This is a genomic window from Paucibacter sp. B51 (genome assembly GCF_027863535.1).
GTDB classification, from domain to species: Bacteria; Pseudomonadota; Gammaproteobacteria; order Burkholderiales; family Burkholderiaceae_C; genus Paucibacter_A; species Paucibacter_A aquatilis.
Map to the genome: position 1 here is coordinate 3,286,371 of NZ_JAPIVN010000001.1, position 56,859 is coordinate 3,343,229.

Consider the following 56,859-nt stretch of genomic DNA (forward strand, 5'->3'; position numbering starts at 1 on the left):
CGGCAAGAACTGGAAGCTGCAGCGGCGTGAAGCGGGCAAGAGCTGGGTGCAGCTGCTGAGCACGGCCGATGGCCTGAAAGTCTGGGCCTTGAGCCGTCAAGGCGAGGTCTATGCTTCGGAGGATGGTGGCCAGAGCTGGGTCTCGCAGGCGGAGGAGCTCTCGCGGCGCATCCTTGGGTTGGCCTTGCAAGCCGGAGGCCAGCGACTGTGGGCCGTCGACGGCAACGGGCAGGCCTGGGAGCGTCCGAGCTTGGGCGAGCCCTGGCGCATGCGCAGCTCGAGCGAGCGCCAGGCCTTTCAAACGCAGGACCCCTTGGGCATTCCGAGCCGCGTCCAGCTTTCCGCCCTGGGTACCAGGGCTTGGGCCTTGAGCCGGTCAGGCTTGTTGCAGTTCACCGAGGATGGCGGCGCGAGCTGGGCCTCACCTGCCCAGCTTCCGGGTCTGGAGATCCTCGCGGTCCACGCTCAAGAGGATGGCCTGAGTGTCTGGGCGGTGGGCCGGCGTGGGCGCATCGCCCTCAGCCGCGATGGCGGACGCACTTGGGCGCTGCAGGCCAGTGCCAGCAGCGCCGATTTGTACGCTGTGAGTTTTGCACCCGATGGCCTGCGAGGCTGGGCCGTCGGCGAGCAAGGGACGGTGCTGCGTACCGTCGATGGTGGGCAGCACTGGCGCTTGCAGCAATCCAGCCAGCGGCCGATCTGGGGCCAGGTCGCCTTGATGCCCGATGGGCGGCAGGCATTTGTGGCCGGCCAGCCGGGCGCCATCCAGCGCACGGTGGACGGGGGGCGTGTCTGGCAGGTGCAGGCCACGGGCACGCGTGAAGATTTGTACCGCGGTGCATTCTTGAGCGATGGGCTGCGTGGTTGGGTGGTCGGCAGCCGCGGCGCCATTTTGGCGACCCGCGATGGCGGGCAAAGCTGGCAGCCCCAGGCCCGTGGTCAGATCGACAGGGAGCTCGTGGGCGTGTACTTCCTGCCTGACGGACTCAGGGGCTGGGTGGTGGGTCAGAAAGGGCTGATCCGGGCCACGGTCGATGGCGGCCTGACATGGTTGGAGCGCAGCCTGGACGCTGGGAAGCCCCAAGAGCAGACACTGTTCGGCATTCACGCCTCGGCGGACGGGCGGCGTCTGTGCGTGGTGGGCGAGCGCGGCGGCATCTGGCTCAGCGAGGATGGCGGTCAGCGCTGGCGTGTGGCCAACCCAGCGACGCTGCCCAGAGACTTGATGGCGGTGATGGGTTCGCCCGATGGCCAGCGGCTCTGGGCTGTGGGCGAAAAGGGCCAGATGCTGCGCAGCCAGGACGGCGGGCAAACCTGGCAGACCCAGCAGTTGGCTGCCGCCGATGTGGATCTTTACGCCGTCAGCTTTCTGGCCGATGGGCAGCGCGGCTGGGTGGCGGGAGACAAGGGCAGCTTGCTCTACACCCGCGACGGTGGCAGCAGCTGGCAGGCCGCCAAGACCTTGCCGGCCGGTGTCGAGCGCTCGACGCTGGCCAGCGTCAGCTTTCTCGAAGATGGCTTGACGGGTCTGGCAGCCGGCGAGGGCGGGCTCGTCCTCAGCAGCCGTGATGGCGGCCAGAGCTGGGCCCTGGCCAGCAGCGGCCATGCGCAGTGGCCGGTGCCCGGCTTCCTGGCCTTGTTGGCGGGCCTGTTGCTGCTCCTGCTGTCCTTGGTGGGGGTGATGGCCTGGCGCTTTCGGGGCGCGCCACAGAGCTTGCGCGGCCTGCTCAATGCCCGTGCCGAAGCCGACACGCCAATCAGCCGGGGCGACCAGGACAAGCTCAACTTCCGCCCGGTGGTGGATGCGCTGAGCTACTTTCTGCGCCACCAGGCCACGCAAGCGCCCCTGACCGTGGCGCTGACCGCCCCCTGGGGCCGGGGCAAGAGCTCGATGATGCGCATGCTGGAAGACAAGCTGCAGCGCGGCGGCCTGCACACGGTCTGGTTCAATGTCTGGCACCACCAGAAGGAGCCGGTGCTGCTGGCGGCCTTGCTCAATGCCTTGAGTGCGCAGGCGGTGCCGGGCTGGTTGACGGTGAGCGGCTGGGCGTTCCGCAGCAAGCTGGTCTGGTTGCGCTTTGCCCGCCAGCCTTTTCTGGGCTTGGGGCCGCTGCTGATCTGGTTCTTCATGACGCTTTTCGTGCCCCTGTACCTGTTGGTGGGCACGCTGATGTATGGCTTCTCGGGGGTGGCGCTTTCTCAGGGCAGCCCGGCTTTCGCCTCGCTCGCCGACGGCCTGCTGGCGCTGGCCGCCCTGGTGACCGGCAACCCGGCCAGCGAGGCCTTGATGGCCGGCGAGTGGAGCAAGTTCCTGCGCGAGACCGTGGGCGCCCTGGGTAGCCAGCCGGCCAAGATCGTGCCCCTGCTGCTGACGCTGTGGGGGCTGCTCTCGGTCTTTTTTCTGTTCAGTCATTTCGCGCGCGCCTTTCCGGCGCGGCCAGGGGCGCTGCTGAGCAGCCTGGGGCCTCGCTTTTCGATTGCCGCGGCGGAGGAACAGACTGGCTTTCGCCAGCGCTTTCGCGACCATTTTCTCGACGTGGCCCAGGCCCTGCGGCCGGGTACGCTGACCGTGTTCATCGACGACCTGGACCGCTGCGAGCCGGCCAAGGCGGCCGAGATGCTGGAAGCGGTGAACTACCTCAGCGATGCCGGCCCCTGTTTCATCGTCCTGGGCATGGCCATGGAGGTGGTGGAGGCCCAGCTGGGTGAAACCTACAAGGACCTGGCCCAGCGCAAGCATGATTTCGATCTCGCGCGCCAGGCGCAAGAGGGTGCGCGGACCCATGCCAGCGTTGGCCCCTTGGATGATCAAGCCCTGGCCTCTGAGGCCCCGGCGCCGCCCAAGGCTGCGCCCAGCAGCCAGCAGGTGCAGCTGAGCTATGCCCGCAAGTATCTGGAAAAGCTGGTGCAGATCTATGTGCCCGTGCCTTCGCCCAGCGAGGAGGGCCTGGCGCAACTGCTGGCCGAGGGCGGCCCCTCGCTGCCGCAGCGCGCCGCCGTGGCCCGGGCACTGGCGCTGGAGCAAAGCCTGGCCCAGTTCAATCGGCGTTTCTGGGGCGTGTTTCGCTTCGCCTTCGTCTTGCTGGCCTTGCTGTGGCTCGCATCGGAGGGCCAGCAGTGGAATGCTCAGCGCGATCAGGCCCGCCGCGATGACGAGATGGCGAAGATGCAAGCCTGGGATCAGACCCTGCTGCAGCGCCAGGCGGCCGTGGCCGAGGCGCGCCGCTATGCCCATTGGCTCTCGCTTCAGCGCATGCCGGTGTCGTCGTCGGTGGCAGCGCCGGCTCCCAGGCCGGCGGCCTCGACAGCTCTGGACTCCGGTGCGCTTCGGCGCGCGCCCAGCGTCCCTCCCGCCCCGCCGCCCGACGAGGCCTACCTTCGTGCCCAGCAGGCCCGCCAGGTGCTGCAGCAGGAACAGGCCTGGCAGCGCTCGCAGGAGGCTCAAGCCTGGCTGGACAAGCTCAGCCAGCAGCGCCGCGACGAGGCCTACCAGGACATGGAGCGCAGCGTGCAAGCCCTGGATGACAGCCTGGCCGGCTTGGCCGAGGGGCTGCAGGCTTTCCGGGCGGCGGAGCAGGGCCCTGTGCGCCGCCTGGATCCAGATGCCGCCGAGCGCCCGGGCGACAGACCGGCGGCGCCCCGGGCTTCCGAGGCGCAGATGGCCCGTCTGGCCGAGACTCGGCCCACGCCAGCCTCGCCCCAGCTGCCCACCGAGGTCTGGGCCATCTACCTGCCCATGATGGTGTTCACCGCCTTGATGCTGGCCGGGATCCTGTTGAGCCGGCAACGCCAGCAGATTCGCGCCAGCGAGGCTTATGAAGATGCGCTGGCTGATTGCCGGCCCCTGCTGCAAAAGCTGGAGTCGCTGCGGGCGCCGCGCGAGATCAAGCGCTTCATGAACCTGAGCCGCTATCTGGCCTTGCGCGTCAATGCCCGCAGCTATGCGCGCCTGCCCTCCGGGCTGGCCTGGTGGCCAGGTTTGCGGCAGCGGATGGAAGCGCTGCTGCCCGAGCCGCCTGAGTGGCAGGAGCAGGAGGTGGTGGCCCTGGCCGCCCTGCATCTGGCCCGGGCCGAGTTGGCGCCGCAGATCGATGCCGTGCAGTGGTTGCTTGACCCGGCTTGCCGCCGGGGCGCGCCGGGCTGCACCGCCGAACTCGAGCGCCTGGGCCGGCATCTGGCTGGCGGCGCTGAGACGCAGGCTCGCCAGGCGCAGGACCGGGTGCGGCGCTTCCTGGCGCTTCTGACCGAGATGCAGGCGCCTGCAGCACCGGCGGACGAGTCCACGACCCCCCCGGCTTGAAGCCCGCAGGGCGCAGCCGCGCATCGACGGCCGGCAACAATTGCTTGCAAGCCCGAAGCAGGTCTTCACAAGCCCGGGGCACGCAGCCGCTAGAGTGAGCGATCGTCCTCCTGCGCCGGGCCTGCCCGGGACGGCGCGCCGCTTGCCTCTTGCTGCCATGATTGCCGAAGACTGCACCGATCAGCGCCCGCCACTTGCACCGGCTCCGAGCCCGCCGCGTGAGGCCGGCGGGCTTCAGGCTCCGGCCACGGCCTCGCAGCCGCAGAAGGCCCTGTCTCTGGCCTCGCTGGCGGCCTTGAGCGCCTGTGGAGGAGGCGGCGGCGGTGACAGCGGCGCGGCCCCGGCCCCAGCGCCCACCCCGGCCCCGCCGCCGGCGCCGCCCACCGAGGCGGAAGCGGCGCGGTTTCTGGCCCAGGCCAGTTTCGCCGCCAGCACGGCCGAGATGGCCAAGGTCCAGGCCCAGGGCTACAGCGCCTGGCTCAACGAGCAGTTCGCGGCCACCGGCAGCCAGGGGCATTTCGACTGGATGGTGGCCAAGGGCTATGCGGTCGAGGCCAACAAGAACAACTTCAACGGCGTGGACAACACGCTCTGGCGCAAGCTGCTGAACTCGCCCGATCTGTTGCGGCAGAAGGTGGTGTTGGCGTTGTCGGAGATTTTTGTGGTCTCCATGGCCGGCCTGCCAGTGGCTTGGGCCGGCTTTGCGGTCGCGGCGTATGTGGACATGCTGGAGCAGCGTGCCTTTGGCACCTTCCGTGAGCTGATCGAGGGCGTCAGCCTGTCGAACGCCATGGGCGTCTACCTCAATATGCGAGGCAATCGCAAGGAGGACGCCAAGACCGGCCGGGTGCCGGACGAGAACTATGCGCGCGAACTGATGCAGCTCTTCACCATCGGCCTGGTGGAGCTCAATCTCGACGGCACACCGGTGCTCGATGCTGCGGGCAAGCCCAAGGACACCTACACCCAGACCCAGATCAGCGAACTGGCCCGGGTGTTGACCGGCTGGGAGTTCGATGGCGCCAGCGCCACCGATCCTGCCTTCATGAAAAAGCCCATGGTGCACCTGGCGGCGCGCTTCTCGGTCGGGCCCAAGAAGGTGCTGTCGGCCGATGTGCCGGCCTCGGCCACCGGGCCGGAGGCGCTCAAGATCGTGCTCGACACCCTCGCCAACCATGCCAATGTCGGCCCCTTCTTCAGCCGCCAGCTGATCCAGCGCCTGGTCGCGTCCAACCCCAGCCCGGCCTATGTGCAGCGCGTGGCGGCCGTGTTCAACAACAATGGCCAGGGCCAGCGCGGCGACCTCAAGGCGGTGATCCGTGCTGTGCTGCTGGACAGCGAAGCGCGCATGCCCGGCAGTTCGCCCTCCAGCGGCCGCCTGCGTGAGCCCATCCAGCGCTTCATTCAATGGGGCCGCAGCTTTGGTGTGAGCTCACCGACCGAACTCTGGAATATCGGCGATCTGAGCAACCCGGCCAGCCGCCTGGGTCAGAGCCCGCTGCGCAGCCCCTCGGTCTTCAACTTTTTCCGGCCGGGCTATGTTCCGCCCAACTCGCAGCTGGGCACGGCCCAGATCACTGCGCCCGAGTTCCAGCTCTGCAACGAGAGCACGGTGGCCGGCTACCTCAATTACATGCAGAACGTGATCGCCAATGGCACGGGCGAGGTCAAGCCCAGCTACACGGCCGAGCTGGCGCTGGCGGTCGATGCGCCGGCCCTGGTGCAGCGCCTTGCTTTGCTGCTGGCGGGTGGCGGTTTGAGCCCCACCACGGTCAACACCATCGCCACCGCGGTGGCCACCATCAATGCCAGCAGCGATGCCGGCAAGCTGAACCGGGTGCAGGCCGCCATCCTCCTGGTGATGGCCAGCCCCGAATACCTGATCCAGAAGTGAAGCGAGAGCGTGAAAGAGAAAGCACCTGCCATGACATCGGTTCACCGCCTCCCGACCCTGCAACGCCGCGAGTTTCTGCGCCGCGCCTCCGCCTTTGGCGTGGCCGGCGCGGCCGCGCCCTGGGCCCTCAATCTGGCCGCCCTGGGTGAAGCCGCTGCACAGACGGCGCCCAGCGATTACAAGGCCCTGGTCTGCGTGTTTCTCTACGGCGGCAATGACTACGGCAACACCGTCATTCCCTACGACGCGCCCAGCCACACGGCCTACCAGACCATTCGCCAGACCCTGGCCCTCCCGCGCGATCAACTGGCCGCCACGGCGCTGACGCCGCGTGTGGCCTTGCCCGATGCGCGGCAGATGGCGCTGTCGCCGCAGATGACGCGGCTGAAGACGATATTTGACGCGGGCAAGCTCGGCGTGCTGCTCAATGTCGGCCCCTTGGTCCAACCCACCACCCTGGCGCAGTACAAAGCGCAGAGTGTGCCCCTGCCGCCCAAGCTGTTCTCGCACAACGATCAGCAAAGCGTCTGGCAGGCCAGCAACCCCGAGGGGGCCATTTCCGGCTGGGGCGGTCGCCTGGGTGACCAGTTCCTCAGCGCCAACGGCAACGCCACCTTCACCTGCATCAATGTCTCGGGCAATGCGGTTTTCATGGCCGGCCAGCAGGCGGTGCAGTACCAGATGTCGACCAGCGGTGCGGTCGCCATCAACGGCGTCACCCGGCCGCTCTACGGCTCGCAGGCCTGCGCCGATGCACTGCGCAGCCTGATCACGGCCGAGCGCAGCCACTGGATGGAGCAGGAGCTGAACCGCGTGGTCAGCCGCTCGGTCAATGCCCAGGCCATCGTCGCCTCGGCCCTGAACACCTTGCCGGCCCTGAACACGGTCTTCGACACCACCAACAGCCTGGCCACCCAGCTGCAGATGGTGGCCAAGATGATCGCCGCGCGCAGCAGCATGGGCGCCAAGCGCCAGGTGTTTTTTGTCTCCATCGGCGGCTTCGATTTGCATGATTTCCTGCCCGATCAACACCCGGGCCTGCTGCGCAAGGTCTCCGAGGCCCTGGGCAGTTTTTACGATGCCACGGTGGAGCTGGGCGTGGCCAACCAAGTCACCGCTTTCACTGCCAGCGATTTCGGCCGCACCCTGAGCAGCAATGGCGATGGCTCCGACCACGGCTGGGGCAGCCACCATTTCGTGCTGGGCGGCGCGGTCAAGGGCGGGCGGCTCTGGGGCCAGGCGCCGGAGGTGGCGGTCAACGGGCCGGACGATGTCGGCCAGGGCCGCTTGCTGCCCACCAGCTCGGTCGATCAGCTGGGCGCCACCCTGGCCAGCTGGATGGGTGTGCCGGACAGCGACCTGAGCCGTGTCATGCCGCAGATCGCCAACTACACGCAAAAAGACCTGGGATTCTTCCTCTGAGGCCCGGGTCGCAGCTGGACTAGGATCGCCGGGTTTGCCCCCGTTTCCATCTTTTCGATCCTCGTCCGATCGTTTGCCTATGCCGCTACGTCTTGTTCGTCCCCTGAGGTCGGCGCTGTCCCTGCTGGCGTTGTTGGCGCTGGCCTCCTGCTCTACGCCCGACAGCCCAGCGCTGACCACCAAGGCCCCAGCGCCCGATCTGATCCAGCCCGAGTCCGCCAGCGGCTGGACGGCCAAGCAGGCCCAGGCCAGCGCCCATTTCGCCGTGGCCGCCGCTCATCCTTTGGCTTCGGATGCCGGGCGCGAGATCCTGCTGGCCGGCGGCAGCGCGCTCGATGCGGCGATCGCCGTGCAGATGGTCTTGACCCTGGTCGAGCCGCAGTCCAGCGGCATTGGCGGCGGGGCCTTCTTGCTGCACTGGGACGGCGCCAAGGTGCAGGCTTTTGATGGCCGCGAAACTGCGCCGGCCGCCGCCGACGAAAACCTCTTCCTCAAGCCCGACGGCAAGCCCATGCCCTATCTGCAGGCCGTGGTCGGCGGCCGCTCGGTGGGCACGCCGGGCCTCGTGCGCATGCTGGAGCAAGCCCATGCCCAGCATGGCAAGCTGCCCTGGGCGCGATTGTTCGAGCCGGCCATCCGCCTGTGCGAGCAGGGCTATGCCTTGAGCGGGCGCAGCCACAAGCAACTGGCCAACAATGCCGCGCTGCGCCAGGACCCGCAGGCCGGCGCCTACTTTTTCGATGCCCAAGGCCAGGCGCTGCCTGAGGGCAGCCGGCTGCGCAACCCAGCCCTGGCCGCCGTGCTGCGCCAGGTGGCGGCCGGTGGCGCCGATGCCTTTTTGAAGGGCGCAGTTGCTCAGGACATCGTGCGGCGCGTGCGCGGTCATGCCAGCAACCCCGGCCTGCTCAGCGAGGCCGATCTGGCCGGCTACCAGCCGCGCCAGCGCGAGGTGCTGTGCACGCCCTGGCGTGGCCAGCAGGTCTGCGGCTTTCCGCCGCCGTCTTCCGGCCATCTGACCGTGATGCAGATGCTGGGCATGATGCCGGCGCAAGCCCCGGCCCAGGCTTTCAGCGAGGGCGTGCCCAGTGCCGCCTGGCTGCACCGTTATGCCGAGGCCAGCAAGCTGGCCTTTGCCGACCGCGCGCAGTACATCGCCGACCCCGATTTCGTGGCCGCGCCGGGCGGCGACTGGCGCAGCCTGCTGGCGCCCGAGTACCTTCAGGCGCGCGCAGCCCTGATCGGCCCACGCAGCATGGCCAGCGCTGCCGCCGGTCAGCCTGCCGCAGCGCTGCGCGTGGGCTGGGCGCCCATGCCCGAGCAGCCCGAGCATGGCACCAGCCACATCAGCATCATCGATGCGGCCGGCCGGGCGGTGGCCATGACCACCTCGATCGAGGCTGGCTTTGGCGCTCGCATCATGAGTGACGGCGGCACCGGCCTGCCCGGCGGCTTCATGCTCAACAACCAGCTGACCGACTTCGCCCTGGCGCCGCGTGACGAGCAGGGCCGGCCGGTGGCCAACCGCCTGCAGCCGGGCAAGCGCCCGCGCTCCAGCATGGCCCCCACCCTGGTGTTCGACGCCAGCGGCCGCCGTCTGAGCATGAGCCTGGGCTCGCCCGGCGGGCCGGCCATCATCCATTTCGTGGCCAAGACCTTGCTGGCCACCGCCGATTGGCAGCTCGATGTGCAGCAGGCCCTGGACCTGCCGAATTTCGGCAACTTCGGAGGCCCTGTGTTCCTGGAGCAAGGGCGCTTCCCGGCGGCCACGCGCGAGGACCTGCAGGCGCGCGGCCACCGCCTGGTCGAGACGGAACTGACCAGCGGCATCCAGGCCATCCAGCGCAGCCCCACGGGCTGGCTGGGTGGTGCAGATCCGCGGCGGGACGGCGCGGTGCGCGGCGACTGAGCGGCCTGGCCCGGCCCGGCGCGCCGGCGCTTCGCATTTGCTTACAGCCTGAGGTGCGATCTCGTCATCGCTTGGGCGCGCTCGGGCGTTGGGCAGCTCATCGCCACCTTCTTCTCGGAGCTTGCACCATGCGGACCTCGCGCACCTCAGCTTTTGTGGCTGGCCTGGCCCTGGGCTTGGCCGGTTTGGGATCAACCGCCCAGGCCTCGGACATCGGCGTGTCGGTGTCGGTCGGCCAACCCGGCTTCTACGGCCGCATCGATCTCGGCTCGGCCGCCCCGGCGCCACGCCTGATCTACAACGAGCCGGTCTGGGTGCAGGGCCGCCCGCATCACCACCACCGCGCGCGCGAGCGCGTGGAGCCCTGGTATCTCTATGTGCCCCCGGGCCATGCCCGCCATTGGGCGCGCCATTGCGGCGACTACGGCGCCTGCGGCCGGCCGGTGTACTTTGTGCAGGAAGGCTGGTACCGGGAAGTCTATGGCCCGCGGCGCGGCGGTGAACAGGCGTGGCGCCCAGGTCACGGGCGCGGCCATGGCCAAGGCCATCATCATGGCCACCCCTACGGCCGCTGAATCGATCAGCCCGCGGGCCTGCGGCTCGCCCGCGGCAGGCGCGTGATCCCCAGTGATGGCCGGCGGCCGGTCAGCTGGGCGCTGATGGCCGCCTGCAGCGGCGGCAGATGGCGGGCGAGGGTCAGCACGCCTTTGCGCAAGAGCCGGGCCGGCGCACGCTCATCGGTGAACAGATTCACCACCGCATTGGTGCCCTGGTAGATGGTCCAGGTGCGGCGGCGGTGCTGGTCGGCATAACGCTGCAGCAGCTCGGCATCACCGAGGTCCTGGCCGCGCCGCTGGGCGCCTCCCATCAGATCAGCCAGCGCCTGCACCCCGTAGAGCCCGAAGTTGTAGCCATGCGCGGTGACCGGGTGCATGCCCACGGCGGCATCGCCGACCAGGGCCAGGCGCCGGGTGGCGAAACGCTGGGCGTAGCAGGCCACCAGGGGGTAGAGGTGGCGGGGGCTGGCCAGGCGGATCTCGCCGAGCCGGCCCTGCAGCTGGGTCTGCACCCAGGCGCGAAAGCGCTCCGCCTCCCAGGCCTGCATCTCGGCCGCGCGGTCGGCGCTGACAGTCAGCACCAGGGAGCTGCAGCTGCCCTTGAGTGGCAGCAGGGCCAGGGTATGGCCGTAGTGAAAACACTCCAGCGCGATGCCCTCGTTGGGCGCGCTGTGGGCCAGGCGGCAGACGATGACGCTGCGGCCGAAGTCGCGCATCTGTGCGCCGATGCCGGCCATGCGGCGCAGGGCGGAAAAGCGGCTGTCGGCGGCGATCACCAGGGGCGCGCGCAAGCGCTCGCCGGTGCTCAACTGAAGCTCGGCCAGCTCCGGTGTGGCTTTCAAATTCAGGCCGCTGACGCGGCAGTCGCTGCGCAGCTCAATGCGCTCCGCGCGTTGCTCGACGGCCCGGTAGGCAATCCGGCGCAGCCAGTGGTTGGCGACCAGATAGCCCAGCTCGCCCTGGCCGTCGGCGGTGCCGAAGCCCAGGTGCTCGGGCGCGGTGCCATCGAAGACATGGGCGCGGCGCAGCGGCGCGATTTCTTCCGGTGGCAGCAGGGCCCATTGGCCCAGGCGCTCCAGCACCGCCCGGCCCGGGTGGGTGAGGGCGATCTCTCGGCCGTCCTCGGCCGGATCTTGCAGGGCGCTCAGGGGCGCGGCTTCTAGCACGCAGCTGCGGATGCCGGCATCGGCCAGGGCGCAGGCCATGCTCAGGCCGGCGGGGCCACCGCCGACGATGAGCACACGCTGCGTGTCTTCAGGCCGCGAGGAGTGAGAGGTGGGCGTGGTGGAAGAGGGCTGGATCGACATGGTCGCCCAGCCTAAGGCCGGGCGAGTGCCGCGGCCTTGATCGGGATCAGCGTTGCGTCTTCTTGCTCAGGGCCAGCAGGCTCAGGCCGCCGACCAGCAGAAAGGACAGACCGCTCCAGATCTCGTAGGGCAGGCCCAGCAGGCGGTAGGCCGCCGCATCCTTGCAGGTGGCGGTGACCATGAAGACGAAAGGCCAGCGCATTTCCAGATCCAGCGCATTGAGCAAGGTTTCGGCGAATGTTTGCTTGCAGCTGTCCATCAGCGAGGCGACTTCATGCTGGTAATAGGCCGAGGCCAGGCCGGCCACCGCCAGGACCAGCAGGGCTAGCAGGCTGGCCGTGCGCAGCGGGCGCTGGCGCTTGAACAACCAGCCCAGCAGGGCCACGGCGGCGATCAGCAAAAAGATGCCACGCTGCATCACGCACCAGGGGCAGGGCTTGACCCCGAAGCCATGCTGGGCGACCAGGGCGAAGGCCACGGCGGCCAGGCTGCCCAGCCCGATGCCGGCCAAGGCCTGCTCGGGGAACTTCGAGACCTTGAGGAACATCAGTCGGCTTCCACTTCCACCACCAGATCGATCTCCACGCATGCACCCATGGGGTTCTGCGCCACGCCGAAGGCGCTGCGGGCATGGGCGCCCTTGTCGCCAAAGACCTGGGCCAGCAGCTCGGAGGCGCCGTTGGTGACCAGGTGCTGCTCGGTGAAGTCCGGTGCGCTGTTGACCAGGCTCATCAGCTTGACGATGCGCTTGATCTTGTTCAGATCGCCCACGGCGGCGTGCAGGGTGCCCATCAGATCGATGGCGATGGCGCGCGCGGCAGCCTGGCCGGTGGCGGTGTCGGTGTCACGGCCGAGCTGACCGACCCAGACCTTGCCGTCCTTCTTGGCGATGTGGCCGGAAAGGAAGACGAGGTTGCCGGTGCGCACAAAGGGCACGTAAGCGGCCACGGGCACGGCCACGGGCGGCAGGGTGATGCCCAGGGTTTCTAGCGTGGTGTAGATGTTGGTGTTGCTCATTTGCGGGCTCACTCGAGTTGATGCTGAATTTGGGGGATCGCGGCGCGGGCAGCCGGCTGTGAAAGCGGCTCCGCCCTGGCTACGATCGGGTGGCGCGCATCCTACACCGAGCGGCCCGACGGGCCGCCTCGACACGGCCACCGCCCTGCTGGGGAGCGCTGCTGCCGGAGCACATGAGACGCATGCACTCTCCCGCAACTGCTGAGCCGCTGCAGGCTGTGGCGCGCCGTGGGCCGGCGTCGCTCTGGCCGTTTCGCCTGGCGCTGCCGGCCCTGGCCTGGCTGAGCGGTCTGGCCTGTGTGCAGCTGCAGCGTGAGCTGCCGGGCGAGGGCGCGTTTGCAGCGGTCTTGCTGTTCGGCCTGGCCTGCCTGATTGCGGCCATGCGCAGCCGCGCTGCGGCTGCCTTGCGCCTGCTCGGCTTCAGTCTTGCGGCTGGCTTGCTGGCCTTCAGCTACGGCAGCTGGCGCGCCGAACTGCGCCTGGCCGAGCGTTTGCCCGAGGCCTGGGAAGGGCGCGATCTGCTGCTGATCGGCCGTGTCGACTCGCTGCCGGCCGCCACCCTGGGCCAGGCCGGGGCGCCGGGCTGGCGTTTCGAGTTCGCGCTGGAGGCCGCCCAAGCCGGGCCGCTGGCCAGCGATCCTCCGCTGCAGCTGCCGCCGCGCCTGCTGCTGAGCGCTTTTGCCGAGCATGCCGATGCCGCGCCGCCGCCGCTGCGTGCGGGCGAACGCTGGCAGTTGCTGGTGCGACTTAAGCAGCCGCAGGGCCTGATGAACCCGCACGGTTTTGACTATGAACTCTGGCTGTTCGAGCAAGGCCTGCGCGCCAGCGGCGTGCTGCGGCCGGGTGGGGCGCAGCGGCGCCTGGCCGAGGCGCCCTTCGCCAGCATCGATGCGGCGCGCCAGCGCCTGCGCGAGGCCTTGCAGCGCCGCGTCAGCGAGCCCAGCGCGGCCGGCGTGCTGGCGGCCTTGAGCCTGGGTGACCAGGCCGCCATCGGCCGCGCCGACTGGGCCTTGTTCCGCGACACCGGCCTGAGTCATCTGCTCAGCGTCAGCGGCCTGCATGTGACCATGTTCGCCTGGGCGGCCCAGGGCTTGCTGGGCTGGGCCTGGCGCGGCAGTGCGCGCCTGTGCCTGCGCTGCCCGGCGCCCGCAGTCGCCCGTTGGGGCGGCGTGGCGGCGGCCCTGGCCTATGCCTTGTTCTCGGGTTGGGGTGTGCCGGCGCAGCGCACGGTCTGGATGCTGGCCAGCCTGGCCCTGCTGCGCAGTGCGGGCCTGCATTGGCCCTGGCCGCTGGCTTTGCTGCTGTCCGCCCTGGTGGTCACGGCGGTTGACCCGTGGGCGGTCTGCCAGGCGGGCTTCTGGTTGTCGTTCTGTGCCGTGGGTCTCTTGATGGCGGCGGGTGACGGTGAAGCCGCGCGCGGCTGGCGCGCCCAGCTGATGGCCGGCCTGCGCAACCAGGCGGTGGCCACCCTGGGCCTGGCGCCGCTGAGCCTGCTGTTCTTTCAGCAGCTGTCTGTGGTGGGCGTGCTGGCCAATCTGCTGGCCATCCCCTGGGTCAGCTTGGTGATCACGCCCTTGGCCCTGGGTGGGGCGGTCCTGCCGGGCTTGTGGATCTGGGGTGCGTGGTGCGTGGACTTGATGATGGCCCTGCTGCACTGGCTGGTGAGCTGGCCGCTGGCGGTCTGGACGGTGCCGGTGGCGCCCTTGTGGGCGCAGGCTGCCGGCTTGGCAGGCGGCGTCTTGTTGGTGTTGCCTCTGCCGTGGCGCTTGCGTGCTTTGGGCTTGGCGCTGGTGGCGCCTTTGCTCTGGCCGGCGCCCGAGCGCCCGCGCGAGGGTGAGTTCGAGTTTCTGGCCGCCGATGTGGGTCAGGGCACGGCCGTGCTGCTGCGCACGGCAAACCAGGCCTCGCTCTACGATGCCGGCCCGCAGTACGCACCTGGGGTGGACGCGGGCCAGCGCGTGCTGCTGCCGCTGTTGCGCGCGCTCGGTGTGCGCCAGCTCGACCAGTTGCTGCTCAGCCACCGTGACAGCGACCATGTGGGCGGTGCGGCGTCCGTGGCCGCCGGCCTGCCGGTGCGGGTGTTGCGCAGCTCGCTGGAGCCCGGCCATCCGCTGCACCGCCTGTTCCCGAGCTCGCTGCCTTGCGAGGCCGGCCAGGGCTGGGTCTGGGACGGCGTGCAGTTCGAGCTGCTGCATCCGAGCGCTGAGCAGATCCGCCAGCAGCAGCTCAAGAGCAATGAGTTGTCGTGCGTGCTGCGTGTGCGCAATGCCTCGGGCCAGCACAGCGCGCTCCTGATGGGGGATCTGGAGGCCGGGCAGGAGGCCGAGTTGCTGCGCCGCCATCGTCCCCAAGACCTGCGCGCCGAGCTGCTGCTGGTGCCGCACCACGGCAGCAAGACCTCGTCCACGCCCGCGCTGCTGGCGGCCGTGGCGCCGCGCTGGGCGGTGGTGCAGTCGGGCTACCGCAATCGCTTTGGCCACCCGGCGCTGCCGGTGCTGGCGCGCTACCAGGCGGCCGGCATCGAGGTCTTCAACAGCCCGGACTGCGGCGCCTGGCGCTGGCGCAGCGAGACGGGGGAGCCCAGCTGCCAGCGGCAGCTGGACCGGCGCTACTGGCATCGAACGCCAGCGCGAGAGCCCGCCTGGGCCGGGCCGCCGGCACCCGCAGAGGTTGCGGCCTCTGCGCCTGCCTCCGACGAGGTCGCGCCGCCCTGGTGAGGCGCAGGGCTTGCTTCAGCTCCGACGCTTCAGCTTGATCTCGAACAGCGTGGGCCAGAGCTTGCCGGTGACGAAGAGACGCTTGCCGGCGGCGTCCCAGGCGATGCCGTTGAGCACCTCGGGCGCGTCTTCGGCCTGCGGCTTGCGCGGCCCGCTGCGGGTTTGCGGCGGCAGTTGGCTGCGCAGGCCGCGCAAGTCGATCCAACCGCGCACCTGGCCGCTGGCCGGGTCGATGCGGGCGATGATGTCGGCCTGCCAGATGTTGGCATAAATCTCGCCGTCCACCCATTCCAGCTCGTTGAGTTGGTCCACCGGTTGGCCCAGGGCGCGCACCGGGATGCGGCGCAGCTCCCGAAAGGTCTTGGGCTCCAGCACCCGCAGCTCGGCGCTGCCGTCGCTGAGGTAGAGGTGCTGCTCGTCGTGGGTCAGGCCCCAGCCTTCGCCGGGCAGCTTGTACTCGCGCTTGGGCTCGAAGCTCTTGAGATCGAAGACAAAGACCTTGTGCGTGGTCCAGGTCAGCAGGTAGAGCTCGTCCTTCCAGGCCGTCAGGCCTTCGGCGAAATGCTCTTGGGCGATGTCCCGTTTTTGCAGCACCTGACCATCGTCCAGGCGCACACGGCGGATGCTGGAGCGACCGTTCAGCCCCGTGCTCTCAAACAGCTGGCCGTCGCGGAACAGCAAGCCCTGGGTGAAGGCCGTGGGGTCATGCGGGTAGCGCTTGATCACCTCGGGCTCGTCCACCGGCAAGGCCATGCGCTGCGCGTGCGCCGCCGGGCTCCAGCCCCCCAGGGCCAGCACAGCTGCGAGCAAGGCCAGGCTCAGGCCATGGCGAAACCAGGTGCGGCGGGTGGGCGGCAGGGCAGCAGGGGTCATGAGAACGGTGCGGTGGTTGAGGGGGATGCCGTTGCACTGCGGCGCGGCGCAGGCCGCAGTGTGCCTCAGGCGACCTGGCGGCCGCAGCGGCTGCACTGTTGGGCGGGTTCGGTCAGTCAGTCTGGAATCAGGCTCATGCCATCCGTGCCGCCGCGGCGAGGCAGGCCATCGCCCGGCAGCGCCACCCAGGGTGCGCCATCGCTGCAGAAGTAGTGCCCGTTGGCGCTAGGCCACTGGTCGACCGCCGGACCGCCGACTTCGGGCCCGAGCACAGCCCCGGCAGGCACGCCGACGATCTCGGGCATGCGGGCATCCAGGGTGTAGAGGTGGCTGCCGCAGTGGCCGCAGAAAAAGCGCCGGCCGTTTACCGTGGGCGCGAACTCGCGCAAGGCGGCCTGACCCTGGATCTGCACGGCTTCCCCAGGCAGGCTGAGCCAGGAGCTGAAGGCGCCGCCGCTCAGCCGCCGGCATTGGCCGCAATGGCAGTGCATGAAACCACGCGGCGCGGCGCTGCAGCTCAAGGACGCGGCGCCGCAATAGCAGGCGGTGCGCCAGATGGTGGGCTCCTTCATGGGATTCATGTCGACCGAGGCGATTCCAGAACCGGTTCTCGCAGCTGCATCACATTGCCCTCCGGGTCATGCCCGTCGCAGGCGCGACAGCCGCGCATCTGCCACTCGCGCTCGGGGCCCAGCACATCGCCACCCAGCGCGCGGGCTCGCGCCCGTGCCGCGGCCAGGCTGGGCACGGGGAAGAAGAGCTTGAGGGCGCAGTCCTCGCGGCGCTCGGGCGGGCTGCTGATGCTGAAGCTGTCGGCAATTCCGCGGGGGATGCCATGCACCACCAGCTCCATGCCCGAGTTGGCACGCAGCACGCAGTGGTCGTCGGCGTTGTGGATGCGCTTCAGGCCGAGCACGGCTTCGTAGAAGCGGGCCAGTGCGGGCACATCCTTGGCGAACACGACGGCGCCGAAAGCAAGGGCATCAGACGACATGGAGGCACTCCTGGCGGGACGATGAACCGGTGGGATGGCTTCAGACGGGCGCCGAGCGCGGGCCCACGAGGATCGCCATGCCCACCGAGCGCGGTGCGGTCAGCTTGAAACCAAATTGGGCATAGAGCTCATGGGCCTGCCCGTCGGCGATCAGGCTCACGTAGGCCGATTCGGGCAGCTCGGTTTCGATGTGTTTCATGATCTCGGTCATCACCCGCTTGCCCAGGCCGCGGCCTTGGTGGGCGGGCAGGACGGCAATGTCGGTCACCTGGTAGAAGCAGCCGCCGTCACCGATCAGGCGGCCCATGGCCACGGTCTCGCCCTGGTGCTGTATCTGGACGGCAAACAAGCTGCCGGCCAGACCGCGGCGGGCGGCCTCCTCGGTCTTGGCGCTCAGGCCGCTGGCGCTGCGCAGACGGCGATAGGTCTCGATGCTGGGCGTGGCCAGTAGGACGGAGTAGGTCTCCAAGGGCGTGGGGCTCATGGGCTGGTCGTGAGGGGGGCCATGACCGCAGCCGCTGCCGCTGCTGAAGCCAGGGGTGGTGTGAAGGTCTCGGGGCCGGCAAGCGTGCTCAAGGCACAGGGCCAGCGCCGCTCCACACGGCGCCGGCGGTGTTCCTTGCACTCTCGCAGCAAAAGGTCTTGCATGCCGATCAGCAGCGTGACCCGAGACCGGTCCCAATGCCCGGTGATGCGGTAGCAGGCGACTCCGTCCACCTGTTTCAGGCCGCGAAAGCGCAGGCGCTGGAGCGACAGCAGGCTGAGGCCGCCGGTCTCTGGGAACAGCAGGCCCGCGATGGTGTGGGCCGCACCGCGCGAGATGCCGGTGGCCGCCGCCACTGCATAGCCGCGGTCGTCAAAGCGCCGGCTCAAGGGCTGCTCTGCGGTCGGGTAGCCCAGGGTCAGGTAGGCCTCATCGGCCACCCAGCCCAGGCTGTGGTGGCTGATGTGGTGTCGCAGCGGCGGGTAGGGGTGAGGGCAGTCGAAGTCGAAACGGAAATCGCCCGCCGCGTTGCGCGCCGTGCGGAACTCGATGGCATAGGGCTCGCGGCCCCGCCAACTCTGGACCTGGCCGCGATCGGCGTATTCGCTCAGGCCGGCATAGCGCTGCAAAACGGTCTGTAAAAATTGTCGCGCGCTGGCGTGGCCCGCGCTGCGGCGCGTGTGGCTCTGGTTCATGGCTTGGATCCCCGTGGCGCCTTGAGGCGCGGTTCCACCTGGGACGGTGCCGCGTGCATCAGCAGCGGCGAATGCGCCCAGGACTTCGTTTGCTCGATGTCGCGCTCCACATGCGCCCGCTCGGCCGCCAGGGGCTTGCTCTGTCGCCAGGCCTGGGCACGAGCCTCGGCGCTGTTGTCCTCGCGGCTCAGCTGTTCGTCCAGGCGCTTTTGGTCTTGCGCCATCATGCTCAAACGTTCTTTCAAAGGGAGCAGGCCCGCTTCCACCGCTTGGTAGGCCTGCACCGGAAACAGGCATGAGGCGGCGATGCCGCAGGCCACTTGCTTCAAATTCATGGTCAACCTCGCCGGATGTTTCGCTTGCTTTTCAGCGCCCCGCCGCCCGCATGCCGGCCAGGGTGCGACCCAGCTCGATCACCGCGAAGGCGTAGTAGCTGGACCAGTTGTAGCGGGTCAGCACATAAAAATTTTCGGTGCCGATCCAGTAGCTCGGTGCGGCGTCGCCGTTTTGCAGCTCCACCACGGCGAGCAGCTGCTTGGGCGGGTGCTCCAGCGCTGCTTCGCTGAGCTGGGCACCGGCGGCTTGCAGGTCTTGCACGGTGAAGCTCGGTTTGATGTCGGGGGCCAGCAGGCGGGCGCGGGCGCTGGTGTCCACCGGCATGGCCAGGCTGTAGTGGGTGGGCAGGCCGCGCTGCCAGCCGTGGCGGGCCAGGTAGTGGGCGACGCTGCCGATGGCATCGGCCGGGCTCTGGATCAGGTCGATGTGGCCGTCACCGTCAAAGTCCACGGCGTAGCGGTTCCAGCTGCCGGGCATGAACTGCGGCCAGCCCATGGCACCCGCGTAGGAGCCTTTGACCTCGGCAGGGTTGAAACCCTCGCGGCGGCAGAGCTTGAGGAACTCAGCCAGCTCGCTGCGGAAAAACGAGCTGCGGTCGCTGCGGCCGCTGGGGAACTCGAAGGCCAGGGTGGCCAGCGCGTCCAGCACCGAGAAGCCGCCGGTGATCTGACCGTAAAAGGTCTCGACGCCGATCAGGCCGGCAATCAGCTCGGCCGGCACGCCGTACTCGTTCTCGGCGCGGGCCAGGTTGGCGGCGTTCTGCTCCCAGAACTGCAGGCCGGCCTGCAGGCGGCGCGGCTCGACAAAGCGGGCGCGGTAGGCCGCCCAATCCTTGGCCGTGCCGGCCGGCGGCGGCATGATCAGGCGCTGCACCGTGGGGTGGATGTGGGCCTGTGCCAATTGCTGCTGCAGGCGCTGCAGGCTGGCTTCGTCCCAGCCTTGCTCGCTGGCCAGGCCGGCGGCAAAGGCCAGCACATCGGGCCGGGTGCCGAAGGGCTTGAGCGCCACCGGCTTGGCCTTGGCTTTGGCTGGAGGTTTGGCGGCCGGCTTGGCGCTCCGCTTGGCCGTCGTTTTCGCCGAGGCCTTTTTAGGGCTGCTTGTTGGGTTGCCGGCCTCCGTGATGGCGGATGCCGCGGCGAGGCTGGTGCTGGGTGCACTCAGACCCAGCAGCAGGCCTGCGCAAAAGATCAGCCCCGCGCAGCGTCCACGCAGCCAGGGCGATGGTGGCGCTGACATTTGGGAAGCGGGGGCGTGCGGCCGCACGGGGGAGTGGAAGAACAAGGAAGGCAGACGCATCGAAAAAGCAAGCAAGCAGGCGGGCAGGCGGACAGACAGAAAGACATCAAATCGATCAGAAAACAGGGGCCAGCATACCCGGCTTGCTGCCGCCTCCATCGCCGCCCATGGCGCTGAAGCGGGGCGTCAGGGCTTCAGCCGCGGCATTGCTGGCAGGCGCTGCGGAAGGCCTGCAGCCAGCGCCGCCGTTCGCGCCACCCTGCTGTCTGGGCTTCGGCGCCCCGGCCGTAGCGTGCGAGCTCCTGTGCCTGCAGCAGGCGCGCGGCCGGCTCGGCCTTTGCGCCAAAGCGAGCGCGCAGCATCTGCGCCCAGGCGCCCGGCCCTTGATGCGGGCCGGCTTCCACCAGGCCCAGGGCCTGCAGCTCGCGCAAGACCTGGCCCCGCTGGCGGCTCCAGGCGTCTTGCGGGCGGTGGCGCTGCCAGAGGCTCCAGGCGGCGCCCAGCAGCCCGAGGGCGGCGATCACGCCGGCGCTGAGCTGGCCCAGCGCGGCCCAGTCGGGCTGGCTGACGCCCAGTTGCTCGAGCAGGTCAAACTGGTTCTGGCGCGAGTAGTTGAGCACCTGCTGCTGCCAGCGGTTGTTGAGCAGCTCCCAGCCGCGGCGCAGATTCAGCCACAACGTGGGGTTGATCTGACCCAGGGCATTGGCCAGCAGGCCCGGCGGCGGGCGCAAGGCCTGACCCTGCAGCACCCGCTCGGGCGCCACCGCGGCCGTGGGGTCGGCGCGCAGCCAGCCGCGGCCGGGCAGCCAGTACTCGGCCCAGGCGTGGGCATTGCTGTTGCGCACGATCCAGTAGCCGTCCTGCGGCATCGGGTCCATGCCCTGGAAGCCGGTCACCACCCGCGCCGGCACGCCCATGGCCCGCAGCACCACGACAAAGGCCGAGGCAAAGTGCTCGCAAAAGCCCAGGCGCCGGTCCAACCAGAACTCGTCGATCAGATGCGGCGACTCGGCGCCGTAGCGGCCCGGCGCGAGCGTGTAGATGAAGTCGGCGCTTCGGATGTGGGCCAGCACCGCCTCGACCAGGCGGGGCGTCAGCTGCACCTCCTCCAGGCCCGCATAGCGCGGCTGGCGGCGCAGATCGGCCGCCCATTGCAGGGTGCGGGGGTTCAGGCCCGGCGGCAGGTCCAGGTAGTTCTGCAGCACCAGCTCGTTCTGCTGCGGGCCATGGCGGTAGTCGTGGTAGGCGCTGGTGCTCAGGCGCAGGCGCTCGGTGATGGGGCGCGGGGCCTGCCACTGCAGCTCCGGCGCGCGGCGCAGGCTCAGCCCGTCCAGCTCCAGGGCCTCGCCGGCCTGGCCGGGGCTCATCTCCAGCAGGGGCAGCACGCTGATGCGCAGCGGCTCCAGGGTCAGCTCGTAGCGCAGGGGTGCGCCGCTCAGCGTCAGCCTGTCGCTGCGTCCGGGCCAGGTCTGCGGGGCGGGCCTCCAGCTGCGGCCGTCAAACTGGGCCAGCACCGGGCCGCGGAAGTAGCGCGCCTCGGGCGGTGGCGGCGCTTGATCGCCCTCGAAGCGCAGGCGCATGGCGACCGCCTCGTCGTTGGCGATCTCGGCCATGGCGCCGAAGTCCATGGTGTTGGACAGGCCGGTGCGGCCGACGGCATCCGTCGGCACACCCCAGAGCGGCGCGATGCGCGGGAACAGCAGAAAGAGCAGCACCATCACCGGCAGGCCCCAGGCCGTGGTGCGCGCCGCCTGGGCTGCGGCCATGCGCAGGCTGGGCTGGCCCACCGGCATCTGCGCCAGCACCAGGGCGCTGAGCAGGGCCCAGACGCTGGCCAGCATCCAGATCGCCGTCAACAGCGACTGGGAGTAGAAGAAATTGGTCAGCACCAGGAAGAAGCCGAGGAAGAACACGACGAAGGCGTCGCGCCGCGCGCGCAGCTCCAGGGTCTTGAGCGCCATCAGCATCACCAGCATGGTGATGCCGGCCTCGCGGCCCAGCAGGGTGCGGTGGGTCAGCCAGGTCAGCGCGGCGGTGAGCAGCAGCACGGCCACCAGGGCCCAGCGCCCGGGCAAGGCCTGACCCCGCCAGGCCAGCCAGCCGCGCCAGCCCAGCACCAGGGCCGTGATGCCGCTGGCCCAGGCCGGCAGGTGATCCAGATGCGGCAGCAGCACGGCGGCGATGGTGGCCAGCAGGAACAGGGTGTCGCGCGCCTCGCGCGGCAGGCTGCCCGAGCGTTGGAAGATGGCGAGGCCGGCGCGGCTCATGCTGGGCCCTCGCTCTCATCCTCGTGCGACGCGTCCAAGGTCTCGGTCTGACCATGCCGGGCCAGGGCGCGCAGACAGGCTTGCTGCTGCGCCGGGCCCAGGGCGGGCGGCCATTCCTGGCCGTCCAGGCGCAGGCCGTAGGGCCGTTGCAGGCTTTCGGCCGCCAGGAGCCAAGCGCACAGGCGCGAGAGGCGTTGCTCTTCATCGGCCAGGCCGGCGGTGTCGCGCCAGTCCAGCCACAGCTCTTGCGAGGCCAGGGCCTGGCTGTCGCGCACCCAGAGCGGCGCGCCGAGCACGCCGCTGTCCAGGCTCAGCGCAGCTTTCTTCCACAGCACCTGGCGCATGGAGTCCCCGCGCTGGTAGCCCCGCACGCCGTCCAGTTCCAGCCCGGCCTGGCGCAGCGCGCGGGTCTGAGCTTGCGCCTGCCCCTCGCCGCCGCCGGCGCTTTCGGGGAAGGGCGGTGGCGAGCGCTCGGGCTGGGGATAGACCCAGAGCCGGGCCGCGGGCCGCCAGACGCTCCAGGCGCGGAACAGGCCAAGCGGAAAGCGGCTCATGATCTGCAAGGCCGGCAGCGGGTGGAGGCCGCGCGCCGGGCTGGCAAAGCGCAGCTGCAGCGGTGCCTGGTCGCGCGCCGGCACATCGGTCCAGGCGAACTCGCGGGCGGTCTTGAAGCTGGACAGGCGTTGCGGCTGCACGGCCAGGCCCACGCCCCAGCGCGGCCGCGCGTCGTCGTTGTGCAGGCGCAGCTCCAGCTGCACGTCGTCGCCCGCGAACACAGGCTCGGGCGGTTTGAGCTCCAGCTTCAGCCCTTGCAGATTGCCGTGCGTGCTGTGCATGGAGGCCAGGCCCGCACCGCCGAGCAAAAAAGTCAGCAGGTAGCCCAGGCTCAGCTGCTCGTTGATCGAGGCCAGCAGCAGCACCAGCAAGGTGGCGCAGAAGAACAGCCCCGGCCGGCTGGGCAGGATGTAGAGGTTGCGCTGGCTGAGCTGCCATTGGTCGCTGCGCTGGTGGCGTGCCAGCCACCAGGCCTGTACGCGGCGGCGCAGCGGGCTTGCGATCGTGAAGGCCATGGCGCGGGCTCAGGGCAGGGCGATGGCCTCGATCATGGCCCGCACCTGCTCGCGAGGCCCGCGCCCGGCGCCGGCCTTGGGTCGCAGGCGGTGGGCGATGGTCTGCGGCAGGATGGCTTGGATATCGTCCGGCGAGACGAAATCGCGCCCCACCAGCAGGGCCCGCGCGCGCGCCGCACGCAGCACGCTCAGGCCGGCCCGCGGGCTCAGGCCCTCACGGAACCACTCGCCCGATCGGGTGGCCTTGATCAGCGCTTGCAGGTAATCCAGCAGGGCCGGTGCGGCATGGATGTTTCGCACCGCGGCCTGGGTGGCCAGCAGCTGCGCGGGCGTCATCACCGGGCGCAGGGCGCGCAAGGCCTCGCGGCTGTCCTGGCCAGCCAGCAGCTCGCGCTCGGCGGCTTCGTCCGGGTAACCGAGCGAGATGCACATCAGGAAGCGATCCAGCTGCGATTCGGGCAAGGGGTAGGTGCCGAGCTGCTCGCTGGGGTTTTGCGTGGCGATCACGAAAAAGGGCTGGGGCAGGGCGTGGCTGGCACCGTCGATGCTGACCTGGTTCTCCTCCATGGCCTCGAGCAGGGCGCTCTGGGTCTTGGGGCCGGCGCGGTTGATCTCGTCGGCCAGCAGCACCTGGGCGAACACCGGGCCGGGGTGGAAGACAAAGCCGGCTTTCTCGCGCTCGTAGATGCTGACGCCGAGCAGGTCCGAGGGCATGAGGTCGGCGGTGAACTGCAGGCGCGAGAACTGCAGGCCCAGGCTGATGGCGAGGGCATGGGCCAGGGTGGTCTTGCCGACGCCGGGCAGGTCTTCGATCAGCAGGTGGCCGCCGGCAATCAGGCAGGCCAGGCCGTCGCGGATCTGCGCCGATTTGCCCTTGATGATCGTGCTAACCTGCTGCTGCAAAGCCGTCAGTTGCGCTGCGCTGTCTTGTAGGGTCTGTGTTTCACGCGTCATGCAGGACACCATAGCGGAAAACCGTGCGGCTGGTTCCGTCCCCTCAACTTTGCGCCCCCATGTCGACAGCCTATTTCAGCCACCCCGACTGCCGCCGGCATGACATGGGCCCTGGCCACCCGGAATGCCCGCAGCGCCTGACGGCCATCGACGACTGGCTGCTGGCCACCGGCATCGACCAGGCGCTGGAGCGCCACGAGGCGCCGCTGGTGGATCTGGCCGCTGTTGAGCGCGCGCACAGCCACAGCTATGTGGCCGAGCTGGCCGATCTGCTGCAAGGCCTGGCCGAGCGTGGCGAGTCGCATGCGGTGGACCCGGACACCGTGGCCACGCCCCACACCTGGGCCGCCACCTTGCGCGCCGCGGGTGCGGCCGTGCGGGCCACCGATCTGGTGCTCGATGGTGGCGCCGAGAACGCGTTTTGCGCCGTGCGCCCGCCGGGCCACCATGCCACGCGCGACCAGACCATGGGCTTTTGTTTTTTCAACAATGTGGCGGTGGCGGCGCGTCATGCGCTGGACGACCGCGGCCTCAAGCGCGTGGCCATCGTCGACTTCGACGTGCACCACGGCAATGGCACGGAGGACATCATCGCCGGCGATGACCGCGTGCTGATGGTCAGCATCTTTCAGCACCCGCTCTACCCCTACAACGGCGCCGTGCCCAAGGGCGAGAACATGGTCAATGTGCCGGTGCCGGCCTACACCCGGGGCATGGAGGTGCGCTCCATGATCGAGGCCATGTGGCTGCCGGCGCTGGAGCGTTTCAAGCCGCAGATGATCTTCATCTCGGCCGGTTTTGATGCCCACCGCGAGGACGATCTGGGCCAGCTCGGCCTGGTGGAATCCGACTACGAGTGGATCACCCAGCGCATCAAGGATGTGGCCTTGCGCCATGCCCAGGGCCGCATCGTGTCCTGCCTGGAAGGCGGCTACAACCTCGACGCGCTGGCGCGCAGCGTGGGTGTGCATCTGCGCGTGTTGGCCGGCATCTGAGGCCGTGCCGCTGCGGCCATCTTGCTTCCCCTTTTTGAACCTTTTTCTGGATTCACGCCGGCTTCACAGAGCCGCGTTTCACTGAGCGCATGAGCAGCAACAGCAAACCGATCGATTTCCAAGAACTTCATGCCTTGACCGCGGCCTTGTTCAGCCCGACCGCCTTGGTCGGTCTGGCGGTGCTGGTGGCCTGCCTGGGTCTGTCCTGGCTGGTGGTCAGCGTGCTGAACCGGCGCGTGGCCCACCGGCCGGCGTCCGTGCTGTTTGGCCGTCATGTGGTGGACGGCGCGCTGTTCCCCGTGCTGGCCCTGCTGCTGGCCTTGCTGGCCAAGCAGGTGCTGCCGCACTTCGGCCTGTCGCCGGCGGTGTTCAAGCTGGCGGTGCCGGTGTTGGTGTCCCTGCTCGCGATCCGCATGACGGTGCGCGTGCTCAGCGCGGCCATGCCCACCTCGGGCCTGGTCAAGCTGATCGAGCGCACGGTCTCCTGGATGGCCTGGGGCGGCTCCATCCTCTGGGTGACGGGCGTGCTGCCCTGGTTCCTGGAGGAGCTGGATGCGATCGATTTCAAGGTCGGGGTGACCAAGATCTCGCTGCGCAATCTGATCGAAGGCTCGTTCACCGCGGTGGTGGTGCTGGTGCTGGCCTTGTGGGTGTCGTCCGTGATCGAGGCGCGCTTGCTGCGCGGCGGCGGCATGGACCTGTCCCTGCGCAAGATCGCCGCCAACATCACCCGCGCCTTGCTCTTGCTGGTGGGCCTCTTGTTTGCCTTGTCGGCGGCCGGCATCGACCTGACGGCGCTGGGCGTGCTCGGTGGTGCGCTGGGCGTGGGTATCGGTCTGGGCCTGCAGCGCCTGGCGGCCAATTACGTCTCGGGCTTTGTCATCCTGGCCGAGCGCTCGCTGCGCATCGGTGACATGGTCCGTGTCGACAATTTCGAAGGTCGCATCAGCGACATCAAGACGCGCTACACCGTGATCCGCGCGCTCAATGGCCGCGAGGCCGTGGTGCCCAACGAGATGATGATCACCCAGCGGGTGGAGAACTCCTCGCTGGCCGATCCCAAGGTGCTGCTCAGCACCGTGGTGCAGGTGGCGTACGGGACCGATGTCGAGGACCTGATCCCCAAGCTGGTGGCGCGGGTGGGCGAGGTGCCCCGCGTGCTCAGCGAGCCCGGTCCTTCGGTGCAGCTGAGCAGCTTTGCCGCCGACGGCCTGGAATTGACGGTGTTCTTCTGGATCGCCGATCCCGAAAACGGCCAGGGCGGCGTGCGTTCCGATGTCAATCTGGCCATCCTGCGCCTGCTCAATGGCCTGAACATCGAGATCCCCTTTCCGCAGCGGGTGGTGCGGCAGGCCTAGCGTTGTCTGGTCGCGGCACAGAGCAGCCGCTGGTTTTTCTCGTGAGGCCCTGCCGCCCGTGCCGCCACTGGGCTCATGGTTCCGGGGTCGGCCCTGACGGGCCGACTTCCCTGCGCTGCTCGCGCCTCGGGGCTGGCGCATAACTCACTTCGCTCCCTGCGTTCGCTTCGTTCAGACAGAAGCGCCAAGTCAGTACTTGAAGCGCACGGGTACGTGCGCGCCCCGAGTCGCTGTGCTGCTCGGCCCGGCACAAATCGCCCGGCAGCGGCACGGGCTGCAGGGCGCTTGCATCGCGGGCGATGTGCCCCTTCCACGGTGGAACACGCCACTTCCGGAGGTGGCTCGGCCCGCCGACGGGCGATTTGTGCGCGGCCGAGGGCGCAGCGGAGCGGCTCAGGCGCGTGTACCCACGCGCTTCAAGCGCTGACTCGGCGCCACTGTTTGACCACAGTGAGCGCAGCGAACGGAGGGAGTTTGGCGCCGCTGAGCCGCGGAGTGAGCAGCGAGGGGAGTCGGCTCGCAGAGCCGACCCGCGAACCATGAGCCCGGCGGCGGGCCGAGACACCGCAGCGAGAGTGACGAGCACAACGATGGTCCGCGATGTGCCGAGAACGAGAACGAAAAAAGCCGGCATCGCTGCCGGCTCTTCTGATGGGCTGGTGGGCGCTGCGATCAGCCCGCGTTCACCGGAATGCTCACCGTCTTGCCGCTGGCGATGCGTTCTTTCCAGTCGGCCGGGCCGGTGATGTGGGCGCTGGTGCCGCCGGCGTCCACCGCCACGGTCACCGGCATGTCGACCACGTCGAACTCGTAGATCGCTTCCATGCCCAGGTCGGCGAAGCCGACCACCGGCGCGGCCTTGATGGCCTTGCTGACCAGGTAGGCGGCGCCGCCCACAGCCATCAGGTAGGCGCTCTGGTTGTCCTTGATGGCTTCAATCGCAACCGGGCCGCGCTCGGCCTTGCCGACCATGGCGATCAGGCCGGTCTTCTCCAGCATCATGCGGGTGAAGCCGTCCATGCGGGTGGCAGTGGTCGGGCCGGCGGGGCCCACCACTTCTTCGCGCACCGGATCGACCGGGCCGACGTAGTAAATGACGCGGTTGGTGAAGTCCACCGGCAGCTTTTCGCCCTTGGCCAACATGTCGGCAATGCGCTTGTGCGCGGCGTCGCGGCCGGTCAGCATCTTGCCGTTCAGCAAGAGGGTGTCGCCCGGTTTCCAGCTGGCCACTTCTTCCTTGGTCAGCGCATTCAGGTCGACGCGCTTGCTCTTGTTGTAGTCCGGCGCCCACTTCACATCGGGCCAGAGGTCCAGGCTGGGCGGCTCGATGAAGGCCGGGCCCGAGCCGTCGAGCACGAAGTGGCCGTGGCGGGTGGCGGCGCAGTTGGGGATCATGGCCACGGGCTTGCTGGCCGCGTGGGTGGGGTAGGTCTTGATCTTGATGTCCAGCACCGTGGTCAGGCCGCCCAGGCCTTGGGCGCCGATGCCCAGGGCATTGACCTTCTCGTAGAGCTCGATGCGCAGCTCTTCGAGCTTGTTCTGCGGGCCGCGGGCCAGCAGCTCGTACATGTCGATGTCATCCATCAAGGACTCTTTGGCCATCAGCATGGCCTTCTCGGCCGTGCCGCCGACGCCGATGCCCAGCATGCCCGGCGGGCACCAGCCCGCGCCCATCAGGGGCACGGTCTTGAGCACCCAGTCGACCAGGTTGTCGCTGGGATTCATCATCACGAACTTGCTCTTGTTCTCGGAGCCACCGCCCTTGGCGGCCACCATGACATCGACCGTGTCACCGGGCACCAGGGTCATGTTGATGACGGCGGGCGTGTTGTCCTTGGTGTTCTTGCGCTCGAAGATCGGGTCGTTCAGCACCGAGGCGCGCAGCTTGTTGTCCGGGTGGTTGTAGGCCTGGCGCACGCCTTCGTTGATCGCATCCTCGATCGAGCCGGGGAAGTCCACGAAGCGCACATTCATGCCGATCTTCAGGAAGACGTTGACGATGCCGGTGTCCTGGCAGATCGGGCGGCGGCCCTCGGCGCACATCTTCGAGTTGGTCAGGATCTGCGCGATCGCGTCCTTGGCAGCCGGGCTTTGCTCGCGCTCGTAGGCGCGGGCCAGGTGGGCGATGTAGTCAGCCGGGTGGTAGTAGCTGATGTATTGCAGGGCGCCGGCGACGCTGTCAACCAGATCTTGGTAGCGAATCTGTGTGCTCATGGTGTGAGTCCGTACAGGGGAGGGGAGAAGTGGGAGGAACTGAGAAATTCTTGCGGCATCATGCCGGGCTGAGCTTGCGGGGCGCTGAATGGGCCAGGACATCCAGGACGAGATGGCCGGCCGGGCGCGCCAAGTCAAGCATGCCCACCAGTGTAATGTCGAGGAGGATCCCGTCGTGACCCCAGCCCTGCGCCGTTTCTTTGCCAGCGAGTCCGCCAGCGGCATCATCCTCGCCTGTGCGGCCGTGCTCGCCCTGATCATCAGCAACTCGCCCTGGGGTGAGGCCTACCAGGCCTTCACCCGCATCCCGGGCGAGGTGCGCATCGGCGATGGCGCCGGCGGTACGGCCTTGCTGCTGGCCAAGCCCCTGCTGGTGTGGGTCAACGACCTCTGGATGGCGGTGTTCTTCTTCCTTGTCGGCCTGGAGATCAAGCGCGAGTTTGTGGCGGGCGAGTTGGCCTCGCGCCGCCAGGCGGTGCTGCCGGCGGTGGCCGCCCTGGGCGGCATGGTGGTGCCGGCTTTGATCTACAGCGCCATCAACTGGGGCGACGCCCAGGCCCTGCGCGGCTGGGCGATTCCTGCGGCGACCGACATTGCCTTTGCCATCGGCATCGTCATGTTGCTGGGCTCGCGCGTGCCGGCCTCGCTCAAGGTCTTCCTGACGGCCGTGGCCATCATCGATGACCTGGGCGCCATCGTCGTGATCGCCTTGTTTTACACGCAGCAGCTGTCCCTGCTGATGCTGGGCCTGGCGGCCTTGTGCCTGCTCGGCCTGGCCTTGCTGAACCGCGCCGGTGTGATGCGCAGCGATGTCTACATCGTGCTGGGCCTGCTGCTGTGGCTGTGCGTGCTCAAGTCGGGCGTGCATGCCACTCTGGCCGGCGTGGCCACGGCCCTCTTCATCCCCATGCACGACCCCAAAGGCGGTCACTCGCCGCTGGAGACCCTGGAGCATGGCCTCCATCCCTGGGTGTCGTTCCTGATCCTGCCCATGTTTGCCTTTGCCAATGCCGGGGTCTCGCTGGCGGGCCTGAGCCCAGCGGCCTTGCTGGAGCCTCTGCCTCTCGGCATTGCCGCAGGACTGGTGCTGGGCAAGGCCCTGGGCGTCTTCGGCAGCGCCTGGCTGTTGATCAAGGCCGGCGCGGCCAGCCGGCCGCAGGGCGCCAGCTGGACTCAGTTCTTCGGCGTCTGCGTGCTCTGCGGCATTGGTTTCACCATGAGCCTCTTCATCGGTGGCCTGGCCTTTGCCGGCCTGGATCCGAGCTTTGAGACGCGGGTCAAGCTGGGCGTGCTGAGCGGCTCACTCCTGGCCGGAGTCTTGGGCACCTTGATCCTGAACAAGGCGGCGCCGGCGGCGAGCAGGTAAAAATTCCCCAAGCGCTGGGCTGCTGCGGGGCAGCCCAGGAAAAACGCTCAAGCTCGACGGCATCGGGTCGAAGAAGCAGACTGGCGCGGGATGGCGTTCGGCCGGTGCTGACGCGTCATTTGCGTGCCAGATTTGTCAGTTTGGGGCTGCGTCGCTTCGCAAGTCGGATCTTTGTCATGAGACCGAGCTTCAATGGCTTCGCAGCGACTTCTTCGTCGTCATTCATCCGCTCGCTCTCAGAAAAGGAACCCGCTATGAAATCCTTGCCTGTCCACGCTGCCCCGTGCTCCTTCGCGGTCTCTGCCGCACCGGCTCTCTTGATGAGCTTGGTCGCGCCGGCCTTGCTGGCGTTCTCCGCGCTTTTGCCGCGCCCGGCCCTGGCGGCCGACGGCGGCGCCACGCCTGAACAGGCGGTGGCCATGGTCAAGAAGGGCGTGGCCTTCATCAAGAAGGAAGGCAAGGAAAAGGGCTACGCCGAGATCTCGGTCAAGGGTGGTCAGTTCAGCTTTGAGGATCTCTATTTGGTGGTCTATGGACTGGACGGCGTCGTCCATGCACATGGGGCCAACATCAAGATGGTGGGCAAGAACCTGATCGATCTGAAGGATGTGGACGGCAAGGCCTTCGTCAAGGAGCGCGTGGAGATGGGCAAGGCCAAGCCCAGCTTCTGGCAGGACTACAAGTTCACCAATCCCGAGACCAAGAAGATCGAGCCCAAGAGCATGTACTGCGAGCGGCTCGAAGAGACGGTGGTTTGCGGCGGCATCTACAAGTAAAACAAAGCGCCCGCCTGCACCATGTGCACCATCCCCAGGGAGTCCTATGAAACTCGCAAGCAAATTGCTCGCCGCCCCGCTGTTGACCGCGGTCCTCGTGTTCGGCGCCGGGCAGATCAATGCCATTTTTCTGAGTCGAGCGGCGAGCGAAAACCGCGCCAGCTTTGAGGCGCAAAAAGATGTCTTTCGCACTCTGACCAGCTCGCGCGAGCAATTGGCCTTGGTTCATGCTAGCGTCTACCGCACGCTGACCATCATTGCGTCGCTGGACGAAGCCAAGGTCAAGAGCGTGCGTGATGACTTGGCATTGCAGCTGGCGGGCGTCAAACGGGTCACCCTGGCTCTGGGGGATTCACCGGCGGCCGATGAAGATGTCAAGTCCGCCGCCGAGAAACTCGGTGTGCTGATCGACAAGTACCTGAAGCAGGCCGATTCCGCCCTGGACCTGGCCACCATGGACCCCAATATCGGCGTGGCGTCCATGCAGGAGGCGGACGCTACCTTCAAGGCCCTGGCCGCGCAGATGAATGCGGTGGTCGAGCATGCGGACGAGTTTGCTACTGCGAGCATGGATGCATCGGACCGGACCTCCAAGCACCTGGCCTGGGGCTTGGGAGCCTTGGGTCTGCTGTGCGGTGTGCTGGCCGTGACCGCGTCCTGGCTGATGCAGCGGGCCCTGACCGCCGAGCTGCGCCGTGCAGCCGATCTGGCCAACGAGGTGGCGGCAGGCAACCTGACCATCGATGCCAGCAGTCAGCGCCAGGACGAGGTCGGTGATCTGATGCGGGCCCTGGCGGCCATGGCCGCACAGCTGGGGCGTTCGTTGCGCACGGTGATGGCCTCGTCGGAATCCATCCGCACCGCCAGTGCCGAGATCGCCCATGGCAATCAGGACCTGAGCACCCGCACCGAGCAGACGGCCTCCAATCTGCAGCAGGCTGCCTCGTCGATGGATCACCTGACCGGCACGGTCAAGCACTCCGCCAGTTCTGCCGGCGAGGCCAACCGCCTGGCCGCCACGGCGGCCGAGGTGGCAGCGCGCGGCGGCGAGGTGGTGGCCCAGGTGGTCAGCACCATGGAGGACATCAACACCAGCTCGCGCAAGATCGGCGACATCATCGGCGTGATCGACAGCATTGCCTTTCAGACCAATATCCTTGCTTTGAATGCCGCGGTGGAAGCGGCCCGGGCGGGCGATCAAGGCCGGGGTTTTGCGGTGGTGGCCAGCGAGGTGCGCTCCCTGGCCCAGCGCAGCGCCCAGGCGGCGCGTGAGATCAAGACCTTGATCGGCGCCTCGGTGGACAAGGTCGAGGGCGGCACCCGCCTGGTGGCCGATGCCGGCCGCACCATGGATGAGATCGTGGCCAGTGTGCAGAAGGTATCCGACATCATTGGCGACATCTCCTCGGCCGCCGCCGCGCAGTCCAGCGGCATCGGTGAGGTGAATTCATCGGTATTGCAGCTGGATCAGATGACGCAGCAGAACGCGGCCTTGGTCGAGCAATCGGCGGCAGCGGCCGAGAGTCTCAAGGAGCAGGCGGTGCGGCTGGCCGAGGTGGTTCACACCTTTCGCCTGGGTGACGAGCAGCCGGGTTGAGCCGCAGAAGCCCCCCGCGGGCATGGGGTCCAGCGGGTCTCCATGGGGCCTGCAAAAGCGAAGCGGCCGCCCTTGGGCGGCCGTTGTTCTTGGCCAGGCCCCAGCGTGGGGCGGCGTGCTTCAGTGAGCTGACTCTTTGCCGTGGCTGCTGTTGAGCAGCTTGTCGGTGTAGGCAATGGCGATGGCCGAGAACAGGAAGGCGATGTGGATCAAGGTCTGCCACATCAGCGTTTTCTCGCTGTAGTTGTCGGCGTTGATGAAGGTCTTGAGCAGGTGGATGGACGAGATGCCGATGATGGCGGTGGCCAGCTTGACCTTGAGCACCGAGGCGTTCACATGGCTCAGCCATTCGGGCTGGTCGGGGTGGCCGTCCAGGCCCATGCGCGACACAAAGGTCTCGTAGCCGCCCACGATCACCATGATCAGCAGGTTGGAGATCATCACCACATCGATCAGGCCCAGCACCACCAGCATCAGGATGGTCTCGTTGAGCTTGGCAATCGGCTCGTAGCCAATCACAAGTCCGGAGGCGTCCTTGATGGCGGTGGCCTTGTAGCCGATGCTCTTGACCAGCATGCCCAGGGCCTCCTGGTTGCCAAAGGCAGCTTCAATCAGATGGACCAACTCGGTCCAGAACTGGAACACATAGACCGCCTGCGCCAGGATCAGGCCCAGGTACAGGGGCAGCTGCAGCCAGCGGCTGGAGAAGATCACGTTAGGTAAGGGGCGCAAGGGGCGCGACGGTGTGCTCATAGGGTTTTCACTCGGTGGTCGATTTGAACTGGCGCGATTCTAGGGGCCGCGCTTTGCATGCCCATGAAGGCAGGCCCCCGAACTTGTTGATTCCCCAGGAGAAAACAGCAGGCCGAGGCAGGGCAGCCCAGGGTGTGCGAACAGAGGAAGGCGTGGCTGGCACGCGCTTCGGTACGCTGAGTTACCGCGCTAGAGTAAGCGCTTCGTCAGAGACAAGACGCACAGTTGCAAACATTCGCACAGTTTGCAATCAAGCCCTGCCCGAGGAGACACCTTCATGAGCGAGACACAAGCGTACCTGCCCAGCGCCGCCTGGCAAGAACAGGCCCACGTCAAGGGCATGGCCGCCTATCAGGCCCTGGTGGCCGAGAGCGAAGCCGATTACCAGGGCTATTGGGCCCGCCTGGCCCGCGAGTTCGTCACCTGGCAGACACCCTTCACCCAGGTGCTCAACGAGAGCAACGCCCCGTTTTTCAAGTGGTTCGAAGACGGCCGCCTGAACGTCTCCTACAACTGCCTGGACCGCAATGTCGAGCGCGGCCTGGGCGACAAGGTCGCCATCATTTTTGAAGCCGACGATGGCGCGGTCACCAAGGTCACTTACAGCGAGCTGCTGGCCAAGACGGCCCAGCTGGCCAATGTGCTGAAGTCGCGCGGCGTGAAGAAGGGCGACCGCGTCGTCATCTACATGTCCATGTCGGTCGAGGGTGTCGCGGCCATGCAGGCCTGCGCCCGCATCGGCGCCACCCACTCGGTGGTGTTCGGCGGCTTCTCGGCGCAGAGCCTGCGCGACCGGGTGCAGGATGCCGGCGCGGTCATGGTCATCACGGCCGATGAGCAGCTGCGAGGCGGCAAGGCCTTGCCGCTCAAATCCATCGTCGATGAAGCCCTGGCCGATGGCAGCTGCCCCACGCTCAAGGACGTGATCGTCTACCAGCGCACCGGCGGCAAGATCGGCTGGGTCGAGGGCCGCGACCACTGGTTGCATGAGCTGCTGGCCACCCAGCCCACGGTCTGCGAGCCCGAGTGGGTCGAGGCCGAGCACCCTCTGTTCCTGCTCTACACCTCCGGGTCCACCGGCAAGCCCAAGGGCGTCCAGCATTCCAGCGGTGGCTATCTGCTGCATGCCGCGCTGACCACCAAGTGGACCTTCGACCTCAAGGACAACGATGTGTTCTGGTGCACGGCCGATATCGGCTGGGTCACCGGCCACAGCTACATCGCCTACGGCCCCTTGGCTTTGGGCGGCACCGAGATCGTGTTCGAGGGCGTGCCCACCTACCCGGATGCCGGCCGCTTCTGGAAGATGATCGAGAAGCACAAGGTCAGCATCTTCTACACCGCGCCCACGGCCATCCGTTCGCTGATCAAGGCGGCCGAGACCAGCGAGGCCGTGCATCCGGCTCGTTATGACCTGAGCAGCCTGCGCCTGTTGGGTTCGGTTGGTGAGCCCATCAACCCCGCCGCCTGGGAGTGGTACCACAAGCATGTCGGTGGCGGCCGCTGCCCCATCGTCGACACCTTCTGGCAGACCGAAACCGGCGGCCACATGATCACGCCGCTGCCGGGTGCCACGCCCCTGATTCCGGGCTCCTGCACCTTGCCCTTCCCGGGCATCACCACTGCCATCGTCGATGAGACCGGCAACGATGTGCCCAACGGTCAAGGTGGCATCCTGGTCGTCAAGAAGCCCTGGCCTTCGATGATCCGCACCATCTGGAACGATCCTGATCGTTTCAAGAAGAGCTACTACCCGAGCGAGCTCAAGGGCTACTACCTGGCAGGCGACGGAGCGATCCGTGACGCCGACACCGGCTACTTCACCATCACTGGCCGCATCGACGATGTGCTGAACGTGTCCGGCCACCGCATGGGCACGATGGAGATTGAGTCGGCCCTGGTCAGTTGCACCGAGTTGGTGGCCGAAGCCGCCGTGGTCGGTCGCCCGGACGACACCACGGGCGAGGCCATCTGTGCCTTCGTGGTGCTCAAGCGTCCTCGCCCCACCGGCGACGAAGCCAAGGTCATCGCCAAGCAGCTGCGCGACCATGTGGCCAAGGAAATCGGCCCGATTGCCAAGCCCAAGGACATCCGCTTCGGCGACAACCTGCCCAAGACCCGTTCCGGCAAGATCATGCGCCGCCTGCTGCGCTCGGTCGCCAAGGGCGAAGCCGTCACCCAGGACACCAGCACCCTGGAGAACCCGGCCATCCTCGAGCAACTGGGTCAGGCTTACTGACCCTGGTGCTTGAGTCGCGCTTGAGCGCGAGGGCAGCGCAGCTGCTGGCGAGGTTTCGGGGATCACTCATATCGCGCAGCGATGTGGGGGATCACCAGAACCCGGCCATCCTCGAGCAACTGGGTCAGGCTTATTGACTACACATCGGCCCCAGAAAAACAAACAGGCCCCGCGGGGCCTGTTTTTACGTGCTGGGCTGAAAGAGCTGTTGGCCCTTCAGCGGGGTGGCTTCACTTGGCGCTCAGCACCCAGGTGGCCAGTTGCTTGGCTTCAGCCGCGCTCACCTGCGTGTTGGCCGGCATGGGCACGGGGCCCCAGACGCCGGCGCCACCCTTGATGATCTTGTCGGCCAGCTTGGTGGCGGCGTCCTTGTCCTTGGCGTACTTGGCGGCGACATCCTTGTAGGCCGGGCCCACCAGTTTCTTGTCGACGGCGTGGCAGGCCATGCAGTTTTTCTTTTGTGCCAGTTCAGCGTTGGCGAAAGCGGCCGGTGCAGCGGCGGCGGTGGCCAGAGCGGCCAGAATGAATGCGAACTTCATGACTTCCTTTCGGGGGCAGACCAAGGGGCAATTCCGCAGATGCCGGTCGGCTTTGTGCTCTACAGTTCAGGCCAACCAGCGCTGGGAGAATTGTAGTGTTCAGCAATGGGCTTGAACTGCTTGCGCAAGGGGTTTCTCTCTATGTTGTTTTTGGCCATAGGTGTCTTGGCGGTGTTGCTGAAATGGCTGGGCGTCGAGCCCGTGGCCAGCAGCAGTTGGTTCCTGGTGTTGCTGCCCTTTGGCCTGGCCGTGGCCTGGTGGGCCTGGGCCGATGGCACCGGCTACACCCAGCGCAAGGCCATGCAGCGCATGGACGAGAAGAAGGCCGCGCGGCGCGAGAAGGCCATGGAAGCGCTGGGTCAACTCGACCCAAACAAGAAAAAAGGCAAGCGCTGAGCCCTGATGGCCTGAAGCACAGGCTTTTCTTGCCCTTCTGCGGGCGTCGGTCAGGCCCTTGAGCCGGCCGCGTCAATGGCGCCGCACTCCGTGATGCAAGCCGCGAGCTGTGCCCCTCTCGCGACGGTTTCGAGCCCGCCTCCGCCTCCGCCTCAGCACAAGCGACTTGCGCCGCTCCAATCCACCTGTCTTGTTCAGCACTTGCACCGCAGCGACCATGCCCCCAGTTACAGATTTCTCGCCAGCCAATACACGGGCTTCGTTTCGCGGTCTGTGGCTGATGATCGCCGGCGTGGCCGCGCTGATCATCGTCGTGCTGGCTCTGCTCAAGCTGCAGCGTGAGCGTCCCGTCGCGCCCGTTGAGGCGCCGTCGGCGCCGGCTGCTGCTGTGGAGCTCGCAGCCCCGCCAGCCCCGGCCCTGCCTCCGCCCAGCGAGTTTGCCGCGGGCACTCGCCTGGATTTGCTGGCCGGCGATGGCCATGCCGGCTTGCGCGATGGCCCGCGCGCACAAGCGCGGTTTGCCGATCCTTACGGCATCGCCGTCGATGGGGCCGGCGTGATCTACATCAGCGATGGCGGCGACAGCAACCGCATCCGGCGCTTGCGTCCCGACGGGCAGGTGGACAGCCTCAGCGGCGGCGTCGAGGGCTTTCGTGACGGCCCGCTGGCCGAGGCTGCGTTCCACACCCCTTCGGGCCTGGCGGTCGATGCGCAGGGCAATCTCTTTGTCGCCGACACCGGCAACCATGCCATCCGCAAGATCAGCCCCCAGGGTCAGGTCAGCACCGTGGCCGGCAATGGCCAGCCGGGCTTTCGCGATGGCCCGGCCGAGCAGGCCCGCTTCAACGGCCCACTGGGCGTGGCGGTCGGGCGCGATGGCTCGGTCTATGTGGCGGACAGCTACAACGACCGCATTCGTGTCATCAGCCCTGCAGGGCAGGTGCGCACCTTGGCCGGCAGCGCCTGGCCGGGCGATCAGGATGGCCCGGGCGCCAAGGCGCGCTTTGACACGCCGACTGCCCTGGTCGTGGACGACCAGGATCGCGTCTGGGTGCTGGACAGCCGCAACGACGCAGTGCGCCTGGTGCTGCCGGACGGCACGGTCAGCACCTTTGTTCGCGGCGATGACGAGGACGAAGACGAGCTGCTGCGTCGTCCCTTGAGTCTGACGCGCAGCCACGACGGCTACCTCTATGTCGGTGTGCTGCGCCGGGGTGCCTTGCTGCAGATCGCGCCGGATGGCCGCGTGCACCGCCTCAGCGGCGGCCCGCAGGCTCATCTGTCTCGACCGGCTGCCCTGGCGCTGACGCCTCGCGGTGAGCTCTTGATCACCGACGCGGCCTCGTTTCGCATCCATCGCCTGAGCTGGGGGCAGGGCGAGCCGGAAGACGCCAGCACCGCGCCGCGTGCCGATGTCGGGCCTGCGCCCGATCTGGCCTTGCCGCGCACCGAAGGGCGTTGGCCCTTGTTGCCGCAGCACAGCTGGCACGAGGTGGTGGGCACACCCGGCGAGGTCCGAGGGCGCCGTGGCGGTGATGCGCGCGACCATCTGCACGAGGGTTTGGATGTGAAGGGCGATGTCGGCGAGCTGGTGGTGGCCATGGCCGATGCCAAGGTCAGCAGCCCGCTGGCCAACTGGGCCTACGGCAGCAATGCCGAGGGCCTGTCTCTGGATCGTCTGGCCTACATCCACATCCGGGTGGGGCGTGACATGCGGGGACACCTGCTCAACGGCCGTCAGTTCCAACTGGTGCTCGATGCGGCGGGCCGGCCCGAGCGCATCCGGGTGCGTCGCGGCACGCGCTTCGCCGCGGGCGATGCGCTGGGCTCGATCAATCCCATGGCCCATGTGCACATCAATTTGGGCACGGGCGGCTACCACCGCAACCCCTTGCAACTGGGCTTTGCCGGTTTCAGCGACCAGCAGCCGCCCTTGATCGAGGGCATCGAAGTCTTTGATGCTGCGGGGCGGCGCTTGCGGCAACTGGAGCAGGGGCGTCTGCGCCTGCCTGCCGATTGGCGTGAGCTGCAGTTTGTGGTCGATGCCTGGGACCAGGTCGATGGCAATGAGGAGCGCCGCCGCCTGGGCCTGCACAGCCTGGGCTATCAGCTGCTGCACGCGGATGGCCGACCGCTGGCGGGTTTCGAGCAGCCGCGCATGACGCTGGATTTCAGCCGCCTGCCGGTGGATGACAGGGCGGTCAAGCAGGCTTATGCAGCGCGCAGCGGAGTGACCGTGCATGGCAGCGCCGTCACGCGCTTTCGCTACCAGCTGGGAGTGCAGGTGCGCGATGGGCTCAGTTCGCCCTCAGCGCTGCTGGATACGCCCTTGCCGCCGGGGGATTACCTGCTGCGTGTGATCGCGCGCGACCAGCAGGGCAATGAGGCGTTGCTGCGCCGCGATCTGGCCTTGAGGGTCCGTTGACTGAGTGCAGTCAGGATTTCAGACCAGGCCCTGCTTGCTCGCCAGCACAGCGGCTTCGGCGCGGCTGGACACATTGAGCTTCTTGTAGATGCTCTTGATGTGGTCGTTGACCGTGAACCACTTGATGCCCATCAGGTTGGCGATTTCCTTGATGGTGAAGCCCTTGCTGAGGTAGGTGAGGACTTCGCTTTCGCGCGGAGTCAGCCGTTCCCATTCGGGTGGTGGGTCCAGCACCACGCCGCGACCGTTGCCGAAGGTGCTGTGCACCCCGGAGGACGACAAGGTGCCGAAGCCCGAATTCAGGGCCATGGGGCCGCTGTCGCCGCTGGAGTTGGGGCGGAAGTGTGAGAGCAGGCGGCGCGCAATCGCCGGTGACAGCGGCGGCTGGCCCTTGACGATGCGTTGCAGCTCTTCGACCAGCACCTCGAAGCGGTCTTCCTTCAGCAAATAGCCGTCGGCACCGCATTGCAGGGCGGGGAAGAGATGGTCATCGTCCGAGTAGAGGGTGGTGACGATCTTCAGCGCCGGCGAGCCGGCCATCTCGGCCAGCAGCTCCATGCCGTTGCCGTCGGGTAACTCCAGATCCACCAGCACCAGGCGGAAGCTGGCCTCCGGATCGCTCTGGCTCAGCTGGCTGATGTGGCGGCGCGCGCCTTCCAGGTCGCCGGCTTCGGAGATGTCCATGGGATCGCTGAAGCTCTCGCGCACCACGCGGCAGAGAAAGCTCCGGGCAACCGGGTTGTCTTCAATGATCAGTACTTTGACGGCCATAGTGAGAAGGTCAGCACAAATTCCATCCTAGCGCACAACCGCCACCCGAAGCCGTCGCGGAGACAGCTGTTTACACATCCCGGCTCGGCTGTTGTCCGAGCGCTGCGTCACAAGCTAGGGAATCCACGGAGGGCGGAGGCACGGCGCCCGCTGGCCTGCGCGTCGGGATGCTGCCGTGGCCTCCGACTGGGACATGGTGTGCCACTGGGGCAGGGTTGCGGAAGGGGTGGGCGAGTCTCTGCTTGCCTACAATGCCGCCCATGCGCATATTGATCGCCAATGATGATGGTTACCTGGCGCCGGGGCTGCATGCGCTGGTCAAGGCTTGTGATGGTCTGGGGCAGATCGAAGTCATCGCCCCCGAGCAGAACGCCAGCGGCACCTCGAACTCGCTGACTCTGGGTCGCCCGCTGTCCGTTTACACCGCCAGCAACGGTTTTCGCTATGTCAACGGCACGCCCTCGGACTGCGTCCACGTGGCCCTGACCGGCTTGCTGGACTACAAGCCCGATCTGGTGCTTTCGGGCATCAACAACGGCGCCAATATGGGCGACGACACCCTGTATTCCGGCACCGTGGCCGCGGCCACCGAGGGCTTCCTGTTCGGCATCCCCTCGATCGCCTTTTCCCAGGTCGACAAAGGTTGGGGTGATCTCGATGCCGCGGCAGCGCTGGCGCGCCAGGTGGTCGAGCAGGTGCTGGCCGGCGGCCTGGGCTCGGCCTTCTTGCTCAATGTGAACATTCCGAACCGGGCGGATGCCTGCGATCTGCCGCGGCGTGTCACCCGCCTGGGCCGGCGTCATGCCAGCGAGCCGGTGATCAAGCAGATGAGTCCGCGTGGCGAGCCGATCTACTGGATCGGCCCGGCAGGCGACGCGCGTGAAGCGGGCGAGGGCACCGATTTCCACGCCACCGCGAACGGCATGGTCTCCCTGACACCGCTGCAGGTGGATCTGACCCACCATGCGGCCTTGGGTGCATGGGCGCAGCGCATGGACCGGCCGGCATGAGCAACAGCGGCAGCGACGGTAAACCCGTGGTTCGTGCGTCACGATTCCCTCTGCCCTTGGGTAAGGTGGGCGGGGCCAATGCCAGCGTGGGCGGCGGTGTGGCGCGTGAAGTGCTGATGCCGCAGCGCCATTTGCGCGAAGCGGCGCTGGATGCGGCGCGCCAGCTGGCGCCCAGCGGGCTCGGCCTGGATTCGGCCAAGGTGCGCCAGCGCATGGTGCTGCGTTTGCGCCGCGACGGCTTGCACGATGAGCGCGTGCTGGAAGCCCTGTCGCGCGTGCCGCGCCATGAGTTCGTGGACAGCGCCCTGGCCATTCAGGCCTACGAAGACACCAGCCTGCCCATCGGTCACGAGCAAACCATTTCCAAGCCCTCGGTCGTGGGTCGCATGATCGCCATGCTCTTTGGCGGTCAGTCGGCCAGCCAGCGCGGCCATCTCGGCCGCACGCTGGAGATTGGCACGGGCTGTGGCTACCAGGCAGCGGTGCTGGCCTTGCTCTCGCAAAGCCTGGTGTCGATCGAGCGTCTCAAGCCCTTGCACGACAAGGCGCGCAGCAATCTGGCGCCGCTGCATCTGCCCCAGGTACGCCTGATTTACGGCGACGGCCGGCTCGGTGCGCCGGGCGCGGCGCCCTTCGACAGCATCGTCGCCGCGGCTGGTGGTGATGACATCCCGAGCGCCTGGCTGGAGCAATTGGCGCCGGGTGGCCGCCTGATCGCGCCCATGGCCGCGCCGGGGGGGCGGGGTCAGGTCTTGGTGCGAGTGGATCATCTGCTGGAAAACGGCCGCAGTCGCTTTGTGCGCACAGAGCACGAGGCAGTGCTCTTCGTGCCCCTAAAATCCGGCGTCATGTGAGGCGGCCTTCGGTCGGCCTCGCCCCTTTTGGACTCCGGCTTTGAGTGAATGTGTGAACGACTGAAGGCCGGAGCCTTCCAACGCACCAGCCCCGACAGCAACGCATGCAACCGACATTTCATCCTTCCATCAAGCTCTTGCTGGCCTGCGGCCTGCTTTCCTTGACGGCTTGCGGCACCAGCCTGAATCGCGCGCCGGTGGAAGAGCGACCGGTGGGCGGCAGCGTCAAGCCGGCGCCAGCCGCGCCCGTGGCTCCATCGCCGAGCAGCGCTCCTGCGGCCGAAGCCAAGCCCCTACCCGGCGCCGAGAACGCCGGCAAGCCCGGCTACTACACCGTCAAACCCGGTGACACCCTGATCCGCATCGCCCTCGATAACGGCCAGAACTGGCGGGACCTGAGCAAGTGGAATAACCTCGACAAGCCCAATCTGATTGAGGTGGGTCAGGTCTTGCGCGTGCTGCCTCCCGGCGTCGATGCCGGCAGCGTGGCGGCCCGCCCCGTGAGCACGGCCAAGGTGGAAACCCGCCCGCTGGACAGCAAGCCCAATGCCGGTGCGGCCTCGGCTTCCACGGTGGCGGATAAGTCCGCCTCGGCTGCTTCCAGCTCGGCTTCGGCTGCGTCCGCAGCTGCGTCGGGTGCCGTGGCCAGCCGAGACAACGACGAGGATCCTGCTTGGGCTTGGCCGACCAGCACGGCTGTGGGTGCGGGCTTTGACGAGCAACGCAACAAGGGCCTGGCCTTCTTCGGCAAGCCGGGGGATGCGGTGCTGGCGGCAGCCGATGGTCGCGTGGTTTACGCAGGCTCGGGCTTGCGCGGCTACGGCAATCTGGTCATCATCAAGCACAACGCGACCTACCTGACGGCCTACGCACACAACCAAACCCTGCTGGTCAAAGAAGACCAGGCCGTGCGCAAGGGACAGAAGATCGCGGAAATGGGGTCCAGCGACGCCGAGCAGGTGAAACTGCATTTCGAGGTGCGCAAGCTGGGCAAGCCGATCGACCCTGCCAAGGTCCTGCCCGCTCGCTAGCCTGATCTCGGGCTGGCGCGTTCGATGTGAGCCCGCCATGAAACGCAGCCCGTCCTCGCCATCGCCCCTGTCCCATTCGCTGCCGCTGGCGCCGGGATTGGCGGGGCAGGCCGCGGGCTCGATCTCTGATGCTCGCGAGCGCGCTGCCGACGATGCCGAAGACGAAGTGGCCGGTTTGAATGGCCGCCTCAGCACCGGCAGCGACCTGGAGGTGGGCAATGCGCTGCAGGCCTATCTGCGCGACATCCGCCGCACACCTTTGCTGAGTCCGCAGCAGGAGTTCGAGACTGCCCAGCGCGCACGCGCCGGTGATTTCGCGGCCCGCCAGTCCATGATCGAGCACAACCTGCGCTTGGTCGTTTCCATCGCCAAGAACTACCTGGGCCGCGGTCTGCCGCTCAGCGACCTGATCGAAGACGGCAATCTCGGCCTCATGCATGCCATTGGCAAGTTCGAGCCCGAGCGTGGCTTTCGTTTCTCCACCTACGCCAGCTGGTGGATACGACAGAGCATTGAGAGTGCCTTGATGCACCAGGCTCGCCTGGTGCGCCTGCCGGTGCACATCGTGCGGGAACTCAACCATGTGCTGAAGGCGCGGCGGGCGCTCGAGGCGGTGCAGAGCCAGAATGGCGGCGCCGGCCAGGTGCGGGCCGAAGACATCGCTGCCGCGCTGGGCCGGCCCTTGGCCGAGGTGTCTGAGTTGCTGGCCTATGCCGAGCTGCCAAGCTCGCTTGATGCACCGGTCGATCGCAACGGCGAGGGCGGCGAATCGATGATGGATCTGGTGGCCGATGAGCAGACCGTCGATCCGCTGGGCTTGCGCCTCAGCCATGAGCTGGACGAGCTGCTGCGCCACGGCATGTCGGCCTTGAACGAGCGCGAGCGTGAGGTCTTGGCCGGCCGCTTCGGTCTGTTCGACCGCGAGCCCGAGACCCTCGATGTGCTGGCCGTGCGGCTCAAGCTCACGCGCGAGCGCATCCGCCAGATCCAGATCGAAGCGCTGGCCAAGCTCAAGCGCAACATGATGCGCCACGGCATCGACCGCGACTCCATCTTCTGAGCGGCCGGTCAGCCCGCCGCGGCGCGCGGCGATAATTGCGGCATGAGTCAAGAAACAGCATGGCTGACGGTCGAATCGATCGACCTGGATGCCCAGGGCGTGGCCCACAAGGAAGACGGCAAGGTGGTGTTCATCGAAGGCGCCTTGCCGGGTGAACAGGTCCAGGTCAGCACCGGCCGCAAGAAGAACAACTGGGAGCAGGGCACGATGACAGCCATGCGGCGCGAGAGCGCCCAGCGCGTCACGCCCGGCTGCCCGCACTTCGGTCTCCATGCCGGCGCCTGCGGGGGCTGCAAGATGCAGCATCTGCACGCCGGTGCCCAGGTTGCCGTGAAGCAGCGCGTGGTGGAGGACAACCTCTGGCACCTCGGCAAGGTCAAGCCCGAGATGCTGCTGCGTCCGATCGAGGGGCCGACCTGGGGCTACCGCTACCGCGCTCGCTTCTCGGTGCGCTATGTGCCGAAGAAGGGTCAGGTCTTGATTGGCTTCCACGAGCGCAAGAGCCGCTACGTGGCCGATATGCAGGTCTGCAAGGTGGTGCCGCAGCGCGTCAGCGACTTGCTGATGCCGCTGCGCGATCTCATCGCCAGCATGGACGAGCGCGACCGCCTGCCGCAGATCGAGCTGGCAATGGGGGACGAGGTCATCGCCCTGGTGCTGCGCAACCTGAATCCTTTGCTGGAGCCAGATCGCCAACGTCTGCGTGACTTTGCGGCGCAGCATTCAGGCGTGCAATGGTGGTTGCAACCCAAGGGGCCGGAGACCGTGCACCTGCTCGATGAAGGCGGGCCCGAGTTGGCCTACCGCCTGCCCGAGTTCGGCGTGGTCATGCCCTTCAAGCCCACTGATTTCACCCAGGTCAATCCGCACATCAACGCCGTGTTGGTTGGTCGCGCGCTGCGCTTGCTGGCGGTGCAGCCTGATGAGCGGGTGATCGATTGGTTCTGTGGCCTGGGCAACTTCACCTTGCCCCTGGCGACGCAGGCGCGCGAGGTCTTGGGCATCGAGGGCAGCGAGACCCTGGTGCAGCGCTCGCGCGAGAACGCCGCGCGCAATGGTCTGGCCCACAAGACCCGCTTTGTGGCCCGCAATCTGTTCGAGATGACGCCGGAGTTGCTGGTGGCTGATGGCGTGGCCGACAAGTGGCTGGTTGACCCGCCGCGCGACGGCGCTTTCGCCTTGGCCAAGGCGGTGGCCGATATTGCGCAGAATCCGGAGTTGGCGCCCGGCTGGACCTTGCCCAAGCGCATCGTCTACGTGTCCTGCAACCCGTCCACACTGGCGCGTGATGCCGGCTTGCTGGTCAATGTGGCGGGCTATCGCTGCACGGCGGCCAGCGCGGTCAATATGTTCCCGCACACCTCGCATGTGGAGAGCATTGCGGTGTTCGAGCGCTGAAATGAAGAAAGGGCCGTCAGGCCCTTTCGTTTTTATGCGCCACGCAGTTGGCGCTCATCGCGCGGAGTCCGCGGATCCGGCTCTGCCGGGCCGTCGGACTCGCCCCCTTGAGGGGGCCGGCGCAGCCGGTAGGGGGTGTTAGTCCCTTTCTCCGCCAAAGATGCCCAGCAGGGACAGCAGGCTCTGGAACACGTTGTAGAGGTCCAGATAGATGGCCAGGGTGGCCGAGATGTAGTTGGTCTCGCCGCCGTCCAGCACGCGCTTGATGTCGTAGAGCATGAAGGCCGAGAACACGGCCATGGACAACACCAGCAGGGTCAGCATCAGGGCCGAGGACTGCAGGAACACATTCACCACGCCGGCCACCAGCATGATGATGGCGCCCACGAACAGGAACTTGCCCATGTTGGACAGGTCGCGCTTGATCACCGTGGCCAGGCTGGCCATGGCGAAGAAGATGGCGCCCGTGCCGCCAAAGGCCGTCATGATCAGGCTGCTGCCGTTCTTGAAGCCCAGCACCGCAGCCAGCAGGCGCGAAAGCATCAGGCCCATGAAGAAGGTGAAGGCCAGCAGGGCGTAGACGCCGGTGCTGCTGTTCTTGGTTTTTTCCACCAGCATCATCAGGCCGAATGCGCCGGCCATGAAGACGATCAAGCTCATGCCGGTGCCCATGCTGGCCATCAGGCCGGTGGACACGCCCACCCAGGCGCCCAGCACGGTGGGCACCATGGACAGGGCCAGCAGCCAGTAGGTGTTGCGCAGCACGCGCTGGCGCTCGGCCGCCAGGCCTTGGCCCAGGCTCGCGTTCAGTTGGGTTTGCAGGGTTTCATTCATTTCAAGCGTCCTCCATCATCCAAACCATCGGCGGTGCGGCGATGGTCCGGCTTGTCTTGTCCCAGTGCGCCGCGTCACTCAGGGCGAAATGTAGCGCGTGTCGGCCCGCCGTGCTGTGCCCTGTGGTGCGATCGCGCAAATGGTGCTCTGCGCGCGTGTGAGGCTGCACGGGTGGGTCAGGGCAGTGCTGCATGCCAGCGCATGAATGGCTGGCGCCCATGCAGCTAAAGTGCGGCCTTCCCCGTTCCGATTCAAGAGAGACCATGAAACAAAAGCCGTACCTGAGCCTGGAAGACGTCAAGCGCATCGCCGCCGCTGCCGAGGCTGAAGCCCTGGCGCACCAGTGGGCGGTGACCATCGCCATCGTCGATGACGGCGGCCATTTGCTGTGGCTGCAGCGCCTGGACGGCGCGCCGGCCGTGTCGGCCCAGATCGCTCCGGCCAAGGCGCACACCGCTGCGCTGGGTCGTCGCGAGTCCAAGGTGTACGAGGACATCATCAACCAGGGCCGCGTGTCCTTCCTGAGCGCGCCGGGCTTGAGTGGCTTGCTCGAGGGTGGCGTGCCGGTGCTGGTGGACGGCCATTGCATCGGCGCCGTGGGTGTCAGTGGCGTCAAGTCCAGCGAAGACGCGCAGATCGCGCGCGCGGGCATCGCGGCGCTGGCTTGAGCCCGCGGAGGGCTGGGGCAGGGGGGGGGCTGCCTCCTTCCCCTTGAACTTGGGGTGGTTTGTGGCGGCTGGCATGGCGTCTGGCGAAGGCTGACTTGATGCCGTCATTTGCGCAAAGTAGGCAAAACCGGGCTTGGTGATAACCCTGGTGGGTTATACTCAGCAGGTTTACCCGCAACCACCGCCACCCCAGCGAAACTCGCTTCAGTTTCTCCACCAAACTCAGGCTCTTTCGGCCCGGTTCTCCCCTGAGCCCGGCCGGCTGCAAGAGCAGAGCTGGGCGTGCGCACCTCACCGGAGTTCCCCGTGCTGCCCGATCTGCTCCAAACCCCCAAAGCGATTCTCGCCCTGGCAGACGGCACGGTCTTCACAGGCACCTCGATCGGCGCAGCCGGTCACACGGTCGGCGAGGTGGTGTTCAACACCGCCATGACCGGCTACCAGGAAATCCTCACCGACCCGAGCTACTGCCGGCAGATCGTGACCCTCACGTATCCGCACATCGGCAACTACGGCGTCAACGACGAGGATGTCGAGGCCCCGAAGATCCATGCCGCTGGCCTGATCATCAAGGAGCTGCCCATCCTTGATTCCAACTTCCGCAAGACCCGCAGCCTGGCGCAGTACCTGCGCGACGAAGGCACGGTCGCCATTGCCGACATCGACACCCGCCGTCTGACCCGCCTGCTGCGCACGACCGGTGCCCAGAACGGCTGCATCCTGGCGGTGCCCGAGGGGCAGGTTGTGACCGAGGCGCTGATCGCCGATGCAGTCGCCAAGGCCAAGGCTGCGCCTAGCATGTCCGGACTGGACCTGGCCAAGGTGGTCAGCACCCCCGAGCGCCACGGTTGGACCGAAACCGAGTGGACCTTGGGCAAGGGCTATGGCCAGCTGAGCCAGCCGCGTTTCCATGTGGTGGCCTATGACTTCGGCGTCAAGCGCAACATCCTGCGCATGCTGGCCGAGCGCGGCTGCAAGATCACCGTGGTGCCGGCCCAGACCCCGGCCTCGGCCGTGTTCGATCTGGAGCCGGACGGTGTTTTTCTGTCCAACGGCCCTGGCGATCCGCAGCCTTGCGATTACGCGATCGCAGCCGCAGCGCAGCTGATCGAATCGGGCATCCCGACCTTCGGCATCTGCCTGGGTCACCAGATCATGGCTCTGGCCTCGGGCGCCAAGACCTTCAAGATGAAGTTCGGCCATCACGGCGGCAACCATCCGGTCAAGGACCTGGACAACGGCCGCGTCAGCATCACCAGCCAGAACCACGGCTTTGCGGTCGATGCCGACAGCCTGCCCGCCAATCTGCGCGCCACCCACATCAGCTTGTTCGACGGCACGCTGCAAGGCCTGGCCCGCACCGACAAGCCGGCTTTCTGCTTCCAGGGTCACCCCGAAGCCAGCCCCGGCCCCCACGACATCGCCTACCTGTTTGACCGCTTCATCGGTCTGATGGCCAAGTCCTGATCACGGCCTGATGGAGTAAAGACATGCCCAAACGTACAGACATCAAGAGCATCCTCATCATCGGCGCCGGCCCCATCATCATCGGCCAGGCCTGTGAGTTCGACTATTCCGGCGCCCAGGCCTGCAAGGCCCTGCGTGAGGAAGGCTACAAGGTCATCCTGGTCAACAGCAATCCGGCGACCATCATGACCGACCCGGACACGGCCGACGTAACCTATATCGAGCCCATCACCTGGCAGGTGGTCGAGAAGATCATCGCCAAGGAGCGCCCGGACGCGGTGCTGCCCACCATGGGTGGCCAGACCGCGCTGAACTGCGCGCTGGACCTGCACAAGCACGGCGTGCTGGCCAAGTATGGCGTGGAGATGATCGGCGCCAATGAGAAGGCGATCGAGAAGGCCGAAGACCGCCTGAAGTTCAAGGATGCGATGACCAAGATCGGTCTCGACTCCGCCAAGTCCGGCATTGCGCATTCCATGGAAGAAGCGCTGGCCGTGCAAAAGCGCATCAAGGACGAGATCGGCGGCACCGGCTTCCCCATGGTCATCCGCCCCAGCTTCACGCTGGGTGGCACCGGTGGTGGCATTGCCTACAACCCGGAAGAGTTCGAAGAGATCTGCAAGCGCGGCCTGGATCTGTCGCCGACCAATGAGCTGCTGATCGAAGAATCGCTGATCGGCTGGAAAGAGTACGAGATGGAAGTGGTGCGCGACAGCCGCGACAACTGCATCATCGTCTGCTCGATCGAGAACCTGGACCCGATGGGCGTGCACACCGGTGACTCCATCACCGTCGCCCCGGCCCAGACGCTGACCGACAAGGAATACCAGCTGCTGCGCAACGCCTCGATCGCCATCCTGCGCGAGATCGGCGTGGACACTGGCGGCTCGAACGTGCAGTTCTCGATCAACCCGCAGAACGGCCGCATGACCGTGATCGAGATGAACCCGCGCGTGTCGCGTTCCTCGGCGCTGGCCTCCAAGGCCACCGGCTTCCCGATTGCCAAGATCGCGGCCAAGCTGGCCGTGGGCTACACCTTGGACGAGCTGAAGAACGACATCACCGGCGGTGTGACTCCGGCGTCTTTCGAGCCCTCGATCGACTACGTGGTCACCAAGATCCCGCGTTTCGCCTTCGAGAAGTTCCCCATGGCCGATTCGCGTCTGACCACGCAGATGAAGTCGGTGGGCGAGGTGATGGCCATGGGCCGTACCTTCCAGGAATCCTTCCAGAAGGCCCTGCGCGGCTTGGAAACCGGCATCGACGGCCTGAGCGAGCGTTCGACCGATCGCGAAGAAATCATCCAGGAAATCGGTGAGCCCGGCCCGGAGCGCATCCTCTTCGTCGGCGACGCGTTCCGTCTCGGCATGAGCTTGCAAGAGGTCTTCGAAGAGACCGCTATCGACCCCTGGTTCCTGGCTCAGATCGAGCAGATCATCAAGATCGAGCAATCGCTGGCCGGCCGCAGCCTGGCCTCGCTGAGCGCCGATGAACTGCGCCTGCTCAAGAAGAAGGGCTTCTCGGACCGCCGCCTGGCCAAGCTGCTGGGCACCAACCAGCACGAGGTGCGCGCTGCGCGCCATGCCTTGAACGTGCGCCCGGTCTACAAGCGCGTGGACACCTGCGCGGCCGAATTCAGCACCGAGACTGCCTACCTCTACTCGACCTACGAGGAAGAGTGTGAGGCCGAGCCGACCAACAACAAGAAGATCATGGTGCTGGGCGGTGGCCCGAACCGCATCGGCCAGGGCATCGAGTTCGACTACTGCTGCGTCCATGCCGCGCTCGCCATGCGCGAAGACGGTTATGAAACCATCATGGTCAACTGCAACCCGGAGACCGTGTCCACTGACTACGACACCTCGGACCGCCTCTACTTCGAGCCGGTGACCCTGGAAGACGTGCTGGAGATCGTCGACAAGGAAAAGCCCGTCGGCGTGATCGTGCAGTACGGCGGCCAGACGCCACTGAAGCTGGCCCTGGATCTGGAGCGCGCCGGCGTGCCCATCATCGGCACCACGCCGGACAGCATCGACATCGCCGAAGACCGCGAGCGCTTCCAGAAGCTGCTGCATGAGCTTGGCCTGAAGCAGCCGCCCAACCGCACCGCGCGCACCGAAGAGCAGGCCGTGGCTCTGGCCAACGAGATCGGCTACCCCCTGGTCGTGCGCCCCAGCTATGTGCTGGGCGGCCGTGCCATGGAAATCGTCCATGGCGACAAGGACCTGGAGCGCTATATGCGCGAAGCGGTGCGCGTCTCCGACAAGTCACCGGTGCTGCTCGATCGCTTCCTGGAGGACGCGGTGGAAGTCGATGCCGACTGCATCAGCGACGGCGAGACCGTCATGATCGGCGGCATCATGGAGCACATCGAAGCCGCGGGCATCCACTCTGGCGACTCGGCCTGTTCGCTGCCGCCTTATACCCTGTCGCAAGAGCTGCAGGACGAGCTGCGCCGCCAGACCGCGGCCATGGCCAAGGCGCTCAAGGTCGTGGGCCTGATGAATGTGCAGTTCGCCATCCAGGGTGACGTGACGGGCGGCCTCGACGGCGCCACCGTCTATGTGCTGGAAGTGAACCCGCGCGCCTCGCGCACGGTGCCCTTTGTCAGCAAGGCGACCGGCCAGCAGCTGGCCAAGATCGCCGCGCGTTGCATGGCTGGCCAGAAGCTCAAGGACCAGAAGGACCGCCTGGGTCGTATCCCGGCCGAGGTGATTCCGCCGTACTACAGCGTCAAGGAGGCCGTCTTCCCCTTCAACAAATTCCCCGGCGTGGATCCCATCCTCAGCCCGGAAATGCGCTCTACCGGCGAAGTGATGGGGGCAGCACGCACCTTCGGTGAAGCGATGTTGAAGAGCCAGCTCGGTGCCGGCTCGCGCCTGCCGCGTCAGGGCAATATCCTGATCACCGTGAAGAACGGCGACAAGGCGCGTGCCGTGGCCGTGGCCAAGGACCTGCATGCCTTGGGCTTCGGCGTTGTCGCCACCAAGGGCACGGCCGCCGCCATCAGCGAAGCCGGCGTGCCGGTGACCGTGGTCAACAAGGTCAAGGATGGCCGCCCGCACATCGTCGACATGATCAAGGGTGGCGACATCCAGCTGGTCTTCACCACCGTGGACGAAACCCGCACCGCCATCGCCGACAGCCGCCACATCCGTCAGGCAGCGCTGGCCGCGCGTGTCACCTACTACACGACCATGGCGGGTTGTGAGGCCGCGGTGGAGGGCATGAAGCACCAGAACGGCCTGCTGGTGCAATCCCTGCAGGAACTGCACGCCGAACTGCACTAAACTGCGTCTGAACGAAGTCCGCCGCCGCGCCCCTGGAAGCAGGGTCGCAGCGGCGGCTTCATTTTGTGGAGCGAGGAAATGAGCCCTTTTCGGGCTTGCGACTCGCCGTTCTCCCGGCGCCGCGCCGCAGACGTGGCCGGCGCCCAGGCTTTTTCAAGGTTTCATTCATTCAAATCATGGCCACCATTCCATTGACCACCCGCGGTGCCGAGAAGCTCAAAGCCGAGCTGCATCAACTCAAGAGCGTTGAGCGTCATGCCGTGATCAATGCGATTGCCGAGGCGCGTGCTCAAGGCGATCTGTCTGAAAACGCCGAATACGAAGCCGCCAAGGACAAGCAGGGCTTCATCGAAGGCCGCATTCTGGAGATCGAAGGCAAGCTGGCTGCGGCCCAGATCATCGATCCGGCCTCGGTGGATGCCGGCGGTCGCATCGTCTTCGGCTCGACCGTGGACCTCGAAGAAGAGGCCACCGGCGCCGAGGTGACCTACCAAATCGTCGGTGACGACGAGGCCGACCTGAAGCTCGGCCTGATCTCGATCAGCTCGCCCATCGCGCGCGCGCTGATCGGCAAGGAGGCCGGCGACGTGGCCGATGTGCAGGCGCCCGGCGGCGTCAAGCGCTACGAGGTGGTGGAAGTCCGCTACGTTTGATGGCGCAGGCGGTTTCGTGACTCTGCTCCAGCGTTCGCGCCTGCTGCTGGCTGCCCTCTGGGCAGGTTTGCTGCTGTGCGTGGCCTTTGTGGCGGCGCCCAGCGCATTTGCGGCGCTGGAAAAGGCGCAGGCGGGTGTTTTTGTCGGCCGCCTGTTTGCGCAGGAGGCCAATCTGAGTTTGGCGGCCGCGCTGCTGCTGATGCTGATGGAGCGCCGCCTGGCGCGCGACGGGCAGGCTCGTGCCTTGACCGCCGAGTTCCTCCTGCCGGCGGGCGCCTTGTTTTGTACCGTGCTGGGTTACTTTGCGCTGCAGCCCTTGATGGCGGCTGCGCGTGCCGGGCAGGGCTCATGGTCGTTCATGAGCCTGCATGCGGTGTCGTTTGGGTTCTACGGGCTCAAGACCTTGCTGGTATTGGCACTGGCCTGGCGCAGCAGCCGGGCCTGAGCGCGTGGCGCTCTGATGCCAGCCAGCCTCGGTCGAGGCCCAGGCTGGGTGGCATGCAGCAAGATCACTGATCCTGCGAGCTCTTCTTGATGCTGGTGAGGCGGCGCTTGGCGCGCTTGATCTCGCCGCCCTGGGCAACGCGCTCGTTGCCCAAAACGCGCAGCTTCTTGGTTTGCGGGCGGTGGTTCCCGCTCTTCGAGAACTTGACGATCTTGACCACGCGCGGGCCCAGCTTGCTGTCAGCGCGGGTGTTGGCTTCGTCTTCCTTGGGCGGAATCGGGCGCCAGATGATGAGCAGCTTGCCGATGTGCTGAATCGGCGCCGCATTCAGCTCGCCGCACAGGCTGGCGAAGATGCCTTCGCGGTTGGCGCGGTCGTCCGAGAAAATCCGCACCTTGATCAGCCCGTGGGCATTGAGGGCGGCGTCGGTCGCTTTCACGACGGCAGGGGTGAGTCCATCCGCGCCTATCATGACCACGGGGTCGAGATGATGGGCTTCGGAGCGTTTTTCCTTGCGCTGGGCAGGGGTCAATTGAATCGCAGGCATAGGCGTATTATCCGTGCAACATGAAGTTCACAACAAAAAGCAAAAAACTTAATAAGGCGTGGTTGCATGATCACATCAATGATCCCTACGTCAAGATGGCCCAGCGTGACGGTTATCGCGCCCGCGCGGCCTACAAGATCAAAGAGATTGACGAAGAGCTCAAGCTGATCCGCCCGGGCCAGGTGGTGGTCGATCTCGGTGCTTCACCGGGCGCCTGGAGCCAGTATCTGCGGCGCTGCTTTGCCCCCAAGGAGGCAGGTACCGGCGGCGCAGCCGTGGGGCAGCTCAACGGCACCATCATTTCGCTGGACTTGCTCGATTGCGCGCCGATTGAGGGCGTGCATTTCATCAAGGGCGATTTCCAGGAGGAGGCGGTGCTTCATCAGCTGGAGGCTGCCCTGGCCGGCAAGTCTGTCGATGTGGTGGTGTCGGACATGGCGCCCAATCTCTCGGGCATCGAGAGCTCGGATGCGGCGCGTGTGGCCGGCTTGGTCGAGTTGGCCATCGAGTTCGCGCAAGCCCATCTCAAGCCTGAAGGTGCGCTGGTGGCCAAGGTGTTTCATGGCAGCGGTTACACGCAGTTGGTGGAACTCTTCAAGGCGACTTTCAAGAAGGTCAAGCCCTTGAAGCCTAAGGCCTCGCGCGATCGTTCGTCCGAGACCTTCCTGATCGGCATCGGCCTGAAGAAGCCTGCCGTGCCGAAGGCGGACACGCCGGCGTGAATGCCGGTGATTTCGCATGGCCATGCAAATCAGCCTGGCCTCTTGACTGCAATAGAATCAACCCCATATGCCGTGCACGTGGCTGTAAACAGTGCAGCCTGGCCGTAATGAACAAGGAGTGGCGGTGAACAATCAGTGGTTCTCGAAAGTAGCGGTCTGGATCGTGATCGCTCTGGTGCTGTTCACGGTCTTCAAGCAGTTTGACCGCAGCGCAGCCCCAGGCAATGCCATGGGCTACTCGGAGTTCCTCGATGAAGTCCAGTCCGGCCGCATCAAGCAGGTCACTCTGCAAGAAGGCAATGGCGGCACCGACATCATTGCCGAGGGTTCGGATGGCAAGAAGATCCGTGTCACAGCCACCTATCTGGACCGCGGTCTGGTCGGTGATCTGCGTAATCACGGTGTCAAGTTTGACGTCAAGCCTCGCGAAGAGCCTTCTTTCCTGATCAGCATGCTGGTCAGCTGGGGCCCGATGCTGCTCTTGATCGGCGTGTGGGTTTACTTCATGCGTCAGATGCAAGGTGGCGGCAAGGGTGGCGCTTTCAGCTTCGGCAAGAGCAAGGCTCGCATGCTGGATGAAGCCAGCAACAACATCACCTTTGCTGATGTGGCCGGTTGCGACGAGGCCAAGGAAGAAGTTAAGGAACTGGTCGACTTCCTGAAAGACCCGCAAAAATTCCAGAAGCTGGGTGGTCGTATCCCGCGCGGTGTGCTGCTGGTCGGCCCTCCGGGAACCGGCAAGACCTTGCTGGCGAAGTCCATCGCCGGTGAAGCCAAGGTGCCGTTCTTCACGATTTCGGGTTCTGACTTCGTCGAGATGTTCGTCGGTGTCGGTGCTGCCCGTGTTCGCGACATGTTCGAGCAGGCCAAGAAGAGCGCGCCCTGCATCATCTTCATCGACGAAATCGATGCGGTCGGTCGCCATCGCGGTGCGGGCCTGGGTGGCGGTAATGACGAGCGCGAGCAGACCCTGAATCAGATGCTGGTCGAGATGGATGGTTTTGAAACCAACCTCGGTGTCATCGTGATCGCTGCGACCAATCGCCCGGACATTTTGGACCCGGCGCTGCTGCGCCCCGGTCGTTTTGACCGTCAGGTCTATGTGACCTTGCCGGACATCCGCGGCCGTGAGCAGATCCTCAATGTGCACATGCGCAAGGTGCCTGTGGGTCAGGATGTCAACGCCAGCATTCTGGCGCGCGGCACACCTGGTATGAGCGGTGCTGACTTGGCCAATTTGGTCAACGAAGCTGCCTTGTTCGCCGCCCGTCGCGGTGCTCGCCTGGTCGAGATGATCGACTTCGAGCGCGCCAAGGACAAGCTCTATATGGGCCCCGAGCGCAAGAGCATGGTGATGACGGAAGAGGAGAAGCGGGCGACCGCCTACCACGAGTCTGGCCATGCCATCGTGGCCGAGATGCTGCCGGGTACGGATCCGGTTCACAAGGTCACCATCATGCCGCGTGGCCGAGCCCTGGGCGTGACCTGGCAACTGCCGGAGCGTGATCAGTACAGCCGTTACTACAAGCAGATGCTGAATGAAATCAGCATCCTGTTCGGTGGCCGTATCGCCGAAGACCTGTTCGTCAAGGACATCTCCACCGGGGCGTCCAACGACTACGAGCGTGCCACCCGCATCGCGCGCGATATGGTCACGCGCTACGGCATGAGCGAGGTGTTGGGTCCTATGGTGTATGCAGAGAACGAGGGTGAAGTCTTCCTCGGTCGCAGCATGACCAAGACGTCCAATATCAGCGAAAGCACGCAGCAAAAGGTCGACGCCGAAATGCGCCGAATCCTGGACGAGCAGTACGCGGTGGCTCGCAATATTCTGGAAACCCATCGCGACAAGGTTGAAGAGATGACCGCGGCGCTGATGAAGTGGGAAACCATCGACCGGGATCAGGTGCTGGACATCATGGCCGGTCGCCCGCCCCGTGATCCAGGTGACGGCTCGCAGCCGCGCAACAGTGCCAGCAGCGGTGGCACGCCACCCGTGAGCACCGATGGAGCGCCTGCTGCCGCCTGACAATGGCTGAAATTGAGTGGGGCCCGGCTTCTGAAGTCGGGCCTTTTTCTTTGGCGCATTCGTTCAGGCCTGCCGCGTTGCATTCAGCCTGCTTGCAGTTCTTTCTTACGATTTGAGTCTTGCTTTGAGCGCATCACCCAATGAGTCCGCGCCGATCTGGCGCACCCGCCGCTTTGCCATCGATCTGCAGCGTGTCCAGGTCATGGGCATCGTCAATGTCACACCGGATTCCTTTTCCGACGGTGGCCAGCACGGGACAGCGCGCAGCGCCATCGCTCATTGCGAGTGCCTGCTGGCGGATGGTGTGGACATCCTTGACATCGGCGGCGAATCCAGCCGCCCCGGCGCGCAGTTGCTCAGCGAGGACGACGAGTGGTCGCGTGTGGCGCCTGTGCTGGCCGAGGCGGTCAAGCTGGGCGTGCCGGTGTCCATCGACACCTACAAACCGGCATTGATGGCGCGTGCGCTCGACCTTGGGGTGGACATCATCAACGATATCCAGGCCTTGCGCATGCCCGGCGCTCTTGAGGCGGTGTCGGCCCATGCAGATGCGGGCGTGTGCCTGATGCATATGCGCGGTGACTCATCCACCATGCAGGCTTTGGTGGACTACGGCGATGTGGTCGCGGAGGTGGCTGCCTTTTTGGTCGATCGGGCGCGCGTCTTGCGTGAAGCCGGCGTGGCGGCGGAGCGCATCGTGCTGGACCCGGGTTACGGGTTTGCGAAAACCACGGCGCAAAATTTTGAGCTGCTGGCGCGACTGCAAGAACTGCAAGGTCTGGGCTATCCGCTCTTGATTGGGTGGTCGCGCAAGCGCGCCATTGGAGATGTGACCGGCCGGCCTGTGGACCAGCGCCTGGCCGGTAGCTTGGCCGCGGCGTTGGCCGCGGTGGCACGCGGCGCCCGCATCGTGCGCGTGCACGATGTGGCGGCGACGGTCGATGCGCTCAAGGTCTGGCATGCGGCTGCCGGCGGAGCGTGAATACTGTTACGCGGTTGCCACAGCCGCTGACCGACAATAGCGGATTGATTTTCAGGAGGGTGCTCACAATGAGCCGCAAGTATTTCGGTACCGATGGGATTCGTGGCACGGTCGGCCAAGCGCCGATCACGCCCGACTTCATGTTGCGCTTGGGCCATGCAGTGGGCCAGGTGCTGCGCAAGCAGTCGAGCCGCCCCAGCGTCTTGATCGGCAAGGACACGCGTATTTCTGGCTACATGATCGAGTCGGCCCTGGAGGCCGGTTTTGCCTCGGCCGGTGTCGATGTGCAGCTGACGGGCCCGCTGCCCACGCCGGGCGTGGCCTACCTGACTCGCGCGCTGCGCCAGGATCTGGGTGTGGTGATCAGTGCTTCGCACAATCCCTTCGCCGACAACGGCATCAAGTTCTTCT

The 56,859-nt window shown here is 66.8% G+C and carries 46 protein-coding genes and 1 pseudogene (2 of these 47 running past the window's edge); 28 read left to right on the top strand and 19 right to left on the bottom strand.

All coding sequences use genetic code 11. From position 1 onward, the window contains the following. From OOB33_RS24565 to OOB33_RS14170, 5 genes and pseudogenes are all read left to right on the top strand, one after another. Positions 1 to 2,713: pseudogene (locus OOB33_RS24565) on the top strand (YCF48-related protein); its annotated part reaches 236 nt to the left of the window's first position; the annotation flags it as partial. 1,681 nt (positions 2,714 to 4,394) lie between these two features. Next, positions 4,395 to 6,194 (top strand): DUF1800 domain-containing protein, encoded by a 1,800-nt coding sequence (locus tag OOB33_RS14155; RefSeq protein WP_271009142.1) that lies wholly within the window; start codon positions 4,395 to 4,397, stop codon positions 6,192 to 6,194. 30 nt (positions 6,195 to 6,224) lie between these two features. Beyond that, positions 6,225 to 7,616, top strand: coding sequence for a DUF1501 domain-containing protein (locus tag OOB33_RS14160; protein WP_271009143.1), 1,392 nt, complete (start codon positions 6,225 to 6,227; stop codon positions 7,614 to 7,616). Positions 7,617 to 7,695: 79 nt separating this feature from the next. Further along, positions 7,696 to 9,522, top strand: a complete 1,827-nt coding sequence (locus OOB33_RS14165; RefSeq protein WP_271009144.1) for a gamma-glutamyltransferase family protein — start codon at positions 7,696 to 7,698, stop codon at positions 9,520 to 9,522. Positions 9,523 to 9,650: 128 nt separating this feature from the next. Then, positions 9,651 to 10,097: a hypothetical protein gene (locus OOB33_RS14170; RefSeq protein ID WP_271009145.1), complete on the top strand. Its 447-nt coding sequence runs from the start codon at positions 9,651 to 9,653 to the stop codon at positions 10,095 to 10,097. Positions 10,098 to 10,102: 5 nt separating this feature from the next. On the opposite strand, the gene ubiM is transcribed toward OOB33_RS14170, so the two are convergent. The 3 genes from ubiM to OOB33_RS14185 are packed head-to-tail and all read right to left on the bottom strand — an operon-like array spanning position 10,103 to position 12,403. Next, the gene (gene ubiM, locus OOB33_RS14175; protein ID WP_271009146.1) at positions 10,103 to 11,386 is read right to left on the bottom strand and encodes a 5-demethoxyubiquinol-8 5-hydroxylase UbiM; all 1,284 of its coding nucleotides are present in this window, start codon (positions 11,384 to 11,386) and stop codon (positions 10,103 to 10,105) included. A 46-nt stretch (positions 11,387 to 11,432) separates the two neighbouring features. Continuing rightward, the gene (locus tag OOB33_RS14180; protein WP_271009147.1) at positions 11,433 to 11,933 is read right to left on the bottom strand and encodes a disulfide bond formation protein B; all 501 of its coding nucleotides are present in this window, start codon (positions 11,931 to 11,933) and stop codon (positions 11,433 to 11,435) included. After that, positions 11,933 to 12,403, bottom strand: a complete 471-nt coding sequence (locus OOB33_RS14185; RefSeq protein ID WP_102770094.1) for a RidA family protein — start codon at positions 12,401 to 12,403, stop codon at positions 11,933 to 11,935. Before OOB33_RS14185 ends, OOB33_RS14180 begins: the two co-directional genes overlap by 1 nt. A gap of 182 nt (positions 12,404 to 12,585) precedes the next feature. On the opposite strand from OOB33_RS14185, the gene OOB33_RS14190 reads away from it, so the two are divergent. Continuing rightward, a complete protein-coding gene (locus OOB33_RS14190) occupies positions 12,586 to 15,120 on the top strand; it encodes a DNA internalization-related competence protein ComEC/Rec2 (protein ID WP_271009148.1) in 2,535 nt (844 codons plus the stop codon). A 15-nt stretch (positions 15,121 to 15,135) separates the two neighbouring features. Here OOB33_RS14190 and OOB33_RS14195 read toward each other — a convergent pair whose 3' ends face one another. The 10 genes from OOB33_RS14195 to OOB33_RS14240 form a co-directional block, all read right to left on the bottom strand. Beyond that, the gene (locus tag OOB33_RS14195) at positions 15,136 to 15,993 is read right to left on the bottom strand and encodes a glutaminyl-peptide cyclotransferase (RefSeq protein ID WP_271009149.1); all 858 of its coding nucleotides are present in this window, start codon (positions 15,991 to 15,993) and stop codon (positions 15,136 to 15,138) included. Between the two features lie 116 nt (positions 15,994 to 16,109). After that, complete coding sequence (locus OOB33_RS14200; protein WP_271009150.1) at positions 16,110 to 16,574, bottom strand: GFA family protein; 465 nt, start codon at positions 16,572 to 16,574, stop codon at positions 16,110 to 16,112. Beyond that, complete coding sequence (locus tag OOB33_RS14205) at positions 16,571 to 16,987, bottom strand: VOC family protein (protein ID WP_271009151.1); 417 nt, start codon at positions 16,985 to 16,987, stop codon at positions 16,571 to 16,573. The genes OOB33_RS14200 and OOB33_RS14205 overlap by 4 nt, the downstream gene beginning before the upstream one ends. A 40-nt stretch (positions 16,988 to 17,027) precedes the next feature. After that, positions 17,028 to 17,471, bottom strand: coding sequence for a GNAT family N-acetyltransferase (locus OOB33_RS14210; RefSeq protein ID WP_271009152.1), 444 nt, complete (start codon positions 17,469 to 17,471; stop codon positions 17,028 to 17,030). Beyond that, positions 17,468 to 18,166: a hypothetical protein gene (locus tag OOB33_RS14215; RefSeq protein ID WP_271009153.1), complete on the bottom strand. Its 699-nt coding sequence runs from the start codon at positions 18,164 to 18,166 to the stop codon at positions 17,468 to 17,470. Before OOB33_RS14215 ends, OOB33_RS14210 begins: the two co-directional genes overlap by 4 nt. Beyond that, entirely contained in the window at positions 18,163 to 18,501 is a 339-nt protein-coding gene (locus OOB33_RS14220) for a hypothetical protein (RefSeq protein WP_271009154.1), read from the bottom strand. The genes OOB33_RS14215 and OOB33_RS14220 overlap by 4 nt, the downstream gene beginning before the upstream one ends. Positions 18,502 to 18,532: 31 nt before the next feature. Continuing rightward, positions 18,533 to 19,738: a lytic murein transglycosylase B gene (mltB, locus tag OOB33_RS14225; RefSeq protein WP_271009155.1), complete on the bottom strand. Its 1,206-nt coding sequence runs from the start codon at positions 19,736 to 19,738 to the stop codon at positions 18,533 to 18,535. A gap of 194 nt (positions 19,739 to 19,932) precedes the next feature. Further along, complete coding sequence (locus OOB33_RS14230) at positions 19,933 to 22,005, bottom strand: transglutaminase TgpA family protein (protein WP_271009156.1); 2,073 nt, start codon at positions 22,003 to 22,005, stop codon at positions 19,933 to 19,935. Further along, on the bottom strand, positions 22,002 to 23,075 hold the full coding sequence (locus OOB33_RS14235) for a DUF58 domain-containing protein (protein ID WP_271009157.1): 1,074 nt from the start codon (positions 23,073 to 23,075) through the stop codon (positions 22,002 to 22,004). The genes OOB33_RS14230 and OOB33_RS14235 overlap by 4 nt, the downstream gene beginning before the upstream one ends. A 9-nt stretch (positions 23,076 to 23,084) precedes the next feature. Next, positions 23,085 to 24,029 carry an AAA family ATPase gene (locus OOB33_RS14240; RefSeq protein WP_271009158.1) on the bottom strand — a complete coding sequence of 315 codons (945 nt, stop codon included), beginning with the start codon at positions 24,027 to 24,029 and terminating at the stop codon, positions 23,085 to 23,087. 59 nt (positions 24,030 to 24,088) lie between these two features. On the opposite strand from OOB33_RS14240, the gene OOB33_RS14245 reads away from it, so the two are divergent. Together OOB33_RS14245 and OOB33_RS14250 are read left to right on the top strand one after the other, a co-directional pair. Then, the gene (locus OOB33_RS14245) at positions 24,089 to 25,024 is read left to right on the top strand and encodes a histone deacetylase family protein (RefSeq protein ID WP_271009159.1); all 936 of its coding nucleotides are present in this window, start codon (positions 24,089 to 24,091) and stop codon (positions 25,022 to 25,024) included. Positions 25,025 to 25,113: 89 nt separating this feature from the next. After that, positions 25,114 to 26,382, top strand: coding sequence for a mechanosensitive ion channel family protein (locus OOB33_RS14250; protein ID WP_271009160.1), 1,269 nt, complete (start codon positions 25,114 to 25,116; stop codon positions 26,380 to 26,382). A gap of 672 nt (positions 26,383 to 27,054) precedes the next feature. Here OOB33_RS14250 and OOB33_RS14255 read toward each other — a convergent pair. Further along, entirely contained in the window at positions 27,055 to 28,596 is a 1,542-nt protein-coding gene (locus tag OOB33_RS14255; RefSeq protein ID WP_271009161.1) for a fumarate hydratase, read from the bottom strand. Between the two features lie 88 nt (positions 28,597 to 28,684). Here OOB33_RS14255 and nhaA point away from each other — a divergent pair, with 88 nt between their 5' ends. From nhaA to OOB33_RS14270, 3 genes are all read left to right on the top strand, one after another. Then, positions 28,685 to 29,962 (top strand): Na+/H+ antiporter NhaA, encoded by a 1,278-nt coding sequence (nhaA, locus tag OOB33_RS14260; protein ID WP_271009162.1) that lies wholly within the window; start codon positions 28,685 to 28,687, stop codon positions 29,960 to 29,962. A gap of 254 nt (positions 29,963 to 30,216) precedes the next feature. Beyond that, a complete protein-coding gene (locus tag OOB33_RS14265; RefSeq protein ID WP_223696560.1) occupies positions 30,217 to 30,738 on the top strand; it encodes a cache domain-containing protein in 522 nt (173 codons plus the stop codon). Positions 30,739 to 30,784: 46 nt separating this feature from the next. Further along, a complete protein-coding gene (locus OOB33_RS14270; RefSeq protein ID WP_171826149.1) occupies positions 30,785 to 32,335 on the top strand; it encodes a methyl-accepting chemotaxis protein in 1,551 nt (516 codons plus the stop codon). A 120-nt stretch (positions 32,336 to 32,455) separates the two neighbouring features. Here OOB33_RS14270 and OOB33_RS14275 read toward each other — a convergent pair whose 3' ends face one another. After that, positions 32,456 to 33,088, bottom strand: coding sequence for a TIGR00645 family protein (locus tag OOB33_RS14275; RefSeq protein WP_102770111.1), 633 nt, complete (start codon positions 33,086 to 33,088; stop codon positions 32,456 to 32,458). A 277-nt stretch (positions 33,089 to 33,365) separates the two neighbouring features. Here OOB33_RS14275 and acs point away from each other — a divergent pair, with 277 nt between their 5' ends. Next, entirely contained in the window at positions 33,366 to 35,327 is a 1,962-nt protein-coding gene (gene acs, locus OOB33_RS14280; protein WP_271009163.1) for an acetate--CoA ligase, read from the top strand. A gap of 230 nt (positions 35,328 to 35,557) precedes the next feature. Here the strand turns inward: acs and OOB33_RS14285 are convergent, their stop codons facing one another. Further along, the gene (locus OOB33_RS14285; protein WP_102770113.1) at positions 35,558 to 35,866 is read right to left on the bottom strand and encodes a c-type cytochrome; all 309 of its coding nucleotides are present in this window, start codon (positions 35,864 to 35,866) and stop codon (positions 35,558 to 35,560) included. A 141-nt stretch (positions 35,867 to 36,007) separates the two neighbouring features. Between OOB33_RS14285 and OOB33_RS14290 the strand changes: the two genes are divergently transcribed. Continuing rightward, positions 36,008 to 36,262, top strand: coding sequence for a TIGR04438 family Trp-rich protein (locus tag OOB33_RS14290; protein ID WP_102770114.1), 255 nt, complete (start codon positions 36,008 to 36,010; stop codon positions 36,260 to 36,262). A 217-nt stretch (positions 36,263 to 36,479) separates the two neighbouring features. Next, entirely contained in the window at positions 36,480 to 38,687 is a 2,208-nt protein-coding gene (locus OOB33_RS14295; RefSeq protein ID WP_271009164.1) for an NHL repeat-containing protein, read from the top strand. Between the two features lie 18 nt (positions 38,688 to 38,705). On the opposite strand, the gene OOB33_RS14300 is transcribed toward OOB33_RS14295, so the two are convergent. Continuing rightward, entirely contained in the window at positions 38,706 to 39,458 is a 753-nt protein-coding gene (locus OOB33_RS14300; RefSeq protein WP_271009165.1) for a LuxR C-terminal-related transcriptional regulator, read from the bottom strand. A gap of 260 nt (positions 39,459 to 39,718) precedes the next feature. Between OOB33_RS14300 and surE the strand changes: the two genes are divergently transcribed. From surE to rlmD, 5 genes are all read left to right on the top strand, one after another. Then, the gene (gene surE, locus OOB33_RS14305) at positions 39,719 to 40,468 is read left to right on the top strand and encodes a 5'/3'-nucleotidase SurE (protein ID WP_271009166.1); all 750 of its coding nucleotides are present in this window, start codon (positions 39,719 to 39,721) and stop codon (positions 40,466 to 40,468) included. Then, complete coding sequence (locus tag OOB33_RS14310) at positions 40,465 to 41,322, top strand: protein-L-isoaspartate(D-aspartate) O-methyltransferase (RefSeq protein WP_171826153.1); 858 nt, start codon at positions 40,465 to 40,467, stop codon at positions 41,320 to 41,322. The genes surE and OOB33_RS14310 overlap by 4 nt, the downstream gene beginning before the upstream one ends. Before the next feature lie 104 nt (positions 41,323 to 41,426). Beyond that, positions 41,427 to 42,353 (top strand): peptidoglycan DD-metalloendopeptidase family protein, encoded by a 927-nt coding sequence (locus OOB33_RS14315; protein WP_271009167.1) that lies wholly within the window; start codon positions 41,427 to 41,429, stop codon positions 42,351 to 42,353. A 37-nt stretch (positions 42,354 to 42,390) separates the two neighbouring features. After that, positions 42,391 to 43,413, top strand: a complete 1,023-nt coding sequence (gene rpoS, locus OOB33_RS14320; RefSeq protein WP_271009168.1) for an RNA polymerase sigma factor RpoS — start codon at positions 42,391 to 42,393, stop codon at positions 43,411 to 43,413. 42 nt (positions 43,414 to 43,455) lie between these two features. Beyond that, a complete protein-coding gene (gene rlmD / locus OOB33_RS14325) occupies positions 43,456 to 44,811 on the top strand; it encodes a 23S rRNA (uracil(1939)-C(5))-methyltransferase RlmD (RefSeq protein ID WP_271009169.1) in 1,356 nt (451 codons plus the stop codon). 138 nt (positions 44,812 to 44,949) lie between these two features. On the opposite strand, the gene OOB33_RS14330 is transcribed toward rlmD, so the two are convergent. After that, positions 44,950 to 45,645, bottom strand: a complete 696-nt coding sequence (locus OOB33_RS14330) for a Bax inhibitor-1/YccA family protein (RefSeq protein ID WP_271009170.1) — start codon at positions 45,643 to 45,645, stop codon at positions 44,950 to 44,952. A 263-nt stretch (positions 45,646 to 45,908) separates the two neighbouring features. Between OOB33_RS14330 and OOB33_RS14335 the strand changes: the two genes are divergently transcribed. The 5 genes from OOB33_RS14335 to OOB33_RS14355 all read left to right on the top strand — a co-directional run bounded on the left by OOB33_RS14335 (position 45,909) and on the right by OOB33_RS14355 (position 52,168). Continuing rightward, on the top strand, positions 45,909 to 46,313 hold the full coding sequence (locus OOB33_RS14335) for a GlcG/HbpS family heme-binding protein (RefSeq protein ID WP_171826157.1): 405 nt from the start codon (positions 45,909 to 45,911) through the stop codon (positions 46,311 to 46,313). Between the two features lie 282 nt (positions 46,314 to 46,595). Then, a complete protein-coding gene (carA, locus tag OOB33_RS14340) occupies positions 46,596 to 47,780 on the top strand; it encodes a glutamine-hydrolyzing carbamoyl-phosphate synthase small subunit (protein ID WP_394341047.1) in 1,185 nt (394 codons plus the stop codon). Positions 47,781 to 47,803: 23 nt separating this feature from the next. Next, positions 47,804 to 51,070: a carbamoyl-phosphate synthase large subunit gene (gene carB, locus OOB33_RS14345; protein WP_271009171.1), complete on the top strand. Its 3,267-nt coding sequence runs from the start codon at positions 47,804 to 47,806 to the stop codon at positions 51,068 to 51,070. Between the two features lie 176 nt (positions 51,071 to 51,246). Beyond that, a complete protein-coding gene (gene greA, locus OOB33_RS14350) occupies positions 51,247 to 51,723 on the top strand; it encodes a transcription elongation factor GreA (RefSeq protein ID WP_102770124.1) in 477 nt (158 codons plus the stop codon). 16 nt (positions 51,724 to 51,739) lie between these two features. Next, the gene (locus tag OOB33_RS14355) at positions 51,740 to 52,168 is read left to right on the top strand and encodes a DUF4149 domain-containing protein (protein WP_333780331.1); all 429 of its coding nucleotides are present in this window, start codon (positions 51,740 to 51,742) and stop codon (positions 52,166 to 52,168) included. Positions 52,169 to 52,232: 64 nt separating this feature from the next. Here the strand turns inward: OOB33_RS14355 and OOB33_RS14360 are convergent, their stop codons facing one another. Next, a complete protein-coding gene (locus tag OOB33_RS14360) occupies positions 52,233 to 52,715 on the bottom strand; it encodes a YhbY family RNA-binding protein (RefSeq protein ID WP_171826160.1) in 483 nt (160 codons plus the stop codon). A gap of 20 nt (positions 52,716 to 52,735) precedes the next feature. On the opposite strand from OOB33_RS14360, the gene OOB33_RS14365 reads away from it, so the two are divergent. The 4 genes from OOB33_RS14365 to glmM form a co-directional block, all read left to right on the top strand. Continuing rightward, positions 52,736 to 53,437, top strand: a complete 702-nt coding sequence (locus OOB33_RS14365) for an RlmE family RNA methyltransferase (protein ID WP_271009172.1) — start codon at positions 52,736 to 52,738, stop codon at positions 53,435 to 53,437. A gap of 124 nt (positions 53,438 to 53,561) precedes the next feature. Next, positions 53,562 to 55,466, top strand: coding sequence for an ATP-dependent zinc metalloprotease FtsH (ftsH, locus tag OOB33_RS14370; protein ID WP_171826162.1), 1,905 nt, complete (start codon positions 53,562 to 53,564; stop codon positions 55,464 to 55,466). A gap of 202 nt (positions 55,467 to 55,668) precedes the next feature. Further along, positions 55,669 to 56,448 carry a dihydropteroate synthase gene (gene folP / locus OOB33_RS14375; RefSeq protein ID WP_271010060.1) on the top strand — a complete coding sequence of 260 codons (780 nt, stop codon included), beginning with the start codon at positions 55,669 to 55,671 and terminating at the stop codon, positions 56,446 to 56,448. A gap of 68 nt (positions 56,449 to 56,516) precedes the next feature. Then, positions 56,517 to 56,859, top strand: partial view of a phosphoglucosamine mutase gene (gene glmM / locus OOB33_RS14380; RefSeq protein WP_271009173.1) — the 5' end (the start) only. 989 nt of this gene lie beyond the right edge of the window; the window shows 343 of its 1,332 coding nt (coding positions 1–343); its start codon is at positions 56,517 to 56,519; the stop codon falls past the right edge of the window.

Excerpts from the sequence above, each read along its gene's own strand:
- OOB33_RS14195 (WP_271009149.1), bottom strand. The coding sequence starts at position 15,993 with ATGACCCCTGCTGCCCTGCCGCCCACCCGCCGCACCTGGTTTCGCCAT.
- OOB33_RS14300 (WP_271009165.1), bottom strand. The coding sequence starts at position 39,458 with ATGGCCGTCAAAGTACTGATCATTGAAGACAACCCGGTTGCCCGGAGC.
- OOB33_RS14295 (WP_271009164.1), top strand. The coding sequence starts at position 36,480 with ATGCCCCCAGTTACAGATTTCTCGCCAGCCAATACACGGGCTTCGTTT.
- OOB33_RS14170 (WP_271009145.1), top strand. The coding sequence starts at position 9,651 with ATGCGGACCTCGCGCACCTCAGCTTTTGTGGCTGGCCTGGCCCTGGGC.
- OOB33_RS14220 (WP_271009154.1), bottom strand. The coding sequence starts at position 18,501 with ATGAATTTGAAGCAAGTGGCCTGCGGCATCGCCGCCTCATGCCTGTTT.
- folP (WP_271010060.1), top strand. The coding sequence starts at position 55,669 with ATGGGCATCGTCAATGTCACACCGGATTCCTTTTCCGACGGTGGCCAG.
- OOB33_RS14360 (WP_171826160.1), bottom strand. The coding sequence starts at position 52,715 with ATGCCTGCGATTCAATTGACCCCTGCCCAGCGCAAGGAAAAACGCTCC.
- OOB33_RS14215 (WP_271009153.1), bottom strand. The coding sequence starts at position 18,166 with ATGAACCAGAGCCACACGCGCCGCAGCGCGGGCCACGCCAGCGCGCGA.
- ubiM (WP_271009146.1), bottom strand. The coding sequence starts at position 11,386 with ATGTCGATCCAGCCCTCTTCCACCACGCCCACCTCTCACTCCTCGCGG.
- greA (WP_102770124.1), top strand. The coding sequence starts at position 51,247 with ATGGCCACCATTCCATTGACCACCCGCGGTGCCGAGAAGCTCAAAGCC.
- OOB33_RS14165 (WP_271009144.1), top strand. The coding sequence starts at position 7,696 with ATGCCGCTACGTCTTGTTCGTCCCCTGAGGTCGGCGCTGTCCCTGCTG.
- OOB33_RS14200 (WP_271009150.1), bottom strand. The coding sequence starts at position 16,574 with ATGAATCCCATGAAGGAGCCCACCATCTGGCGCACCGCCTGCTATTGC.
- OOB33_RS14290 (WP_102770114.1), top strand. The coding sequence starts at position 36,008 with ATGTTGTTTTTGGCCATAGGTGTCTTGGCGGTGTTGCTGAAATGGCTG.
- OOB33_RS14335 (WP_171826157.1), top strand. The coding sequence starts at position 45,909 with ATGAAACAAAAGCCGTACCTGAGCCTGGAAGACGTCAAGCGCATCGCC.
- OOB33_RS14255 (WP_271009161.1), bottom strand. The coding sequence starts at position 28,596 with ATGAGCACACAGATTCGCTACCAAGATCTGGTTGACAGCGTCGCCGGC.
- surE (WP_271009166.1), top strand. The coding sequence starts at position 39,719 with ATGCGCATATTGATCGCCAATGATGATGGTTACCTGGCGCCGGGGCTG.
- mltB (WP_271009155.1), bottom strand. The coding sequence starts at position 19,738 with ATGTCAGCGCCACCATCGCCCTGGCTGCGTGGACGCTGCGCGGGGCTG.
- OOB33_RS14230 (WP_271009156.1), bottom strand. The coding sequence starts at position 22,005 with ATGAGCCGCGCCGGCCTCGCCATCTTCCAACGCTCGGGCAGCCTGCCG.
- OOB33_RS14310 (WP_171826153.1), top strand. The coding sequence starts at position 40,465 with ATGAGCAACAGCGGCAGCGACGGTAAACCCGTGGTTCGTGCGTCACGA.
- OOB33_RS14265 (WP_223696560.1), top strand. The coding sequence starts at position 30,217 with ATGAAATCCTTGCCTGTCCACGCTGCCCCGTGCTCCTTCGCGGTCTCT.
- OOB33_RS14235 (WP_271009157.1), bottom strand. The coding sequence starts at position 23,075 with ATGGCCTTCACGATCGCAAGCCCGCTGCGCCGCCGCGTACAGGCCTGG.
- OOB33_RS14185 (WP_102770094.1), bottom strand. The coding sequence starts at position 12,403 with ATGAGCAACACCAACATCTACACCACGCTAGAAACCCTGGGCATCACC.
- OOB33_RS14285 (WP_102770113.1), bottom strand. The coding sequence starts at position 35,866 with ATGAAGTTCGCATTCATTCTGGCCGCTCTGGCCACCGCCGCCGCTGCA.
- nhaA (WP_271009162.1), top strand. The coding sequence starts at position 28,685 with ATGGGCCAGGACATCCAGGACGAGATGGCCGGCCGGGCGCGCCAAGTC.
- OOB33_RS14210 (WP_271009152.1), bottom strand. The coding sequence starts at position 17,471 with ATGAGCCCCACGCCCTTGGAGACCTACTCCGTCCTACTGGCCACGCCC.
- OOB33_RS14330 (WP_271009170.1), bottom strand. The coding sequence starts at position 45,645 with ATGAATGAAACCCTGCAAACCCAACTGAACGCGAGCCTGGGCCAAGGC.
- OOB33_RS14205 (WP_271009151.1), bottom strand. The coding sequence starts at position 16,987 with ATGTCGTCTGATGCCCTTGCTTTCGGCGCCGTCGTGTTCGCCAAGGAT.
- OOB33_RS14240 (WP_271009158.1), bottom strand. The coding sequence starts at position 24,029 with ATGACGCGTGAAACACAGACCCTACAAGACAGCGCAGCGCAACTGACG.
- carB (WP_271009171.1), top strand. The coding sequence starts at position 47,804 with ATGCCCAAACGTACAGACATCAAGAGCATCCTCATCATCGGCGCCGGC.
- OOB33_RS14250 (WP_271009160.1), top strand. The coding sequence starts at position 25,114 with ATGAGCAGCAACAGCAAACCGATCGATTTCCAAGAACTTCATGCCTTG.
- OOB33_RS14190 (WP_271009148.1), top strand. The coding sequence starts at position 12,586 with ATGCACTCTCCCGCAACTGCTGAGCCGCTGCAGGCTGTGGCGCGCCGT.
- OOB33_RS14245 (WP_271009159.1), top strand. The coding sequence starts at position 24,089 with ATGTCGACAGCCTATTTCAGCCACCCCGACTGCCGCCGGCATGACATG.
- OOB33_RS14365 (WP_271009172.1), top strand. The coding sequence starts at position 52,736 with ATGAAGTTCACAACAAAAAGCAAAAAACTTAATAAGGCGTGGTTGCAT.
- OOB33_RS14275 (WP_102770111.1), bottom strand. The coding sequence starts at position 33,088 with ATGAGCACACCGTCGCGCCCCTTGCGCCCCTTACCTAACGTGATCTTC.
- rlmD (WP_271009169.1), top strand. The coding sequence starts at position 43,456 with ATGAGTCAAGAAACAGCATGGCTGACGGTCGAATCGATCGACCTGGAT.
- acs (WP_271009163.1), top strand. The coding sequence starts at position 33,366 with ATGAGCGAGACACAAGCGTACCTGCCCAGCGCCGCCTGGCAAGAACAG.
- OOB33_RS14270 (WP_171826149.1), top strand. The coding sequence starts at position 30,785 with ATGAAACTCGCAAGCAAATTGCTCGCCGCCCCGCTGTTGACCGCGGTC.
- rpoS (WP_271009168.1), top strand. The coding sequence starts at position 42,391 with ATGAAACGCAGCCCGTCCTCGCCATCGCCCCTGTCCCATTCGCTGCCG.
- OOB33_RS14180 (WP_271009147.1), bottom strand. The coding sequence starts at position 11,933 with ATGTTCCTCAAGGTCTCGAAGTTCCCCGAGCAGGCCTTGGCCGGCATC.
- OOB33_RS14160 (WP_271009143.1), top strand. The coding sequence starts at position 6,225 with ATGACATCGGTTCACCGCCTCCCGACCCTGCAACGCCGCGAGTTTCTG.
- OOB33_RS14315 (WP_271009167.1), top strand. The coding sequence starts at position 41,427 with ATGCAACCGACATTTCATCCTTCCATCAAGCTCTTGCTGGCCTGCGGC.